The sequence below is a fragment of the Clostridia bacterium genome, assembly GCA_035561135.1.
Lineage (GTDB): Bacteria > Acidobacteriota > Terriglobia > Terriglobales > Acidobacteriaceae > DATMYA01.
This window is the reverse complement of sequence record DATMYA010000057.1, coordinates 1-57,671: the sequence shown is the minus strand read 5'-3', so window position 1 is coordinate 57,671 and position 57,671 is coordinate 1. Positions and strand designations below refer to the sequence as shown.

Below are 57,671 nucleotides of genomic sequence, written 5' to 3'. Positions count from 1 at the left end.
TCATCCGCAGACGGCGATCATCATCCGAACCGCCAAGGATCAGAGTCTTATGGCAGCATCCACCGGGTGGGACGGTGGCACGCCGGAATTGGAACGTCCCTTTGAGTCTGGATTTCCCGGTCTCGTTCTCGGCATCAAGCTTCGCGGCACCACCATTGCCGACATGAGTCATCGCTTTCTGCGCACGAACTTCATCATCCTCGGCGCGCTCTCGCTTCTGCTCGGTGGAGGCATCCTCCTCACCTATCGCAACGTGACTCGCGAAGTTGCGCTCGCGAAGCTCAAGTCGGACTTCGTCTCCAACGTTTCCCACGAACTCCGCACTCCACTCTCTCTCATTCGTTTGTATGCAGAGACGCTGGAACTTGGCCGTCTGCCAAATGCCGAAAAGCAGCACGAGTACTACCAGATCATTCGCAAGGAGAGCGAGCGCCTGACTGCGCTCATCAACAACATCCTCGACTTCTCACGCATTGAGGCTGGCAGGAAGGAATACGAGTTCCGGGAGACAGACCTCGCTGATCTCGTGCGCAGCACGCTCGAGTCTTACCGCTTCCAAATCGAGCAGAATGGATTTCAGCTTGAGCAGAAGATCGATGACAACCTGCCGCAACTGCAAGTAGACCGCGAAGCGATTGCCCGCTCGCTAGTCAACCTCGTCAACAACGCGGTTAAATACTCCTCCGAGGACAAGTTCCTGAGCGTGAGCCTCTATCGCTCGAATGGCTCCGTCAAGCTTGAGGTCTCCGATCACGGCATCGGCATCCCTCCGTGTGAGCAGCACAAGATTTTCGACAAGTTCTACCGCGTCGGCGACCCGCTCGTCCACAACACGAAGGGGAGCGGCCTCGGCCTTTCGCTCGTGCGCCATATCGTGCACGCTCACGGCGGATACATTTTCGTGGACAGCGTACCGGGACGCGGCAGCAAGTTCATCATCAGTTTGCCTGTGCAACCCTCCATGCAGCGAGAAGCGAAGGGAGCAACCGCATGAGAGCAGCAGAGAAGCAAGTGCAGCCAGTTGAGGTACAGAAGCCTGCCACAATCCTCGTCGTGGAAGACGAACCTAACATGGTCACCGGCCTTCGAGACAATTTCGAGTTCGAGGGCTACCACGTACTTACGGCCATGGACGGCGTGGAAGGTCTCCGCTGCGCACTCGACGAGTCGCCTGACCTGGTAGTGCTCGACGTGATGATGCCGAAGATGAGCGGGCTTGAGGTTTGCAAGCAGCTACGCGCCAAGCGCCCGTCTATCCCCATCATCATGCTCACTGCCCGCGGCCAGGAAGTGGACAAAGTCGTTGGCCTCGAGCTTGGCGCCGATGACTACGTCACCAAGCCGTTCTCCATTCGCGAACTGCTTGCCCGTGTCAAAGCCGTGCTCCGGCGGACGCAAACACTTCCTAAAGATCAGGAGCAGTACACGTTCGGCGACGCTGAGGTGGATCTCCGGCATTGCCGCGTCTCTCGATCAGGGAGGCCGCTCGACGTCTCGTCAAAGGAATTCGAGCTGCTTAAATACTTCATCTGCCACTCCGGCGAGACGCTGAGCCGCGATCGCCTACTCGAAGAAGTCTGGGGATACGACAACTATCCCACTACCCGCACCGTGGACACGCATCTCGTGCGTCTGCGGCAGAAATTGGAACCTGATCCGGAGCAACCGCGATACTTCCTCACCGTCCATGGTGTTGGATACCGGTTCGTCGGTTAGAACATTCATAACGCAGTGCCACACGGCCATGTAGCAGGAGCAGTCATGCGGAGAAATCATCGCCTTCATCGTTCCGCAAGCTCGCAGTTTCAGAGCATCTTGGGTCAGCAACTTCCAGTCCCCTTGCCGGACATCCCGATCGACAGTGACGCAGCCTCTCTGCGTCGCGAAAAGCTCGAATTCCACGCGCAGCTATTCGAGGCTGCGCAAGTTCAGAGAAAACTCAGCGGCCCTCGTTCGCTGCGCCGTCGCGATTTGCAGATCGCAACAGAGGTATTTGCGGCCCGGTATCTTTCGGGCGACTTCGTCAGCTTGTCCGAGCATGAGGGAAGAGTGTTCGCCGCCATCGGCGACATCGCCGGCAAGGGATTAGCGGCCGGGATGTGGTTCACAAACCTGGTCGGCCTGCTTCAGCGCTATTCGAGCGATAATCGTGGGCCTTCCGCAGTCGCCGCCGAAATCAACCGGCACCTCTGCTGTCTCCGTCCTGGCGCGCCGTTCGTCACGATGTTCCTTGCCCAGGTAGATTGCGAACGCAGTGAACTGACGTACTGCACGGCGGGCCATTTTCCTCCGGTGCTTCTCCGCGCCAGCGGCAGCACCGAACTGCTGGACACTGGCGGCCCATTACTTGGCGCACTCGTCGATGCCGAGTTCCAGTCTGGCTGGAAGACGCTCGAACCTGGCGACAGCTTGCTGGCTTACTCCGACGGTGTGCTCGAATGCAACAACTGCACCGATGAAGAGTTCGGGCTGGAACGTCTGCTGGCCGAGGCGCGGCGCGCATCACGCCACTCGGCGCATGCCACGCTGCTCACGCTGCTGGCTGCCGTGCAGGACTTCGCGAATGGCCAACCACTCTGCGACGATGTCAGCTTGATGGTCATCCAGCGCGACCCAAACTTTGCCAGCGGGGCCGCATAGGTTCTGAGCCGGAGTTCTCACTTCAGACCACGCACAAACGCGTCGAACGGAAACCGATCGCCCGGACACTGTGTATTGGAAACATCGCTGTGCCGGATCACATGATCCAATGTCATAAGGCGGCGACAGACGACTGCGAGTGCTCGCATCTGCTGCGGCGTTGGCGCCTGCGCCCCTCGTTCTCCGTGAGGATTATCCTTGCTGCTGAAATCGCCTATCAGTGAGATTCCAAGATATGAGTTGTATCTGCGCGCGTGGGCACCGGCGCACCTATCCGGTCTGCCGGTTTCGACCTTTCCATCAGGAAGGATGAGGTAGTGGTAAGCCACGTGGTAGACATGTCCGAAGCAGACGATCGAGAAGCCTCTTTCCGTGTGAAATTTATTCACCTCCTGTTCATCTTCGGGAAGTTTTTCTGTCGGCCGGTATCACTCCGGAGTGGTGGATGATAATGCCGGTCGGCGCAATGGTATTGAAGAACGACGTGACGGAATTCAGGAAACCTTGTGTATCTGAGGCCGAGCCTTCGCTGACGCGAACCTCCGGCCCTTGTTTCTGCTCTGTCACAATCTCCGATCCTCCTTCATCGCGGGTAATCGTGCCGGTTGCCTTGGCGCCGGCCAGCGCGTCTTTTCTGCGCAGGTAAACGAATGCATCCTCCTTCGATGCAGGCGCACAATACGTGCTGACAGTTCATTATCGTGACGGCGACGGCGTGCCGCAGGATAGCGATGAAACTTTGAAGTGGCTGAGACAAGCGGCCGAGCACGGGGAGACGAATGCCCAACACGAGCTCGGAGTAACGCTCGTTGCTCGAAACGATACCGTCGGTGCGTATCCGTGGCTAGTGCTGGCTGATGCCGCAGGCAATCGACAAAGTCAGGAGACGCTGACGGCTATCACTCCTACGCTGAATCGGTCGGACGTTGCTGAAATTCGTTTCGAACTGGGTGCCATATGTATTCGTCCGGAGTTGGCGTCCCGCGAGACGATGTCTCGGCTTACACATGGTTCGCATTGGCGAAGGAAGCAGGCGACCGGCGGGCGGGAGAGCAGATGGCTATCTTGGAACAGAGCATGGCGAGCAACGAGATATCAGAAGCCAGGAAGCAGGCTTCCTCCTGGCTGGAAAGCCATCGACGCTGAGCGGCTACAGTTCTCACCCTAACGGCAAGTCGCGGCCTACTCCTCCTCAGTCGCAACGCCGCCCTGCTCAAGAGCAAGCAATCGCTTCTTGCGGTCTCTGCCCCAACGATAGCCGCCCGCTTTTCCATCCTTTGGCACCACGCGATGACATGGGATGACGACCGCTATGGGATTGGACGCGCAGGCGTTTGCAACCGCTCGCGCACCGTTTGGCTGGTCGATCGCTGCCGCGATTTCCGCGTAGCTTCGAGTTTCCCCGCGTGGGATCTTCTGTAGCTGACGCCATACACGCTGCTGGAATGCGGTTCCCCGGATGTCGAGCGGCAACGACTTGCTTGGCTTTTCGCCGTCGATCAAGCGATTGAGCATGTCCGCCCAGTGCGCAAGCGCCTTGTCATCCCGAACGAACTGCGCATTCGGGTATTCGCGCCTCGCGGCTGCTTCCGGCATTTCGCCGTCAACGAACTGAACGCTACATACGCCGGCGGAGCTGGCGATCACGAGTACTTCCCCCACCGCGCTGTTGAAGGTTTTGAAGCGCAGCGGCTCACCGGGTGCGCCCGCGCCATATCTTCGCGGCGGCATGCCCAGGCGCATGCGAGCGGTTTCGTACACCCTGCTGGACGAACTGAATCCGGCATCGATGAACGCGTTCGTCACGGAGCCTCCTTTAAGCCCGCTTTTGAATTTTGTAAAGCGGTACGCTTCCTGGTACTCGCGCGGGGACACACCGACCTGTTGCGAGAATAACCGTTGCAGATGGAAGGGACTCAACTCCGCGAACCTCCCCAGTGCCGCAAGCGTGACCTTCTCGTCAACATGCGCTTCCAGATAGCGGCAAACACTTTCGACAACTGCCACGGTTCGTTCCGCGTCCTTCGGACGGCATCGCAGACACGCCCGCAGGCCAGCGCGTTCGGCCTCAGCGGGACTCGAGAAGAAGCGCGTGTTTGCGCGATTAGGCCGGCGAGCTGGACACGAAGGCCGACAATAAATGCCTGTCGTCGTTACGCCGAAAACGAACGCGCCATCGAATTCCCGGGCTCTGTTCAACACGGCCGTCCAGCGACGCTCGTCCGATTGCGGCGGCGACGTTCTTGCCCTGCTGGTGTTCATGCAAAGCCTCCCTTTCCGGCAGTCAGCGCGGCGCTGACACGATCGCCGATGCTTCGAACCGCCGAGATGAGTTCATCGAAGTCGGACTGTTCGCTGCGGTGGTTCACGATGGCACATCGCAGTGCCAGCTTGCCGTCCAGCATCGTGCTCGAAACAACCGCAACACCCGTCTCCTGAAGTTGCAGCATGATCTCGCGATTGATGCTGTCCAGAATGCCGGCATCCAGCGCAGCAGCCGCGTACCGGAAGCAAACGATGTTCAGCGAAATCGGCGTGAGCAGTTGCAGATTTTCTGATTCTCTGACGAGGTGGCCAACATAGTTTGCCTGCTCCACGTTGCGCTCGATGTAGGCCGCAAACGTCTCCACGCCGTAGGCCTTGAGACACATCCACACTTTCAGGGCCTTGAAGCCGCGAGTCAGTTCGATTCCGCGATCCGCAAATGGCAGTCCGCCGGCGATAATTCCCCGCTCATCTCCACCGAGGTAAGCCGGTGAAACTGCGAAAGTCCTCGCGTGAGCGACGGCGTCCTTCACCAGCACGCACCCGGACTCAAATGGCAGATACATCCACTTATGGAGATCGAAAGCGACGGAATCCGCGAGTTCCAATCCGGTAACTCGCTCACGCAGTTTGGGTGAAATGCTCGCCAGGGCACCGAACGCGCCGTCAACATGGAACCAGATGCCTCGCTGCTTCGCGATGCGCGCGAGAGCCGTCAGATTATCGATTGCGCCAGTGTTCACCGTTCCTGCATTGCCGATGATGCAGAACGGCTCAAAGCCATTCGCGACGTCGCGGTCCAGTTCCGCTTCAAGCTTGTCGAGGTCGATGCGGTACTCAGCGTCTGTCGGAATCCGACGTAGCGCGTTGCTGCCGATGCCGAGTAGCTCCATCGCTTTCTGTATGCAGGAGTGCGTCTCCTCTGAGCAATATGCCGTGAGTTGCCACGAGCCTGCACGGACTCCTTCGCGACGCACGTCCCAGTCGGCCTTTGCAGATCGCGCGACGGTGAGCGCAACGGTGTTCGCCATGCTCGCTCCGCTTGTCATCAGGCCGGAAGCCGTATCAGGGAAACCCATCATCGAACTGAGCCACCTGAGCACCTGCTCTTCAACCAGGCGCGGCGCCTGATCGAATCCCGCCATGTGCGGATTGATCCCTGCGGCAAGCATGTCCGCAATCATTGCCAGCGGAAGGCCGCTTCCCTGCACCCATCCCCAGAAGCGCGGGTGTGCATTTCCATTGCAATACGGACGCACCAGTTCATTGAATTGTTCGTAAGCTGCTTCGGGTGATTGCCCGTGCGCGGGCAGAGGCTCGTCGAGCCGACGGCGAACGTCCTGCGGCATCGGCCGCCATACGGGATGCGAGCGGGAAGTCTTTAGCCATTCCAGCATGTCCTCCAGGGCTCGGACTGCGAGATCGTGGAACTCACCCCAGTCCTGCGGCTCCAAGGAGTGAATGGCTTCCTCTAGGTTGTGTTTGTTTTGTCCGTTCGTCATGTGCCTAACTTACTGCGCCGGCACAAGAGATGCTATCCGAACCTTGCGGTCAAATTCATTTTGGACCAGAAAAACAGCTGCTACTTCCAGCGGCAGGGCAGAATGAGATTCGGCCGGTGCTCTCAATGAGATGGTGGAGTCAACCTTACCCACGTTTCGGTGCGCCCAAGTAACGGGATTCCAACGTATCCGCGCAGTTGCAGTTTGTCCGCGCCGATAGCTTTGATTTTGCCGCGGTACGTTTTACCGTTTTCCGGATCGACGACCGTGCCACCGCTCCACCCATCGTTGTCTGGCGAGAAACCGGAAAGGAATACTAATCCGAGAATCGGCTTGTCCTTCAGTTCCCCCGTGCACTTATCGCACTTTGCATCCTGAGTACGACTGGGCCGCAGCGCCGTTATCTTCCCATACAGCTTTCCCTTATCGAGATACGTTTCCACCTGCCCGTTCGGTTTACCGGTCTTATCGTCGATCACCTGCCAGAGTCCAATCGCAGCTTGCAGCTGAGCCTGCTTATCCTGAGCCAGGATTGGCAATGTCAATGCAGCGACTATCGATAACAGAAATCCCAATCTCAGCACCGAGACAATTCTCTTCATCCGTGCTTCTCCACCCATTTGAGATGCGCGAACGCGCAAACGAACCGGGTCACTCAGCGCATTGGCCTGTGACCCGTATCAACACAAATTCGTTTTTACTTGCGTGAAACATTCACGAGCGTAGCCGCCAGCGCGGAGTGTTAATCGGCAGCCGTGCGGCGTAGGGCGCGGATCTCTTCCAGGTAAATGATTTCCGGGGTTCCGGTCACTCCCGCTAGTTTCATACCGTTCTTTAGTAGGTCAGACGCCATGTATCTTTTCGCTTTATCAAGCGTCTCCCACTCCATCAAGAGAGTAAGGTCGGTATCGTTTTCATGGTTGTGGAAGATGCGGCAGTTCAACTCGCCCGCTGCCTTGCGCTCTGCAAGATGGTCATCGAAGACCGCCTTCCACTTGGGAAAATCCACCACCGTATGACGGACCAGAACGTTTACCATCTTCCACTCCCGCATTCGGCTAGCCGAAAATATGCTGATATAGAATTCTAGCCCCAGTTCCATGCTGCTCAAGTGAAATTCAATTCGCCCGTTCTAGGCCCACACATTTTCTCTATATGCGTAAGAATATCCCGCCCAGCACCGATTTGAAGTTAGCGCAATCCTGCTCAGGAAATCATCGTAAGTCGCTGAAATGGTGCGGGGCGATACGGCGGACCAGCCCCGGTCGCTGCGACGGCATCTTACTTGCAGATGTCGAAGATGGACGCTCGCAGTTGGGCACTTGTGCTCCCCCAGCCGACTCCCCCTCAGTGGGCGTCCAGGCATTTACAAGCTCTGGAGCATGTCTTTGATGACTCGCTGGATCGCCTTCGACCGCCAAACGGCCGAGAAGCTTCGCGACGGCCTCGGCAGAGAAGTCCCACTCACGCTGGAAATCGGCACTCCCGTCCAGCGCGCGTTGGCGGCAAAGATGCCCTGCGTACTTGTGCTCCCTGGCCGCGGCCTGGAGAACACACTTCTCGTTACTTTGCAGCCGGTGTCCCAGGTCTCCGTGCAACTCGCCCACACACAAGCTGACACGACCACGAATCCAAAACCTCTCGAACAACAACAGCGATTCGTCGAACCTGCGCAGCCAGCGGCGGAGCCCATCCCCGAAGCTGAATACGCCGAACCTTCCGCTGCACCCGTACAGTCCGCAGTTGACGAGGTACCGCCTGCTGCCGAGACGGCTCTACGCGATGCTGCTCGCTCTTTTGCCGCCGAGCCGATACGCTACGAAGCCGGAGGGTTTCTCGGACTCAGCGACGAGCCAGTTTTCGAAGATGAGCCAAGGCCAGCCTCAGCCAAGCCATCCTGGTGGCACAAACTGACTAAGTAGGAATCGCACAATTTAGGGCGCGCCCACAGCGCGCCCTCGCAGCTACTAAATATGTTTGTATTGCCGCCGCACTTCAAATCACCATGACTTCCTTGTACTCCCCGAACACCTTCCGCATGGCGTCGGAGATCTCGCCGACGGTCGCGTTGTTCTCCACAGCATGAATGATCGAGGGCATCAGGTTGTCTCCATGCCTCGCAGAGTCCGTCACCGCTTCCAGCGCCGAGTACCATGCCGCCCTATCGCGACGCTCACGGAACGAACGTAGCCGTTCCACCTGCTTCCGTTCCAGATCCTGGTCGATACTTTGCAGCGGCACACCTCTTTCATGCTCCACCTGGAACGCATTCACGCCCACGACAATCTGCTCCAGCCGATCGATCGCCAGTTGCGCCTCATACGCCGCGTTCTGTATTTCCTGCTGCACGTAACCGCGCTCGATGGCTTTCAACATACCGCCCATTGCGTCGATCTTCTCGACGTACGCCGTCGCGCGCTTCTCGATCTCGTTCGTCAGCGACTCCAGATAATACGAGCCCGCCAGCGGATCGATTGTTTGCGCCACGCCTGACTCGTACGCGATCACCTGTTGCGTCCTTAATGCAGTTCGCGCCGCGTGCTCCGTCGGCAACGCCAGCGCTTCGTCAAACGAGTTCGTGTGCAAAGACTGCGTTCCGCCAAGGACGGCGGCCATTGCCTGTAATGCTGTGCGTACGACGTTGTTCTCCGGTTGCTGCGCTGTCAGTGTCGAACCAGCCGTCTGCGTATGGAAGCGCAGCATCATTGAACGCGCGTTCTTCGCTGAAAAACGCTCACGCATAATCCGCGCCCACATCCGCCGTGCCGCACGGAACTTCGCCACTTCCTCCAGGAAGTTGTTATGGCATGCAAAAAAGAACGACAGCCGCGGCGCGAACTCGTCCACCGGAAGCCCTGCCCGTATCGCCGCATCTACATAGGTGATGCCGTTTGCGAGTGTGAACGCCACCTCCTGCACCGCCGTGCTTCCCGCTTCACGCATGTGATAGCCGGAGATCGAAATCGTGTTCCACTCTGGCACGTTCTTCTTCGCGAACGCGAAGATATCCGTCACGATGCGCATCGCGTGTACAGGCGGATAGATATACGTTCCGCGTGCGATGTACTCCTTCAGAATATCGTTCTGCACCGTCCCGGAAAGCTTCGACACGTCCATCTTGTGCCGCTTCGCCACCACGACGTAAAGCGCCAGCAGGATCGAGGCCGTCGCGTTGATCGTCATCGACGTCGAGATCTTTTCCAGGTCGATTCCGCTAAAGAGCCGCTCCATGTCTTCGACGGAGTCGATCGCCACGCCGACCTTGCCCACTTCGCCCATTGCCATAGGCGAATCGGAATCCATGCCTATCTGCGTCGGCAGATCGAAAGCCACCGACAGTCCCGTCGTTCCGTGCGAAAGCAGATAACGGTATCTCTTGTTCGACTCGCCGGCGTCGCCCATCCCGGCGTATTGCCGCATCGTCCACAGCCGGCCGCGATACATCGTCGCCTGCACGCCGCGCGTGTATGGATACTGCCCCGGATAACCAACTTGCTGGTCGTATTCCCAGCCCTCCAGGTCTGCCGGCGTATACAGAGGATTGATTGAGATGTGAGAGGGAGTTTCTTGCACGTCCGCCAGTTGGGTGCTGACTTCTTGTTTTACCTTATCGACCACGATGAGTCCCCTTGGATGGATTCGCCGGATGGAACCCAATGGGCAGGAAGCAAGGCTCCCTGGATTAACGGCGGTGACTAATGGCGACGGCGTGCGCGCCAGAAAGAACTCACCCCGAAGTAGGCGAACATTGCCGAAAAGCAGAGCGCGGTCAAAGTCCTTCCGTACCCGACTTTCCCTGCCGTGTAAGCCTGGTATTCACGTACTAGCGCGAAGCTGCCAATCACGGAGAAGCAGAGGAAAATGAATCCTGTCACCTCCAGCAAAAGCAGGTGCATAGTCTTGGCTACTGATTGCGCAAACGCCGTCGCGCCCGCCGCCAAGCCCTTCGTCAGTCTTCCCCGGTTCGTACCCGACAGCGCCTTTACTGCCATGCCGAGGCTGGAACCGGCTCTTTCAACGCCCGTAACCTGTCTTCTTGCTGGACTGATCTCTTCCACAATCCCATTTTATCAGCCTGCATCATCGATGCCTCCTCTTAGCTGCCGGGCAAAATTTGTGCGTGCCAGCGCAATACGGTAATTCCACCGCGCGGAAAAACTTTCCCGCGCCTCACTGGCATCCAATGTGGAGGTTCGTCTTTGTGAATGCAGGCCGGGGCGAATCATTCGGATACGTTGTGCTGCATCTCGCACGCTTGACGATGCGGGTTAAGCTGCGCAGGTACAGACAGGGGACTCATAGCGTGGACCAGCAACTGCAAAGACTCATGAAGGAACTCGGAGAGGCAATCAACGAGTCTCTCTCCGACTCGGAGCAGATCGCGGAAGTGATCGCCAGGATCAAGGCCGGCGGGTACGACGTTTTTCTAGTGCTGGAGGCCACCATCGGCTTCAATAAGCACGACGAGGAAGACGAGACCATTGATCGCCCCGCCCTCGTTAACTCACGCCGCAGCGACCCTGACTTGAAGATGAGCGCGCAGGATGTCAAGTTCCTGAAATCATTGCGCATCAGCATTGACTCCTCGGACAAAGCCGCTTAGACCGCAAGGGGAGCCCCGCCGCCAGCGGCACCAGGCTTACCTTGTGCTAACATTTTTACTCCATTGCGCTCGGCTTCGACGGATGGCCCAGGCGCAGGGTGTGAAGTCCGCTTTCCCGACGCTTTGTTGTTCATCGTTTCAGCGCGGCCCAGGTTCTAAGCGAAGACAAACAAATTCAGATTTAGCCAGGCAGAGAGATGAAAGATACCCTCGGAGTCTTGCTGGCCGGAGGCGCAGGCGAGCGTCTCTATCCGCTCACTCGCGACCGCGCAAAACCGGCAGTCACGTTCGGCGGAATTTATCGCATCATCGATATCACGCTCTCTAACTGCATCAACTCAGGCTTGCGCCGCGTATACATTCTCACGCAATACAAAGCGCTTTCGCTGAATCGTCACATCCGCGAAGGATGGACCAGCATCATGGGGCGCGAACTCGGCGACTTCGTAGAGATCCTTCCACCCATGAAGCGTGTCAGTGAAAACTGGTACATGGGCACCGCCGACGCCGTTTACCAGAACATCTACTCCATTGGGAGCGAAGAACCGAAGTACGTCCTTATCCTCTCTGGCGACCATATTTACAAGATGAATTATGACCGCATGATGCGTCAGCATCGCGATTCAGGAGCAGACGTAACCCTTGCGACCATCCTGATTGACCCCGGCGAAACCGCGCAGTTCGGCGTCGTGGAAGTCGATAGCGGCGGTCGCGTGGTTGGGTTTGAAGAGAAACCGCGGACGACGCAGACGCGTTCACCCTACAACCAGAAGATGGTCTCTGCCTCCATGGGCATATACATCTTTAATACGGACGTGCTCATTCCGGTGCTGCTCAAAGATGCCGAAGACCCCGAGTCGCGTCACGATTTCGGCCACAACATTCTTCCCAAGATGGTGGACAACTACAAGGTTTACTCCTTCAATTTCGTCGACGAGAACAAGAAGGAAGCGCTTTACTGGCGCGACGTTGGCACGCTCGAGGCTTACTACGAAGCCAACATGGACATCGCCTCGGTATCGCCGGTCTTCAACCTGTACGACCACGAGTGGCCTATCCGCACTCATCAGCGCCAGTACCCGCCCGCCAAGTTTGTGTTCGCAGAGGCGGGCCGTACCGGCACGGCCATCGATTCGATCATCTCCATGGGTTCCATCATCTCCGGCGCTGTCGTGCGCAACAGCGTCGTTTCGCCCGACGTGCGCGTGAACTCGTACGCCGAAGTGGACTCGTCGATCGTCTTCTCGCACGTCAATATTGGACGTCACAGCCGTATCCGCCGCGCCATCATCGATCGCAATGTCCACATACCTGAAGGAAGCGTGATTGGCTACGACACCGATGCGGACCGCCAGAAGTATTTCGTCACGGAAAGCGGCATCACGGTAGTTACACGCGACTACTCGCTCTTCGAAAACCCCGTCACCGTGGATTACTTCACGTCCGAGTAGCACGAGATTTCAGTTGCCAGTTGCCGATGGACCAGAGCCAGCGAACATCAGCGCTCGCCGGCAACTGAACGGGAACTGACAACCTAAAACTGATCTCAATAATTGAACTCACCGCCGCACCCACAACTCTCAATGGTGCTACTGTTGTCGCTCTTGCAGTTGACTGCACGTAAGCACGCGCAGCCACCGCCTCCATCCACAACCTTTCACTCGCGCCAGGAGGTTTCCATGGCAACCGTTCGCGCGATTCCATCGCAAGTTTCCGATATAGAAAACCGCATCCAGTCCATGACACAGCTCTTTGTGCGCTGCTACAACGAGGGCGATTTCGAGACCCTCGCCTCGCAGTTCACGAATGAGTCGGTCGTGCTGCCGCCAAACCAGCGTTCCGCGCCCGGCATCTCGGCCATCCGTGAGCTCTTCAAATGGTTCCACGATGCCGGCGCAAACAACCTCAAGCTCGACGTCACCAACATTGTCCAGGGCACTGAAATGGTGCTCGTCAGCGGGACCTATTCAATTACCATGCCGCTGCCCAGCGGCACACACTTCCACGATCGCGGCAAATACCTCACCAACTATCAGCGCCAGAACAACGGAGACTACAAAATTATCTTCGATTGCTGGAACAGCGACCTTCCGCCCGCGCCGCTTGTTCCGTAGATGTAGCGCCACGGTGCTCACCGTGCGACACCAACGTGGGATTTTTCAAACCCATTGGCGTGAAATCGAATCAAAACGCAGGCCGCTTAATCAGGCGGCCTGCGTTTGCCCATTCTCAAATTGCTTTCGACTTCTTCAACGCGACGATTCAACGCGATTGCGCCGGCGGTTTCGAATAATGCGCCATGTCAGCTTCGCGCAGTGCGCCTTCTGTCGTGATGATCGGGTACAACTCCCTCAGCGTTTTGTCGATTTTCTCCACGCTCTCATCGATGATCGCGATCTGCTTTTCTTCAAGCGGCAGTCGCGCCGCGTACTGTATAGCCTGCAACGCATTTCGGACGTGATGATTTAACGAACTGACGGTCTGCACGTCCCGCAGAATCTTGTGCCGGCGAGCCTGCACCGACTTCACTTCCACATAGGTGATTACACCAGCGAAGAGCCCGATGATCGTGGCATCGATCACATTCGCAGTTTGGTGATCGACCATGAGCCACTCCAGCCCATAATGGACGAAGTACTCCAAAGCCGCCGTGAGCGTAGCAGCGAACAACACGAAAACGAATCGCGTGTTTGGCGCATCGCTGATTTCCGCCAGGTAGTTTCCGACTCGATTGAGCATGCGCCACCCCGGAACATAATAAGGGGAAATTTCTCCTTAGCTACTTTGTTTTCAAGATTTTCTGGTCCAACCGTCCTTTCATGGTTTTAGGTCCCAATATTCTGAAATCTTAAAAATGAGAGTTAAAAAATCAGAAAAGGTTGGAGGGAGTGGCGCTCCGGTGCTGCTATCCTGAAGCGCACATTACAATCAGCGTGCAGTTGAGCTTTCATGGGACGCATCCACGTACTTTCCGAACACGTCATCAACAAGATCGCCGCCGGCGAAGTCGTCGAACGCCCCGCTTCCGTGGTCAAGGAGCTGCTGGAGAACTCGCTCGATGCGGGATGCACGCGCATCCGCGTGAACATCGAAGCTGGAGGCAAGAAGCTCATCCAGATCATCGATGATGGCTGCGGCATGGTGCAGGACGATGCACTGCTCGCCTTCGAGCGTCACGCCACTTCGAAGATACGCAACGATAGCGACCTGGTGACAATCGGCACGCTCGGCTTTCGCGGAGAAGCGTTGTCTTCCATAGCCGCGATCAGCCGACTTCGCCTGGAAACACGCGCCCCCGAGCAGCCCAGCGGAACCATCGTCGAAATCGCCGGAGGAAAAATCCTCACGGTCGATGAGGCAGGTTTGCCAGCGGGAACTTCGATCACGGTTCGTGACCTGTTCTTCAATACTCCTGCGCGCCGGAAATTCCTGAAAGCCGACTCCACCGAGCTTGCGCATATCGCCTCGCTCGTCACGCACTACGCGCTGGCGCATCCCGACAAGCACTGGGAACTGCACTCGACGACCAACGCCATGCTCGTTGCCGCGCCCGTTGCGACGCACGCTGAGCGCATTTACCAGGTTTTCGGCAAGGAGACGCTCGACCAGCTTCTGCCGGTTGCCGCCGTGATACCGCTCCAGCGCATGGGCCTGCTGCCCCGCCCATTATGGTCAAACCGGCAGGAGTGCGAGCCGCAGGAAGCTCCCAGTCCAGGCGAGTTGCGGGTGCGCGGGTTCGTCAGCAAGCCAGAGGTCCAGAAGCTGAACCGCAACTCCATCTTCATCTTCGTCAACGGACGGCTCATTCGCGACCGCCTCATCCAGCATGCACTCACCGAGGCCTATCGCAACATTCTGCCTCCGACGGTCTTTCCCGTCGTTCTCCTCTTCCTGGAGATGCCCCACGTCGAGGTAGACGTGAACGTCCATCCGTCGAAGACCGAGGTGCGCTTCCGCCAGCAGTCGTTCATTCACGACTTCGTGCGAGACACCGTCCGCTCAGCGCTGATGGATGCTCGCCCGGCGCCGCAGTTCGCCCGTGAAATACACGCTGAGCCGACCTCCGCGCCAGCGCTCTCGCCACAAATCGGCGCGCCAGCACCGGCAGCAGCCATCGCCGCCGCTGCGGATACAGACTTCTCCGTCTTCTCGCTGGTCCCCCAGACGCTTTCGGCCGTGACGCACCCAATGAAGTTCAACGGCGACGCGATCACCGTAGAGGCCAATGCCGCCGTCCCCGTGGCCCGCTTCGCCCCTCCACTTGAGGGCGTGGCCGAGATCGTTCCCGAGGCCAACGATTCCTGCGGCCCGCGCGTGGACGATCACGAACCACCGATGGATTTAACCGCACTGGAATCGCTGCGTCCCCTAGGGCAAATCAAGGAGTCGTTTATCCTGGCGGTGAATGGGCAAGGCTTGTGGATCATCGACCAGCACGCATGCCATGAGCGCGTGTTGTTCGAAAGGATATTGCTTGAACGGCAGGCCTTGAAGGTTGAGTGCCAGCGCCTGCTGATGCCGATTATCGTGGAGTTGACGCCGGCGCAATTGGCGGTGTTTGCCGAGATTTCGGGAGAGTTGGAGCGCAACGGTTTCGAAGCGGAGCCGTTCGGTGCGCGCACCATTGCGGTCAAGACATCGCCCGCAGGTGTGCAGACAACGCAGGTGGAGCATCTGCTCAGCGAACTGATCGAGCAGTTCGAGCGCGAAGATCAGGCGCTGGATATGGAAAAGATCAGGGCACGGATCGCAGCATCGATCGCGTGTCACGCGGCAATCAAAGTCAACATGCCGCTGGAACAGAATAAAATGGAGTGGTTGCTGAGCGAGTTGGCTCAGACACAGTATCCGATGACGTGCCCGCATGGGCGGCCCGTCGTTCTGCGGTATTCTGTAAAAGACATTCAGAAAGCATTCAAGCGCATTTAGCGGAGTACTCCGGTTCGGCCGTGCAAGGCGGACGTGTGGTTCCGGTGTTCAACCAAGGCGCATCTGAAGCGCGGAGCCAATGACAGAACGCGAATTACAAGAACTACGTAGCGAGAAGTGGCGCGTGAACGGCCGCCCTGTGCGGACCCTCGAAGATGCGCAGGAATTCATAGAGTCCGTAGGATTCTGCCTGATGTATCCGACGCGGCCTCCAGTGCTGACGCCGACGTTCGTGGGAGCATACGTGGGCAGCAGCGAGAATCTGCCGACGTGGCAGCATGCATTCGCAGACCCGCGTGCCCAGGAAGCGACAGACCTGATGGTGCGTTTGTTGCGCCAGAAGAATGCGTACGAGGCAAACCTATTTAGCGAGACGCCGTTCCTGGTGGCGTCGAGCGTTTTTCCATTTTTCTATGGCTTGATCGGCGACCGCAATCCTCGACAGGTTCCGAAGATCGGTCCGCGCTCGGAGTATTCGCCGCTCGCGGTACACACGTTCCAGGTGATCCAGAAGGACGGCCCGATTTCAAAGCCCAGGCTGAAAGAGGTGCTCGGAGGTGAGTTGTCTTCCTCCGCGCTGGACCGAACGCTGAACGAGCTATGGTCCAAGTTGCGCATCACCCGCGTTGACTACAACCCAGAGGAAGGTGCTTCGTGGGACGTGCTGTTCCGCTGGTCTCCGGACCCGGTCAAAGAGGGCATGGGCCTGTCCATACCCGAGGCGCTGACGGCACTGGTGTCGAAGTACATGGATTGCGTTGTCGCGGCCGAACAAACAGAAGTGGAAGAGTTTTTCGGTAACTTTGTTGGACGCTCGAGAGCGCGTGAAGCAATCAATGCGCTGCTGTCTGCCAGAGAGTTGCAGTTCATTACCGTCAGTGGGCGTTCGCTGTTGCAGATCACTCCACCAAGGGTGGCGCATGTGCCGCGTCCAAAGCCTGAAGCAACAGCTACGGTTGAAGACGAAAGCGGACAGCGCCAGCGTCCTATCGCGCAACGGACGCGCACGGGCACTCCGGCACACCAGGGTAAATCGGGTGAACCTCCGCACAACAACGCCCGCGCGCCTCGCAGTCGAGGTCCACGCAATCGCCACCCGTTGTCGGACAAAGGACCCCGGCCGCGACGTGAACCGTAACCTGATCTCGCGTGACGTGTTGGCAATGGAACACGTAATAGAAAGACCGATTTAGAACGATGAATGATAAGAAACAAAAGAAATTGGTGATCGCGATTGACGGCCCTGCCGGTGCAGGAAAGAGCACGATAGCAGCGGGTTTGGCGAAGAAGCTTGGGTACGTAAACCTCGAGAGCGGCGCGATGTACCGCGCACTGGCTCTGAAGGCAATAGAGTCGCAGACATTCCTGGGAGATGAAGCAGCTCTGCTGAAACTTGCGGAGGCATCGCGCATCGAACTGGTTCCAACCTCGGATGGAAATCGCGTGCTCCTGGACGGGCACGACGTTTCGGAACGCATTCGCGAGTCGGACGTCACGCAGGCTGCCTCCCGTGTATCGACACATCCGAATGTCCGCACGTGGATGGTTGACCGCCAGCGTGAGATGGGGGTTGACGGCGGCGTCATTATGGAAGGCCGTGACATTGGGACAGTGGTTTTCCCTAACGCCGAAGTGAAGATCTTCCTGGATGCCGACCAGAGCGTACGTGCCGGACGTCGAATTGTGCAGCAGAACGCGACCGATGATCCGTCGAAGGCGGAGAAACTGGTCGAAGATCTGAAGGAGCGAGACCGTCGCGATACGACCCGTGCAGCTTCGCCTCTCGTGCCGGCGCGGGATGCGGTTCGCATTGACTCGACAGGGCTTTCCGTAGAGCAGGTGATCGGCAAAGCGGAGAAAATAGTCCAGGAAAGACTCAGGCATTGATGCTTGGCGGTTCTTCTGCTAGTACAAGAAAAAGGGAGCGCCGCGGCGCTCCCTTTTTCTTGTACTCGTTTAGCTGCTAGGTTACCCGGCAGTCTTGCGGATTTCGATGTCACCGCTGTCGCTGGTGACCTGCACTTTTGAACCTGTCTTCCCTACGTTGCCGGTGACTGTGGATTTGCCGTGTTGGCTGTCGATCTTCAGCTCGGAGAAGTCCGACTGAACCTCGCCGTGCCGCGTCTGTGCCTGCATCTGGAAACCAGCTTTCGCCGGCATCATGAGGCGGACGTCGCCGCGGTTCGCGTTGATCTCGATATTGCCAAGCGGCTGCTTGTCATTAGGGTGCAACTCGACGCTGCCATTGCTGTTTTCGATCCGCACGTCCCCGGTTACATCCTCAAGGTGAATGTCCTTGGAACGGGTAAGCAGGCGCACGGGGCCTAGTATCTGGGTTGCGCGAAGGTCGCCCTGATCGAGATCAAGATTGCCGTCGAGACGAGCGAACTCAAGGTCGGTGCGCGACGAGTGGAAGGTCACACCCTTGGCGATTTTCGAGAGCTTCAGATCTCCGAAAAATTCGCCGTTCAGAACGGCGGCACCACCGATATCCACAAGCAATGTGTCGTCAAAACGGCCGTCCGCGGTGACGTTGCCCTTGACGCGCGAGGCGCGCAGCGAACCCTTGCGCAGATTGAGGTTGACGCTGCCGCCGATGTCTTCGACCATCACGTCGCCTCTGCTGGTTGCAATCTTCAGGTCGCCGTCCCGCCCGCTGACATTGACGTCGCCCCTGCGCCCAGCGATATCGAGGGCGAGTTTTCGCGGAACGTAAATCTCCATATCCGTTGAAACGCCTTTATTGCCAGCACCCTGGGTGTTTGCGTTCACCACGACCATGGTTCCATTCACTTCCACTTGCGGTACGGTGCCGGTGTTCACGTTCTGCGCTTCCTGCGGATTGGAGCCAAACACGCGCTTGTGAACGACGATCTTTATCTTGCTCTGATCCCAGGCGTTGATGGTCAGATTGCCGCGATCACTGACGATGCGCAACATGTCTGCGACGGGGATATCCTTTTCGATCTGGTCGTCGTATGTGTACGTGCTGCCAAACATGTTGATGAAGTCTTCATCGACGTTCATCTCATCGCGCACTTCGCCCCAGTTGATCTGATCCTTGGCACGGTCGAGGCCGGTAACCGCGAGGCCCCCCGCGATGATAAAGAAGACCAGCAGCGCGCCGCCGAAGCCGATGCGCGCAGGAACGGTCCCTTCACGCTTTGCCTGATAGTGCTCGACGAGTTTCACGACGCCCCAAATTATGAGGAGCAGCGGCCACCAGTGCGCAAACAACCGGAACAAAGGAATATGAACGCCGACATTGCGCAGCAGAAACAGGACGCCAATAACGATGAGTACGATCGGACCTGCCAGCGAACGTCGCGGACGCGGAGCCAATACCGGACTAGACATTCTGGACCCCCTCGCCACCCTGTCTTGACTCGCCCTGATTGGGAGGCAGTTCTCCGGCGGGTGGAACCGGCGGCACAACAGCCGCATTCAGGCCCCGAGGCCGGTGGTTTTCAGTTGGTGCCGTGTACTGCAGCACTTTGATGATGCCGATGACGATAAGCAGAACCGGCCAGGTACTGTGGAATCCGATGGCGCCCAGGTTATCCAGCAGAAACAGAGCGCCAAGGGTTATGAGCACAGCCGGCGCCAGCATCCCCGTCATTCTGCAGCGTGCGCACTCGCATTTCGGATTGGACCTGTAATTTTCCATGGTTCCCCCTAGCGCCGCGCCATTGCGCGCCGGCGCAGGAACATCTGCACGCCGATGACAATCAGAATGAGCGGCCACAGGCGCGCAATCCGGCCGAAATGCATGAGATTGAGGTTATCGAGCAGGAACAGTACGCCCAGCCCGATGAGAACCACGGCACCTATCGGCACTGCGGAACTGGTTTGCGGTTCAACGTACTTATCATCCACGGCTTCGGCGTGAGTTGCGGTCGGCTCAGTGGCAACGGCCACACGGTTTGCCGCTCCAGCATCGACACCGAAAATGTTGTTGAGCCCTAGCGGGTCGGGCAGCGGCATGCCGTGCTTGCGCGCCTTTGCCGTCATGTAGGCGTCGAAAACCATGTAGAAGATCCAGGCCATGATGCCGAGACCGCCCAGAACTTCGAAATCGTGGTTGCTAAGCCAGATGAGGCTCGCGAACACGAGCACATGCACGAAGCCTTTGGCGAACTGGCCGTTGTACATCGCACCCACGCCGGGGATGAACCCGAGCAAGGCAGCAAGACCAGGGCTTGCCGAACCTTCAGCGTGTGGAGTGGCCGGCGGTGTGGTGCCGGCGGCGGCAACCGCGGGATCACTCACACGGGCAGCTAGACACTCCTCGCAATAGATGACTCCGCGGACGTCGCGCGCACAGTTGGCGCACATCGCCTTGCCACAGGTACGGCAATACGCAGTTGCCGGTAGATCCATGTGATTGGCGCAATTCATACGTCCCTCCTGTCGATTACAACCCAGCTTGCCCTGACCGCTTGGGCCATTACGACCGCGTCATCTGCTTCGCGGCTATAGTTCTGGTACTGGCGCATATCAGGGTCCCGATCGGTGTTGTCCTTGTTCTGCTCCTTGGGCCCGTTCTTCTTGGGCTCGCTCTCGGTCCCGGCCGCACGCTTGAGTTCGCGAACGCGGGATTCGATTTCGTACACGAGGCGGATGTTCTCGTAGTACTTCACGACCCGAGCTTCGCTCTCGTAATAAGTCCTGCGAATCCTGTGTGGCGAAAGATCGGCCAGCTTGATGTTCGAAACGTTCAGCACCATCGAAATCGAAAAAAACGCCATCCCGAAAGACATTGCGAAGCGCGGCGTGAGCACAGGCGCCAGTTGCGGCACCATGCGTTGACGAAGGCGCTGCCACCAAGGCAGTCGCGCTGCCACTTCCGCCATCCCTGTAGCTTCGGCCGTACCGGTGGTCGCGATGAGGATGTTGCGAACCAGGTTGCGAGGCGGTTCGACTTCCTCAAGTGCGTTCAGCCAGTTCAGTCCGGCTCCGGCTTCGGCGAACATTTCGGCGCAAGTCCTGCAAGCCGCCTTATGCTCCTCGAAGCTCGCCAGCTTCGGGCCAGTCAGCACGCCATCAAGGGCGTCTGCCAGGAGTGCGTCAAAATCTACGCACTGCATCGTGTTGTCCTTTTCGCCGTACATCAGATCACCTGCCTATAAGTACGCTGTAACAACCGCGCAAGTTCCGTACGTCCGCGATTAATTCTGGATTTGACCGTTCCTTCGGGCACTTTGAGCACCTGTGCAATCTCGCGATAGTCCATATCCTGCAGATCGCGCAATATAACGGCCTCTCGCAACTCAGGGGAAAGCTTTTGCAGGGCCTTGTGGACCAGTTCGCGGGTTTCGCGCTTTTCAAGGCGATGCTCTGGCCCGGGAGCCTTATCCTCCAGCTTGTCGCCGAGGGAGAGGCCTTCCTCACCTTCGCCCGGAGTGGCATCAATGGAATCGGTGACACGGTCATGCTTTGTCTTGCGGAAGTGATCGACCAGCAGGTTGCGCGTAACCGTAGTGATCCAGGTCGCAAACGATGCGCGCTCGGAATCGAAACTATCGAGCGTGCGGTACATCTTGATGAAGACTTCCTGGGTCAGGTCTTCGGCGTCGGTAGCCGAGCCCGCAAACCTGTAACAGATGTTATAAATCCGACGATTGAATTTCTGGACGATCTCTTCCCAGGCAACGGCGTCGCCGGCAACGCAGCGACGGACGAGCAATGCGATTACCTGGGCATCTTCCAACCGGCACTCCCCTTGAGGCGTTGCGGGGATGGCTGCGGAAGACGCGACAGGAATACCAAGTGCCACGCCACAACCCATACCCCTTGTTACGAGTATCTAACCTCAAAAGTTCAGAGGACTTGCGAGAATCCCGGCATTGTACCAGCAGCGGTGACGCGCACGGCAATCAGGCAAGATCAGAACACCTGCCCAGCACACGAAAAGCCCTCGCGCTGCTGCGAGGGCTTTTCGTTCATGCGATCCAAACTATTGCTGCTTTTCGGCGATTCCCAGCATCTGCTTTGCGTTGTCGGCTGAGATGGCGTACCAAGTGGATGCGTCTGCCACGTAGATTCTAATCGGCAACCCACCCAGTGTTCCTGTTGCGCGTCCGTTGGCGGCCACGTTGTAGTCGCCGGGCAGAGCTGCCCCAGTGCCGAGCGTGCCTCCGTTGTTGTAATCCTGGGTTCCAGTGAACGAGCCCGTGCCGTTGGCACGAACCTGCGCGATGACGTCCGCCGTCACTCCTGCGTATCCGCTGAACAACACAGAGTAGCCGCCGTTCAACGTGGCGTTGGACTGGGTTCCCTGCTGCAACGTGATCGGGCCGGATTCCACACTGGAACCGTCGGCGCTCATCAGAATGCCGGTGCGTGGTGAAGTCATCCACAACACATATTTAAGAGTGGTAGTGCCGTACGTAAGCTGCACCGGTGCGCGGCCATTTGCGGCCATGCTGTAGGTTCCGGTAAAGGTTGAGTTTTCGTAGAATTGGCCGTTCTCGTTGAGATCTTCCACGCCCGAGTTGACCGCTCCACTGCCGTTGAGAGTAAATCGTCCGGCTTCACGAATGATGCCTGCGCTTGTGTATCCCGACAATTGGAAGATGAAGTTGCCGTTCGTGCCCGCGTTGGAGAAAGGTCCTCCGGACTGTTGCACGGCATATCCGTTCAGGTTTGGGATGAAATCGGTGCCCATGATCTCAAGGCGCGAAGCATCCACGATATAGAACAGGAAGTGTACGTTGCCGGGGCCGAAGTTTATGGTTGCCGTGCCGCGTCCGCCAGCTCCGACCGTGTACGTGCCCGTGACGGCGACAGAGGAAGCGAAGGCTCCACCGTCATTTTGGTCGAGCGTGCCGGTGAGTGTGCCGGAAGCCGCCGGGCCGGAGGCGGTCACAGCACCCAGGGCAGAGTACTGGTAGCCCGCGTTATCACCGTCGAAACGGAATACGTAGGTGCCAGCCAGGTTCGCCGTCGCTGCCGCATCCTGTTTCTGGATCATGCCGGTCGCGTTCTCGGTTTGCGACATCTCAATCAGGCGAGCCTTGTCAGTGGAGATCAGGGCGAAGCGCATACGAATGGTTCCGCCGCCGCTGAAATTGGCCACCATCTCGCCGCGTCCGTCCGAACCGACCGAGTAGGTGCCCGTAAATGGTGTCGTCGGGTATGCGCCGAAGGAAGAGTCGTGAGCATCTTCGCTTCCAGAGATGATGCGACCGGCTCCGTCAGCGGTGAACTCGCCAAGGATGGCGAACGTCGTGCCTGTCGCAGATCCGTGGGCGGAGTAGACGTAATGGCCGTTCAGGCTGGCGTTGGAATAGCCAGTCGGGCCGGGCGGCGGCGGGGGATTCGAGCCACCGCCACCACCACTCGAACTGCCGCCGCCACCACCGCAGCTGATTGCCAACAGTGCCGTGAGTACCAGCAAACACGTCCAAATCCGTCTCATGCTGTGTTCTCCTGAATTGCGCCCCGGGGTGTAGAGGTTTGTACCACTTTTAGGGCAGCAGAGGAAGTGACGGAAGTTTGTGACCGTTACCCCTGAGTGACCAAAGTCACCCAGGCTCTGTGGTTGGCTTTGGAGTGAATGACAACACTGTGAGTTTCGTTATCCGCTGGAGAATGCAATCAGGCCAGACGCTACCCAGAGGCTACAATGAGTGCCTATGTCTTCTGACTTCGTTCCCTTTCCTCCGCAGACTCCGCAAGAAGGGCTGGCGATGGTTGGCTTCCGCGTGGACGCCAATGCTGAAGGCCCACAGATTTACACACTGATCGCGTACGGTGGAGAGAACGACCGGCCTTTGCTGAAGAATGGGCGCGTCCTTTTCTTCAGGAGCGCGAAGCAGGCGCAGAGGGCGCTGGAGTTGGCCGACAACAACATGAAGGCCCTTGGGCCTGCGCCGGCCGAGATCGAGATGCTCTGTGACATCGCCGAGGCGTTGCACGTGGTGAACGCAATGGACCTCGACGAGGACGGCGTAATCCTCGATGTTATCGGTTGCTTCGACGATCTTGTGCGAGCGGCGCAGGTGAATGTCCCCGCCGAGTACATGGCTGTGTTGAGCGCGCTCAGCGAACAGTTATTACAAGGGAAAGAGTTTGGGAGCTTCCTGCAAGAGCGCGGCATCGATCGCGAGAAGGCCGAAGACGCCATTATGTGGTGCGTAGGCGCAATCGTCGTCAAGGGAACGGTGCTGTAGGTGAGAGCCGCCTGGGCCCACAGCTAAACTACTTCGCCTGCGCGGATGTGCAACATCCTGGAGATATGCCCCCGCCTATGCGGCTTGTCGCTCGACAAGAGCGGGTCTGCTGCGGGCGACGTTGACGAAGAGTGGGATGGAAGTCAGTGCGCCGACTGCGAGCAGCGCTATTCCAGCGCCCTTCCGCGCATCGCGATTGATCTTGCCGGACATCAGCAACCCAATTCCCATGCCAAGCGCCACACGCGTACCTGCGATCAACATGATGTCGGGAACCGTGAGACTTCTCTCTGCCATCGCCCACCTCCGCTTGCTTTGATGCTGTGAACGTTGCCCACGCAATCCCTCGGGTGCTCAATCGAAGCCGACTTCTCACTTCGCGGGAAGCGGAAGAAGACTCCTGAGAAGTATTCGTTGTTGACGCTGTAGGAGTAGCGCACTTCGGCGCGCATTTTGCCGTCAACGGTGACGAACTCGGCGAACTCGACGGTGCCGTAGACGACGGGCCAGGACTGTCCGGCACGCTCCTTCAACTCGCGGGCGATCCACGTCGCGACGAGGATGAGAAAGATAACAAAGTAGTGGATCGTTGATAGATCTCTGAACGGGTTGAACTCGAAGGTGAAGGCGTACATGGGCGTTTGTTTGTCGCCGAGAGTGTACGCCGGAGAGGGTGGTTAGGGTAGAAGAAACGCTGGGGGAAGCCGAAGACCCACATCTGCCAACGTCAGGCAGATGTGGGGCACCGTCGAGAATGGATTCGGAGAGGTGGGCCACCAGCCCACCCGACCCAGCGTCCTTATCACTGTGTTGAATCGATATCAGACTTGAGGCTTCTTACAAGTCGCTCAAGGATTCTCTTTCTAGCGGGCTCGTCTAAGGAGTTTAAGATCGAGTTGACTTCTTTCCTAACGCGATCAACTTCGTGCTTTTCGGCAATCTTGTCTAACACTTCTTCGCGTTCAAGATCCTCGATTTTCCGAAACATCTCATCTTCAAACGTCTTGTAATCATCTCTTGTTGGCATCGCCTTCTCCCCCATAGTCCCCAATCCAAACTCGTTTCATTTGCTTGGAGTCCGCCTACACGCTTTGTGCGACCGCTTTGCTCGTCCAGCGATAGATAAGGGAATACGACTTGCTACCGGTATCGTGGAGCGGAGAGATAGTGTCCGTCATCTTGATCTGCTCCCAATCGCGGGCATTAGTTTTGTAATCTCCGTAATACATCACGTCAGATACGCGGCGGAAGTGTCTGAACCAAACCCCAATGCGCGGCTCTGTCTCCCGGATGTAGTTGTACTCGCCAGTGATTTGCGCCACCGCAAATGGAAAATGATGGGCGATGATGAGAACCCAATCGCCTTGTTGCATGTCATGGGCGAAAGCCCAATGATCTTTTTCCTTCGTTGGAATCAAATCCTTCCTAATCGTGCGCAGATCGCCGGTATCGGACGCGAAATCAAGTCCAATAAAACCGGCGGCGAGGCTTTCTACGCAGTGCTGCACTGACTTGCCCGACTGATCAGGATGTAACTGCATCCGCCAATAAGCCATCACATCGCTCCCTTTACACTCACACCAACGGAAAAATGGCCTTAGTTTATCGCGGAGAGTGTACGCCGGAGAGGGTGGTTAGGGTAGAGGAAAGGCTGGGGGAAGCCGAAGACCCACATCTGCCAACGTCAGGCAGATGTGGGGCACCGTCGAGAATGGATTCGGAGATGTGGGCCACCAGCCAGACAACAGCGACGACTCGTCTATTTACGACGGTCTACCCTATCCTGCTGTATCCAGTTGAGAAAGGTTGGATCTTTCTTCGTGGACGAGATCAGCACCACTCTTTTCTTTGCCCTAGTAAGGGCAACGAGAAACTTGCACACATCTTGATCCGATATCTTCTTCTTGTCCTTATCCTTCACAAAAAATTGATCATCGAAATGAGTGATGAATACTAGGTCCGCTGCGAGACCTTTGGAGCTCTGCACTGTAGTAGTTTTAACGGCTATTTTCCTAATACCGGAATTGCTAACGTGCTCATCACTACCTATGTCACGACGCAACTCCCGCCGCGTCAATTCGTAAGGACCCAGATCAAGGACTTCCAGCAAGCGCGCTAAATCCTCGTCCTTAACAGTTTTCCCCGCTTTTATGGCTTTTACTACGCCTACTAGCCTTCTGACGTCCGCCCTGATAATACGACCCACGAGATCGTAGATAGGTTTGGTCGCATCTTTGTCCGTCGCCCCGACTATCTCAATGACCTTCTCGGGCTCTAGAAGGAACTTGATCAAAATTCTCCAACCTAGATTGTCTTTGGCGTTTTCAAGGAGTAACCGAAGGGCGTCCAACGTTTCTGCCTGCCGGTCTCCTCGTTTTTCGCTGAGCTCGAGGTTCGAAAACCCTTTGGTTTGAAGGGACGCTGCTAAGGTTCGAGACTGTGTTCGGGTAGGGGAAATCACGAGAACAGAGAACTTGGCCTTCGTGTCCAAGGCCATTGCCGTGATTTCCTTTTCGATGATCCAAGGTATTTGAGATGCGAATACTTGACGATGGATGAGTTGTGGACTTTGGTCGCTTTCTTCGTCCTTCCCCTTAGCGTCGAAGTATCGGTAAGCCTTTTCGATGCGACCCTTCAGTAAGCCTTGCGTTTTTGCGGCGGTAATGATGTCGTTAGTAGCTCCCACAATCACGCGAGTACACCGAGAACAAAAAGGCAAGCTGAAGGCTGCGTAATCGGGCTTTGTGTTTGCGTGCCGCTCACGGATATGTCGTGCGCTGGCGCTTTTGAAATCGTAGAGTGCTTGGTCATCATCACCAGCAATCAACACAGGGCTTCTTTCTGCCAGCAGATCAATCAAGGACACTTCTAATTGATTGAAGTCCTGAAACTCATCAACAACGATCTGTTCGAATGCGGGGATCGCCCCTCTGTTTTTCTCGAGATACCTCACTGCAGCAAAAATCACATCAGAATACCCGTACTGCCCGTAGTACTGCTTCCGCTTTGCAAAGAATCTTATGAGTTCGTTCTCATCATCTCTGTTATTGAATATCGCGTCGAAGTCAATCTCCTTTCCAAGAAGTATCTGTGCGTCATTTTTGACAATCTCGGAAAGCCTCGGCGATATCTTGACCTCTTTTTTCGTTATCTTGGCTAGAAGACCTCGGGCGAAACTGTGCAAGGTCCGAACTTCGGACAGCCCGAATAGATCGAGCGACAAGTCTTCGACCAGGGCATTAACAAACGTGAGTGTTAGGGCGTTTGTTTTTCCTTCGAGAACTTTTTTAAAGAGGAAGGTTTTGCCAGTGCCTGGCCCGGCGACTACTACCTTCTTGTCAGAAGCAGAAGTCAGGACCGCGTCGACATGTCGCTCTCTTTCTTTGGCGGTCTCGAGATACTTATCCGTAAAAGCCGTAGACGATACCGCTTGAACAGTGCTCATAGGCGAAGTTCTCCATTGGAGGGCGAAAACAGTAGCACGGTTCTGAGCGGATGGACAGTAACTAGAAAGCCACCGAAGCTAACGAATTCGAATACGAAATGCGCGAATCGGAATCCGGATCGGTTGCCTCAAATTCAGTAAGAGCAAACGCCTAAGCAGAATCAACAGCTTTCGAGACAAGAAAAGGAGCAGACCGATGTCTGCTCCAGGCAAGGTAAAAGCACCGGAAAAGATGCTAACTACACCCACTCGTACTTCCGCACGACATGCACCGATAGCAGCTGCCATTCCTCGTCATGATGCTTCCGCAAACGTGGCAGCTTGGGGCGTCGCCCATGTCGATGAGTCCGCGCATGGCGTCGGCGGCGTGGTAGGAAGATCCGGCCGGGGGTGCGGCTTTGAGCGCCGGAGCTTCTTTCGTGCTGCTGTGGTCTAGCGCGGGGTGGCCTGGGAATTCGCCGTTCTGGCGCGGGCGCAGGTCATCGAAGAGCGTCTGCTGCTGTCCGGTGAGGAAGCGGAGTTCGAGCCAGCGGAAGATGTAATCCATGATCGACTTGGCGTAGCCGATGTCCGGATTGTTGCTCCAGCCGCTGGGTTCGAAGCGGGTGTGCGCGAACTTCTCCGCGACCAGCTTGAGCGGGACGCCGTGCTGGAAGGCGATGGAGATGGCGCAGGCGAAACTGTCCATGAGGCCGCTGACCGTGGACCCTTCTTTCGCCATGGTGATGAAGATCTCGCCGGGCATTCCGTTCTTGTAGAGGCCGACGGTGATGTAGCCCTCGTGTCCGCCGATGTTGAACTTGTGGGTGATGGAGATGCGCTCGTCGGGCAGCTTGTGGCGGCGGGCGCGCGGCGGAGCGTTCATGTCCTCTTCTTCCTCAACCACAGTGGCGGCCTGGGCGGCCATCTGCGCGAGGGTCTTTGGTTCGGAGCCCTTGGCGGACATGGGCTGCGACTTCTTGGAGCCGTCGCGGTAGATGGCTACGGCCTTCACGCCGAGACGCCATGCCTCTATGTAGGCCTCCATGATGTCTTCAACGCTGGCGCTCTCCGGCATGTTGATGGTCTTGGAGATAGCGCCGGAGATGAAGGGCTGGACGGCCGCCATCATCGTGAGGTGGCCGAGCCAGGCGATGCTGCGCGTGCCCTTCGACGGCTTGAAGGAGCAATCGAACACCGGCAAGTGCTCTTCCCTGATGAATGGCGCGCCTTCGATGGTTCCGGTGGCGTCGATGTAGCTGACGATGGCGTTCGTCTGATCGCTGGTGTAGCCGAGCTTGAAGAGCGCGGCCGGGACCGTGTTGTTCACGATCTTGATCATGCCGCCGCCGACAAGCTTCTTGTACTTGATGAGCGCGAGGTCCGGCTCCACGCCCGTCGTGTCGCAATCCATCATGAAGCCGATGGTGCCGGTCGGCGCAAGGACCGTGACCTGCGCATTGCGGTATCCATGGCGCTCGCCATGGGAGAGTGCTTCGTCCCAGCACTGGCGAGAAGCCTCCAGCAACGCGGCCGGCACGTGCGTCTTCTCGATGTTGTTGACCGAAGCGCGGTGCATGCGGATGACATCGAGGAAAGGCTCGCGGTTCAGATAGTAGCCGGGGCAGGCCGCGCCGGTAATTTCGGCGGACTTGGTGTGCTCGGCGGCAGGCGCGAGCGGCTGGCAGACTTCGGCGATGCGCGACGACTGAAGATAGCTTTCGCCGCACATGATGGCCGTGACGCAGGCAGCGTAGTCGCGTCCGGCATCGGAATCGTACGGCAGGCCTGCGGCCATGAGCAGCGCGCCCAGGTTGGCGTAACCGAGACCGAGCGGACGATAGTCGTGCGAGTTGCGCGCGATGTTGTCCGTCGGATAGCCGGAGTTGTCCACGAGGATTTCCTGAGCGGTGATCATGACGTCAACCGCGTAGCGGTAGGCAGCGATGTCGAAGCTGCCGTTGGGCGCGAACTTCATCAGGTTCAGCGACGCCAGGTTGCAGGCGGAGTCGTCCAGGAACATGTACTCCGAGCAAGGATTGGAGGCATTGATGCGCGCCGTGTTCTTGCTGGTATGCCAGCGGTTGATCGTGGTGTCGTACTGCATGCCGGGATCGCCGCACTGCCAGGTCGCTTCGGAAATCTTGCGCAGCAGATCGCGAGCTTTGTAGGTCTTCACCGGACTGCCGTCGCGAATGGCCTTGGTGGTGAATTCGCGGTCATGCACCACGGCGTCCATGAACTCTTCATTTACGCGAACGCTGTTGTTGGCGTTCTGGAAGAAGATGGAGGAATAGGCTTCGCTGTCCGGCGTGGAGCCATCGTAGCCGGCCTGCATGAGCGTCCACGCCTTGGCTTCTTCCTTTGCCTTGCACTCGATGAACTCGTTGATGTCGGGATGCTCGATATTGAGAATCACCATCTTCGCGGCGCGGCGCGTCTTGCCGCCGGATTTGATCACGCCCGCGAAGGCGTCAAAGCCCTTCATGAAGCTGAGCGGGCCGCTGGCGGTGCCGCCGCCGGAAAGCGTTTCCATCGACGAGCGCAGCGGAGAAAGATTGGTGCCCGTGCCGGAACCCCACTTGAAGAGCATGCCCTCGGTCTTGGCCAGCGTGAGGATGCTATCGAGCGAATCGTGCACGCTGTTGATGAAGCACGCCGAGCACTGCGGATTGGAATAGCCGGTCTTGCCGAACTCGACCTGATGCGTCTCGGGATTCCAATGCCAGTTTGTGGCGTCTGAGTTTGGCTCAATGCGATCGCAACCTACGTTGAACCACACCGGCGAATTGAACGCGGCCTTCTGCTGGACAAGGATGTGAACAAGCTCATCGTGGAAGACTGCTGCGTCTTCGGACGAGCGGAAGTATCCGCCGGCCATGCCCCAGTCGCGAATGGTTTCGGCTACGCGCGTTACAAGCTGGCGGACGCCGGTCTCGCGGTCGGGGGTGCCGACCTGTCCGTGCAGGTATTTCGAGGCCACGATGTTGGTGGCCGTCATCGACCAATCTTTGGGAATCTCAACGTCGTTCTGCTCGAAGATCACGTTGCCCTTGGCGTCCGTGATCTGCGCGGTGCGGAGTTCCCACTCCACTTCATCGTAGGGGGAAGTTCCCGCCTTGGTGAAATAGCGCTTGAAGGAGAGGCCCGGAGCCACCTTTTTCCTGTTCATGTTGCTCGCTGTTTGCTGCGCAGTGGGGGCTACGCCGGTCGTGGTCTTGTTGGATACATCGGCCATCTCTATTCTGCTCCTCTTCATGCGATACGACGAAAACTCTTGGCGCGTTGCGCGCCGGAGAACAACTGGGCAAAAACTACAGCACACGTTCAGGCGTGCGACAACGCCGGGGACGGTATCGATGCCCCGTGTAATTTTCCTTTCAGAGGACAGGAAGCCCATCGCCGCAAGCCGCATAGCAAGCAACGGGAAGGCCGAGGCCCTCAAGAACGGAACGGCTTTGTCCAGTGCCACCGCAGCACTGATCCGAACAAAGCCCAAGCTGTAAAGGATCACCGCACTGAGCCCGTTGCTTGCGTTCAACAAGTAGCGGGGAGTCCGCAAAACATCTCGCCAAGGCGAAATTTCGTGTTGCTATCCAGACCAGGCCGACGCCGTCACCTCTGCCGCCGCCGAACCGGGCCACCCCGGATGTACGTCTTGGGATGCGAACAGTACCTCTCCATGTTGTACGTGTCAAGGGGGTACCGCTATATGTTGTATTTTAAGCCTTTTCGAGCGAAATTCCCATCCGAATGGCCAAAAAGCGAAATCGAGCGGGGCAGACATATTTCCGAAAGCGGACTGCAACCGTATTTTCCCGATTTGTTCCTTGGTCCGAGATGCGAGCGGACTTTTTCGACGAGCCGAATGGCTGGAACAACTGTACTCGCGAGAGTAGACCGCGGTGCCGACAGGGTCAATTACCCATGATTGGTGCAGTATGTGGAAAACCGGGTTGCGAGTCCAGCGTCAATCGGGGCCTAATCGTTTGGACGTTCACAGGCCGGTGATACACTCGCGGGCGCAATTCTGTGGTCACCGCGAGGACATAAGGAACTGAGATGAGAAAGCTCGTGTGTGTTGCAGTCGCGCTGTTTGGCATTTGTGGTGGGGTGCTGGCGCAGGCTCCGCGCAACGATCAGCAGGCGCAAGTGCCGAAGAAGACGACGTACCTTCGGTGCGGCGCGATGGTGGATACAAGGGCCGGCGCGCTGAAGAAGGGTCCGCTGACGATCGTCGTAGAGGGCGACCGGATCAAGGCGGTGCAGAATGGAAGCGCGGCGCCGGCGGCGGGCGTCGATGTGGTCGATCTTTCGCGTTCAACGTGCCTGCCGGGGATGATCGAGACGCACACGCACGTGCTGCTGCAAGGCGACATCACGGCGGCAGACTACGACGAACAGATTCTGAAGCAGTCGATACCCTTCCGCACGCTGCTGGCGTCGCGTGCGGCGCGCCTGGCGTTGCAGTATGGATTCACGGCGTTGCGTGATCTGGAAACGGAAGGCGCCGGATACGCCGACGTCGATTTGAAGAAGGCGATCAACCAGGGCATCGTGCCGGGACCGCGCATGCAGGTCGCCGGACGCGCTATGGACGTGACAGGCGCGTATCCCGTGCTGGGATATGCATGGGAGTTGCAACCGCACTTGCCGAAGGGCGTCCAGGAAGTGGATGGCGTAGAAGGCGGTCGCAGAGCCGTGCGCGAGCAACTGAGCTACGGCGTGGACTGGATCAAGGTTTATTCCGACCGCTCGTACGTGCTTCGCCCGGATGGCGTGCTGGACGACATACCGACGTTCACGGTGGATGAGTTGAAGGCGATCGTGGACGAATCGCATCGGCAGCGGCACAAGGTTGCGAGCCACGCGACAGCCTTGCAGGGTGTGCACAACTCGGTCACCGCGGGCGTCGATTCGATCGAACACGGCGATTACATCGCCGATGAAGATTTCGCAACGATGAAGCAAAAAGGCATCTGGTACGTGCCGACGCTTTTTGTGGGCGAATACGTTGCCGAAGGTCGCGGCGGGGTGTGGCCGAAGATGGTAAGCGTGCATCAGGAGACGTTTCGCAGGCACTGAAGGCAGGCGTGAAGATCGCGTTCGGCACTGACGTGGGCGGCTTCTCCTGGGACGTGAATCCGGCAGTACAGTTCAAAACCATGGTGAAGCTGGGCATGACCCCGGCGCAAGCTCTACGCTCGGCGACGGCGGACGCGGCGGAACTGCTGGGCTGGCAGGACCAGATCGGTACGCTGGACGCGGGCAAATACGCGGACATCATCGCTGTACCGGGCAATCCGCTGGACGACATCACGCTTCTGGAAAAAGTGCAGTGGGTGATGAAGGGCGGCGAGGTTTACAGGAAATAGCTGGGGAGCGGTAGTTAGTCAGTGGCCTGCGCTTTTGGCGCGGGCCTTTTGCTTGGTTTCGCTCGAGAGCGCGTGCTGAGTTCCCTTTGCAAACCTGTACAGGACGGCGCGGACCAGCAGAGCTAGACAAGCGCAGAGGCACACCATCGGCACGAGTTCGTAGCTCACGATTTCTTTCGCCTTCTCCGGCAGATTGGAGATCAGCCGGGTAACCAGGTAAAACACTGCCGATATCGAGACGATAAAAAGAATCGATAGTAATGGATGCTTGATGGTGAAAGACGTTCGCTTGGCTTCCATCGTCTGCATAGTCATCAATAGTGACACGTCATGCGCTGTTTCCAAAACGGAAAGCAAATCCTTGGTTTCGTAAACGCTGACTGACAAGCAACACGATGGGCGCAGCGAGGATTGCGACTTATGCGGCGGGGAGCTTTTTCTTGCTGTGGACGCGGGAGGCCGCCCGGTGCTCGTACTCTTCGCGAATGCGCTCGTAGTGTTTAGTCATATTTTCGAGCTCTTCGTCGCTGAGCTTTTCGATATCGATCATGTCGTTGTGAGCATGGCGAATGGAACGGATGATTTCGTCGAGCTTGAGATGAAGGGCGCGGGCGTCGCGGTTCTGCGTGTTCTGGATCAGAAAAACCATGAGAAAGGTGACGATGGTCGTGGCGGTGTTGATGATGAGCTGCCATGTGTCCGAGAAATGAAAGATGGGGCCAGTGAAGGCCCAGATGAAGATACTGGCACATGCAAGGATGAATATCCACGAAGAGCCGACAAGCGTTGCCGTGCGCGCTGCAAATCGCGAGAAGCTCCGCGAGTTGCTGCCGTTGGCTGGACTTGGAGCCTTTTCGCCGCTACCAAGGGACATGTATATGAGAATCTTCAGAGGTGTTTCGAGGTTGTACGTAACCGATGCCAGTCTGAAGCGCAAGGCACACCAATGCGCCACAACAAAACGCGGCAGGCGATAACGCCTGCCGCTTCACTCGTTCTTGACTTTGGCGGCTAGGACACCCGCCTTGTCCTACTTGCCTGCCTTTTGCAGGCGCTGGTTGATCTCGCTCCAGTTCACGACGTTCCACCACGCCTTCAGGTACTCGGCGCGACGGTTTTGGTACTTGAGGTAATACGCGTGTTCCCAGACGTCATTGCCCATGACTGGGTAGAGCCCCTGAGAGAGCGGGCTGTCCTGGTTTGGCGTGGACATGATCTGCAGTCCGCCATTGCCTTGCACGAGCCACACCCAGCCGCTGCCGAATTGCTTGGCTCCGGCATCGTTGAACTTTTCCTGGAACTGGGCGAAGTCGCCGAAGGTTTTCTTAATCGCGTCGGCGATAGCGCCAGTGGGTTGTCCGCCTGCGTTGGGAGCCATGATGGCCCAGAACATGGAGTGGTTGACGTGTCCGCCGCCGTGGTTGCGCACCGCGGTGCGTACGGCTTCCGGAACGCTGGTGAGATGTCGCAGAATGTCTTCTGGACTCTTGCCCTTGAGCTCCGGCGTTTTATCTACTGCGGCGTTGAAGTTGTCCACGTAAGCCTGGTGGTGCTTGTCGTGGTGCAGGTGCATGGTCTGCGCATCGATATAGGGTTCGAGCGCTTCGTAGGCATAAGGCAGCGGCGGAACTTCGAAAGCCATGATCGTTCTTTCCTCCAAGGCTAGGATGCGCGGGCGATGTATTCGGTTCCAAAATATCGTGGGGCGAGGTAACGCGCGCTGGCCGACGGTTACACGTAATTTGGCTTTACGGTCGCGGACCAGCCTGCGCACGCTCAGTGGACGACATCTGCTGCCACAGCGTATTGCGATTGTGAGCGATCCACTCGCTGCCCGGATCGGCCTGCAGTGCGAGGCTCATCCAGTGGTAGGCAGCGACACGGTCTTGCGCGACGCAGGAGCCAGTGGCGTAAAGCGAGCCAAGTTTGCTTCGAGCTCGCGCGTTCTTCTTGCTGGCGGCGGAGCGCAGCAGGATAAGCCCCTGATCGCAGTTCTGCGTGATGCCGCCGCGACCGGTGACGTACATATCGGCGAGACGCACGGCGGCTTCGGAGTTTCCCTTGCCAACGGCCTTCCAGAGCCATGCCGCTGCGACGGACGGATTGCCAGCGGCTGTTGCCTGGGCAAGCTCGGCGGCTCCGCCCTCGGCAGGTTCGGTGTCGCGCAAGGAGGGCGAAAACTTGCCACGCCCGGACATGGCGGACTTGCCGGGTGCTGCGGATTCCTCGCTGTCGGCCTCGCGTGCGGTGCCGCGCCCGGCGACACCATCCCTAGCGGGCTCTCTGTTACCGGGCTCTCCTTGTTGCACGTCTTCGTTTCGGTTGCTGGCTTTCTGCGCCGTCTCCGGCGTCGTGGCAGGCGTCGAACTGTTGCTGCCGCTGGTCGCGGGCGTTGTTGAGTTTGCAGGCGGAGAATGCGGTGACGCTGACGATTGTTGCGAGTTCGAGGGCGGCTGCGCGTTGTTTGTCGCGGTATTACCTGCAGCACCATTGCCCGCGGCCGCGAGGTTGCCGGATTGCGTGGTGGCCGCGTTCGGATTGCGCGCTGGCTCGACAACGATCTCCGGATTGGAGTTCGCGGTTGTTGACCCCAAATTGGCGGTGGAGTTGGCCGCGGGTCCGGCGGGCGCGGGTTGTCCTCTCTTTAGCGCGAGAGGCAGGCTCATGGTTCCGTTCTGCGCGTAGCGCACTCCGAAGTCGCGAATGGAGCGCCACTGCACTGCCGCCAATATAAGGAGCAGAGCGAGAATGACGAGCGCGACGTTGCGACGCGAGTGCGACTGGCGACTTTCGTCTCCGTATTCAGAGACTTCATCTCCACCAAGGCCGAGAAACGAAGGACCATGAATGGCGGCAACTTCGCGCCGGGGCTCGCTGAAGTCCAGGAACCCGGTACGTGGCGCATCCTGGATGGCTGCAGAGCGTTCGTGGACGGGACCATACTCGCCCGCGAGGGGCGAAACATCCCCGCGCCCGATGCGGACCTCTGCTTCGTATCCAGACTTGTCGCTGATCGAACTGGATGCGGGACTGTCGAGACCAAGGACCGAGCTGTACCGAGGCGGTGCCCCCGTCGCGGACTCGCGCGGGGAGGGAACGTCACCACGACGACTGTCCTGGGACGGCGAGGATTCACGTGGACGAACGGAGCCGCTGTGCTGCTGCGCCCTACTGGCTTCACCAGTTCCGGCGCGTTCTTCCTCGCGTCCTCTTGCGTTCTGCTGGGCCCGGAGTCGGGGATCGAGTTGAGCACGGCGGCGATCGATGCCCGGCTCAGCAATGATGGGAACTTGACGGTCGTACGCTATGACTTCCGGCGCAAGCACGGAGGAATCACGCAAGGGGAGAACCGGCGTGGCCGAATCGGTCTTTAATTCAGGCGACGGAGCATCGGCGAGCTTGCCGTGATGCTCCGTATCGCGAGTCGCTCCCTTGCTGGCCGAGGTTCGCCCAGAGATCGGATTGGGCGCGCAGCTTCCAACGTCAGGCGGATTCTTCTCAGAACTTGAGAGCTGTTGCGAGGTATCCTGCGATGCGCGTGTCGAGTCGATGCCGTGGGATTCAAAGCCAGGCTCGCGCACGTTAGGAGTGGCATCGCGCAACTCCGATACGGCGAGTGCTCGTTCCTGCTCGCGCAACTTCGCCTCCTCTTCAGCGAATGCGCCAGAGGGTGGCACCTGGGAGTTGTAGTCGGCCAAGGACGATAAGTTCTCTTCGGACGGCTTCTGCCGAATGAGACGGTAGAAGTAGTCTAGCGTGCTCTGTGCTTCCGCCGCGTCTATTGATCGGAGCGGCACACCGCAACTGCCGCAAAAACGTTGTTCATCGGAGTTCGGATGATGACAGGCCGGGCAAAGCAAAGTGTCCTCCTCGGACGAAGGGGCTGAATAGTGGCTGCTTTGAGTTGGATGTATCCGGCAGATTAGAGGTGGGTAGAAGCTGTTTTTTCAGGTGCTTCGGCCATACCCCCGCGCCGGGGCCTCGGCGCTATACGTATGCATAGAAAGTACGTAGCGAAAGGTCGCCTTCTAATCGGCGGTGATCGCCGGACGGGCGGCCGGGATGATCATACGGCGGCGGCCGAGTAGCCACGCCGCGACCCTCCAGCCCAGCAGTATCGCAAGCACGCTGGCGAAGATTAGCGGTTCGCGAAGATCCTTCTTGACCAGCCAGATGAAGTGAACGACTCCGGCAAATGCGCTTACATAGATCAGCCGGTGCAGCAATAGCCAGCGCCGTTTTAGCCGGCGAATCCATCCCTGCGTGGAGGTAATTGCAAGAGGGATCAGGAGGACGAAGGCTGTGAATCCGGCGGTGATGAAAGGTCTCTTGTAAACGTCCTTCGCAATCGAGGAGAAGTCGAAGAACTGGTCGAGCCAGATGTAAGTGAGGAAATGCAGCACGCCGTAGAAGAAGGCAAAGAGGCCGAGCATACGGCGGTACTGGATCAACCAATGCAGTCCCGTCATCTTGCGGACCGGCGTAATGGCCAGGGTCACCATAAGGAAGATGAGCGTCCAGTAACCGGTCCGGCGCGTGATGACCTCAATCGGATTCGCGCCAAGGCCTACTGTAAAACCGGCGATCACCAGCCGGGCAAGTGGCACCAGCGCCAAGAGAAATACAATCGGCTTGAGTAGCTTATTTCGACGCACTGTCGTCGAAGGCATTGTTTTCCAAAACAATGTTTTCCGAGATATTGTTTTCCAAGACATTGTTTCGCTTACCGTTCCTTTTCTTCATTGCCTGCATCGTTGCGGGTGACGACCCGTTGGACACAGGGCTTGCACAACTGATCAGACTGCTGGAAGACATCCGGCGTTACACGGAGTTACAAAACAATCCGATCATGTTTGCTAGAAGTTCTTACGCAGGTCCATGCCGGAATAAAGCTGCGCTACCTGATCGGCGTAGCCGTTGAATGGCAACGTCTTGCGCTTGAAGAATTCGCCGAGACGGCGTTCTCTCGCCTGACTCCACCGTGGATGATCGACCTCTGGATTGACGTTGGAGTAGAAGCCGTACTCGTTGGGCGCGGATTTCTCCCATGTGCTCACGGGCTGGTTTTCGACGAAGCGTACGCGCACGATCGACTTGATGCTTTTGAAGCCGTACTTCCAGGGAACGATGAGGCGAATGGGCGCGCCGTTCTGGTTCGGCAGAGTCTCTCCATAGAGCCCGACGGCGAGGATGGCCAGCGGATGCATAGCCTCATCGAGGCGGAGGCCTTCGACATAGGGCCATTCAAGCACGCTGCGCTTCTGTCCCGGCATTTGTTCGGGGCGCTGGACGGTCGTGAACTCGACAAATTTCGCCTTCGACGTGGGCTCGACCTGCTTGAGCAACGCGCTGACCGGGAAGCCAAGCCACGGAATGACCATGGACCATCCCTCTACGCAACGCAGGCGGTAGATACGCTCCTCAATGGGGGAGAGCTTCATGAGAGCATCGAGGTCGAGGGTCTTCGACTTCTTCACCAGGCCATCGACGGTGATGCTCCACGGGCGCGGCTGGAAGGCTGTAGCAAGATTGGCCGGCTCGTACTTGTCTGTGGAGAACTCGTAGAAGTTGTTGTAATGGGTCACGTCCTGCAACGGCGTGACCTTCTCGTCGGTGCTGAACGGGCTCTTCGAGTACTGCAGTTTTGAGCCGGCGTAAGCAATCTCCGTTTGCGAGGACATTCGCAGCAGTGCCGTGCCCGCAATGGCCGTCGCCCCAAATGCAGACGCGCCGATGAGGAACTTCCGGCGATTCATGTAAAGCGATTTCGGTGTTATCTCAGACGAAGGAACATCGGACGGCTTTTTAATGACCATACTGCGCACCAACACTCTTAGACAAAATGCCAAAGACAATAAGTTGGATACGCAGGCGAGCAATTTGATTCACAAAAGGAGAAGCCTGGGGTCAGGAGAACACTTGTGTAGAGGACGACTGATGCGGTTGAGGGTACCCGCGCCAGAAGCAACAATCCCGCGGTGGCCCATGCAAGCCGGATTTGCTTGCATGGGGGAACAGAACAATCCCTAATTCAGAGCAGGACGCTACTTCCCTTCCCAGGGATAGAACGCAGACATGATGCGGTAGAAGTTCCAGACGTCAACTTTGGATGACATCTCGTAGGGAGAGTGCATCGAGAGCAGCGGGACCCCGAGGTCGATAACTTCCATGTCTTGTCGCGACAAGAAGCCGCCGATGGTGCCGCCACCGCCGATGTCCACCTTGGGCGTCTGCGTCTGCCACGGGATCTGGTTGCCGTCCAAGAGGCCGCGTATGGCGGCTATGTACTCGGAGTTGGCATTGAAACCGGTGCCGTAAGCCTTGATGGCAACACCGTAGCCGAGGCGGGCGGCGTTGGAGGACTCGCTGGTGGCCTCGCCAAAAATGGGGTTGTATCCATCGTTGGCGTCGGCGGAGATGACGCGCGAGTTACGCAGTGCTGTGCGCAGGTCGAACTCTGTGTAGTGCTGGCCGCGCTGTGCGGCAGTGAGTTGCGCGAAAGTATTGTTGAGAAAGGCGGAAGACGCGCCGGTATTGTTGACAGATCCTTCTTCTTCAAAGTTTGTCAGATATGCCATGGCAGTAAAGCGCGGAATCGCTTTCATTTCCATGATGGCGCGTGCCGCGCAATACGACGAGAGCCGGTCATCCTGACCATAGGCGCCTATGAGTCCCCGGTCGAAACCGACGTCTGAGGGCGACGCGGCGGGTACAAGTTGCAACTCGGCACTGACCAGGTCCTCTTCTTTGATCTTGTAAGCCTCGGAGAGTTGGCGGAGAACTTCGGTTGCGGCCGAGGACCGCTCGCCCGGCACGCTGCCGAAGACGGGGTTGAGTTCCTCGCCCAGCAACGCATCGTTATACGTACGGGTGCGAAGAGGCTTGTCGGAGTGCACAGCATTATCGGGGATGACGAAGACAGGCTCGCCGGGTTTGGTGCCGAGCGAGACGTTCACGCTGCGACCGTCTGTGGTGTCGATGCGTCCGATCAGCGCGAGCGGGATGTTGGCCCACTGATATTTCTTGATGCCGCCGTAATAGATCGTCTTTAGCAGGACAAAGGAGCCACGCGAAATGATAGGACGCGCTTTGAGATCCAGATGCGGCGAGTCGTGATGCGCTGCGACAACACGCGATCCAGCCGAGAGAGGCTCAGAGCCGATTACGGCAAGAATTACGGCGCGGTCGCGGTTGTTGAAAATGAGTTTTGCGCCGGACTTGACCTGGGCGGCACTGGTGAATTCGGCGAATCCGGCGTCGCGGGCCTGGCGAATCATCTCGCGTGTGGAAGCCTGAGCGGTGCGCGCCGTGTCCAGGTAGGACTTGTACGACTCGGCAAACTGCGAAACCTGCGTGCGCTGCGCAGGCGTTAGCTGCTGCCAGGCGGACTTCTTCGTATTCCAGACGCTGCCGGAATCCTCCTGCGCAGGTGCGGAGAGAGCGAACGCCAGCAGCGCGACGGAAATCACAATGTTACGAAGGGACATCGATAACCTCTAAAAGCCGGTGCGAGTATATATGTCGCTGGATTGGAAATTCCTGTTGTTGGACGCGACAGATAAGAAATCGTAACGTACGGCATCGTCGTGGCATCTCTTGGCGTAGCGCGAAGGTGTTGGCGTAATGAGCGAGACTATCGATTTCGTGGTGCGGCACGGATACGCGGTGCTATTCGTCTGGGTGCTGGCCGAACAATTGGGCGTGCCCGTGCCGGCGGTGCCGATCTTAATTGCAGCAGGAGCGCTGGCGGGCGATGGAAAAATGAGCCTGGCCATGGCGCTGCTCTTAGCTGTATGTGCGGCACTAGCCAGCGATCTGGTCTGGTACCAGTTCGGACGACAAAAGGGCGCGTCTGTGCTGAGCGTGCTGTGCCGCATTGCGCTTGAACCCGACTCCTGCGTGCGACGGGCCGAGGGGTTGTTCGAAAGGCATGGTGCGCGTTCCCTGCTGTTCGCAAAATTCATCCCGGGACTGAGCACGGCAGCGCCGCCTGTGGCGGGAATGTTCGGTATGAGCCTACGGCGATTTCTGCAGCTCGATGCGGCGGGGTCCCTGCTGTGGGCAGCTACGTTCGTGGGTGCGGGATACATCTTCAGCCATCAACTGGAAGCCATCGCCGCGTACGCCACGCAGTTCGGCACAGGCATGGTCGTGCTGGTCGCACTGGCGCTGGCAGCCTACGTTGCACTGAAGTTCCGTGAGCGCCGCCGATTCGTGCGAAGCCTGGGAGCAGACCGCATTACTCCGCAAGAGTTGCTGTCAAAGATGGACGCCCACGAGGAATTGGCAATCGTTGATCTGCGGCATCCGCTGGACTACTTGCCCGATCCGCGCATATTGCCGGGAGCGATTCGCATGACTCCGGAACAACTCGAAAGCCGGCACAACGAGATTCCGCGCGATCGCGACATCGTGCTGTACTGCACCTGACCGAACGAAGCGACCAGCGCCCGTGCGGCGCTGCAACTGCGAAGATACGGAATCACTCGTGTGCGGCCACTGGAAGGCGGCTTCCATGCGTGGAGGCGATTGAACCTGCCGATGCAGGAGATCGCTGAGGCGGCCAGGGCCGCAGGCGAGGGCATCCGCTCCACATAAACAAAGTTCGCGAGAAGCGGCACCAGAGCAACCGAGGTCGGTTTGAAACAAGAAGGTTGTTATCAAAGATGTTCTCACCAGTGTTGTATCCGCTGTATGGGCTGTCACCATTGGAACCGGCGAAGAAGGACTGGCGCTCTACGCCGTAGCGGCTAAAAATCTGTGTACGGTCGCTGAGGTTCCAATCGAGGCGGCCGACCAAGCTGTACGTGTTCTGCGGAGCGCCGCCGTCGGCATTCGATGGAACGGCGTAGCTGATCTATTGAACACAAGCTGGTTGTCGGGAAAACCTAGCAGGAGACTCGGGTCCCCAGGATCGTCATAGACTCCCCTGAGATCACCAACCGTCCATTCCTGGCTACGTGCAGGAGGAGTACCGAAAGCCTTGAAGAACGCCTGCGCGTTTGGGGCTAGTCAAGGCAAGGAAGCTTGCGTCAGGAACCAGTGCGATGCTGGTACCCACTGGTACGTCTAGTCGGCTGGGAGCTCGGCTGTCGTGGAGTCCGTGGCTGCCCCAAACTGTGGGATCGCTTCGGACACCTCCGACCTGCGAGCCGGTTCCAGTTCATCAGCAACCGAAACACCTTGGACGAGCACGGTGGGCGCGGCTCCGGTGGCTGCCATTGTGTAGATTACAGGAGCGGGTTGCGGCTCATAAGACCGGATGCCCCATATGTCGTTGGCGTACTCGCGGATTGTGCGGTCGCTGGAGAACTTGGCGGAACGCGCAGTATTCAGTATGGCTTTGCGAAGCCAGGTGGGGCGATCCTGGAAGTCGCGATCGATCTCGGCATTGATGGCGATGTAAGCAGGTAGATCGGCGACATGGAAATAGCGATCGCCGCGATTGACCAGTTCGTCGAATATCCAGCGGAACATGCCTGGTTCCTGCGGCGAGAACCGGTCGGAGATAAAGGCGTCCAGGATGCGATGCACCTGGGGATTGGTGTCGTAGATCTGGCGCGGATTATAAAGACCATTCTGCTGCATGATGCTGATCTCACTCGCGCGAAGCCCAAAAATAAAGATGTTCTCGGCGCCGACCTCTTCCATGATTTCGATATTGGCGCCGTCATAGGTAGCAACGGTGAGCGCGCCGTTCGTAGTCAGTTTCATGTTGCCGGTGCCGCTGGCTTCCATACCGGCGGTAGATATCTGCTCGCTCAGGTCGGCCGCCGGGATGATGGCTTCCGCTAATGACACGCGGTAATCGGGCATGAACGCGACCTTCAGGCGCCCCTCTAGACGCCGGTCATTATTTACCACGTCGGCGACGTTGTGGATGAGCTTGATGATCTGCTTGGCGGCCCAGTATCCGGGAGCAGCTTTGCCAGCGAATATGATAGTGCGCGGAACCGCAAGCTGCTCGCCGTCCTCCACCACGCGCAGGTAGTCGTGCACGATGTGCAGCAGGTTCAGCAACTGGCGTTTGTACTCGTGGATGCGCTTAATCTGCACATCGAACATGGAGTCGGGATCGGCAATGACGCCAGTCTGCTCCTTGATGATGCGCGCCAGCTTGAGCTTGTTCTGCCGTTTGACGGCGCTGAACTCAGCCTGGAATTCAGGCGATTCGGCGTGTTGCTCCAGCTCGCGTATGTGGCCCAGGTCGGTAATCCAGTTTTCGCCGATGGTGCGACAGAGCAACTTCGACAAGGACGGATTCGCCTTGAGCAGCCAGCGCCGCGGCGCCACGCCGTTCGTTTTGTTGCTGAACTTGTCCGGCCAGAGCTTCGCGAATTCGGGCACGAGCGAACTCTTGATGAGATCGCTATGGAGCTGCGAAACGCCGTTCACGGCGTGCGAACCGATGATAGCCAGGTGCGCCATGCGCACGTGCTTCTCATGCCCTTCCTCGACGATGGACATGCGGCGCAGCTTCTCGGCGTCTACCCAGGAGAAGGCGGCGAGCGAACGCAGGAACTGGTGGTTGATGCCGAAAATGATCTGCGTGTGCCGCGGCAACACGCGCTCCAGCAGCGACACGCTCCACTTCTCGAGCGCTTCCGGAAGCAGCGTGTGATTGGTGTAGGCAAGCGTCTTTTGCGTGATCTCCCAGGCGTGCGTCCAGTCGAGCTGGTGGTCGTCGATGAGCACGCGCATCAATTCGGCGACGGCAAGCGCCGGATGCGTGTCGTTCATCTGGATTGCAACCTGTGACGGAAACTGCTCGAAATCAGTATGCGATTTCAGGTAATGCCGCACGATGTCGCCAATTGCGCAGGCGACGAGGAAATACTCCTGTAGCAGGCGGAGCTCCTTGCCGGCAACGGCGGAGTCGGAAGGATAGAGAATGCGCGAAATGTTTTCGCTCGCAATCTTCTGTTCGACCGCGCGGATGTAGTCGCCGCGGTTGAAAATCTCTATGTCAAAGTCCTCCGACGAGCGTGCGCTGAACAGGCGTAGCAGATTGACAGTGGCACCGTTGTAACCGGCAACGGGCATATCTGTGGGCACGCCGACAACGACCTTGTAATCGCTCCAGCGCTGACGGTAGTTACCTTCGCCATCGCGCGTGTTCTCAACACGTCCGTAAATCGGAATGACGATCGCTTCTTCCGCGCGCAAAATCTGGAACGGAGTGCCCTTCGCCTTCCACTGATCCGGCTTTTCACGTTGAAACCCGTTGGCGATCTCCTGGCGGAAGAGGCCGTATTCATAATCAATGCCGTAACCATAGCCGGGCATGCCGAGCGTGGCGAGCGACTCGAGAAAGCAGGCCGCGAGGCGTCCAAGACCGCCGTTACCTAAGCCCGCATCGGGCTCACTGTCCAGCACGTCGTCAAGAGCGACGCCCATATCGGCAAGCACGTCGCGCATAAGTTCGGTGAGCCGGAGATTGCACAAGGTGTCGCCCAGAAGGCGGCCCATCAGGAATTCCATCGAGAGGTAATAGAGACGCTTGGCGCCGTTGCGCTGGTAACGCTGCCCGGTCTGCAACATGCGGTCGACCAACTGGTCGCGAACGGCGAGCGAGACAGGCACGAACAGCTCGGAAGAGGACAGACTCTCATTACCACGCACAAGTGTGTAGCGTATGTGCCGGAGGATGGCTTCCCGGAGAACCTCTGTGGGTTCCACCTGACTCAAAAAATTAGACGACAACATAGGTATTGGGCCTCAATGCCCGCTCTGCTCGATGAGCACCGGACATGGCAACTCCAAGACCGGCCCATAGATTTTGGAATATCCGCGGGATGATGCTGTGCGAAACGGCTTTCGTCCGGGAGGTGTCCGTTTGCTGTGCACGTGTTTCGGACCAAGATACAAGGATGCACCAAATTGACGAGTCGTGCCGTTCCCAGAGAAAACGTTTCCGAGCATTCTTCTCCGCTGATTGTAAATGAGGCCGTGGCCCAGCATACGGTTCGCCCGCTCGAAACAACCTCAATTCGTGGCACGGAAAGGCCCTGTTTTTGGACTAAAAAACCTTAATCAGGGGTAACCAGCGAAATCGGCTGAGTTCCTGCGTAATTGCCACGAATGTGGTGCAAACCCTTGATTCATCAACATTTGATTTTCAGAGTACCGGAACCGTGATTTAATTCAGAGTGCGATTCCATAGAGATACTTACCGTTTCCCAGGAAGTTCGCACAAGTGTGTGTCCGGTCCTCGAAGATTGTCGAATGATCGAGAGGGCGAGGAAACAGAACCTTACCGGCTGCAAAACGAGAGCCAGACAGAATATGAACGGTAGTCTCCGCCGGCGTGCAGGGCGCAGGCGGGGTGGGGGAAATTCAGGAGAGCGACAGATGAGCAGAGTTAGCAAGAACTGGCTGTCGCGAGTTGTAGTTGTGATGCTGATGTGTATCACGATGCAGCTTGCGGCGTTGGCACAGTCAACGACTGACGGCGCGATTGGTGGCACGGTGACGGATGCGTCCCATGCTGTTGTTCCGAGCGCGAAGATCACGATCGTTAACAACGGAACGAACGAGCAGAAGTCGCTGGTGACGGACAACGAGGGCAAATTCCGCGTCGTGCGTCTGCAACCCGGCACTTATACAGTCACGGTAGAAGCATCCAGCTTTGCGGGCTTGAAGCGGCAGGGCGTCATTGTCGAAGTCGGCCGCGTTACCGAACTCGAAATCGCGTTGACCGCAGGCGCGAAGAGCGAGACGGTCGAAGTCGTCAGCGAAGCTCCGCAGATTAACACCGTGCAGCAGGATTTTGCTCACAACATCAACGAAACATCGATCAATGAACTGCCCATCAACGGCCGTCGCTGGTCCAACTTCGCGCTGCTGACCCCGGGCGCGACGCCGGACGGCAACTACGGATTGATCAGTTTCCGCGGCATCTCCGGCTTGTTGAACAACAGCACCATCGATGGCGGCGACAACAACCAGGCTTTCTTCTCGGAAGAGCGCGGCCGCACACGCGCGAGCTACGTTATCAGCCAGGCTTCCATCCGCGAGTTCCAGGTGAACACCTCGAACTTCTCGGCCGAATACGGCCGCGCGGCAGGTGGCGTGGTGAACTCGGTCACGAAGAGCGGTACGAACCAACTGCATGGCAGCGCGTTCTACTACATTCGCGACAACGAGCTTGGCGCGACCAACCCGTTCACAAAGATCACCACGCTGGTCAACGGCGCGGCGGTCACAACGCCTCTGAAGCCCGAAGATCGCCGTCACCAGTTCGGCGGCACGCTGGGCGGTCCGATCGTGAAGGACAAGCTGTTCTTCTTCTTTAGCTACGACCAGCAGAAGCGTAACTATCCTGGCGTTGCAGCGACGGCCGACCCGGCCTTCCTGAACCCGATCACGGTTGCCACCGCAGTGTCAGCCGGCAAGGTTTGCCCTGGCGCAGCCGGCACGGCAACCACGGTAGCTGGTGAAATCCTGTTCTGCCGTGGCATTACGCAGACTCAGACGAATGCCGGCTTGGCGTACGTACGCGGCTTGACGGGCGTTGTTCCCCGCAAGGGCGACCAGAACATCTACTTCCCCAAGCTCGACTGGCGCATCAACGAGAGCAATACATTGGCAGTCAGCTACAACCGTATGCGTTGGAACTCTCCGGCAGGCGTTCAGAGCCAGCCAGTTTTGAACCGCGGTATTGCCAGTTGGGGCGACGATGGCGTGAAGGTTGATTCCTTTACCGCTCGCCTGTCTTCGGCGGTAACGAACACTGTTTCGAACGAATTCCGGTTCCAGTGGGGCCGCGACTTCGAATTCCAGAGCAGCCAGCCTGTTGGCCCCGGCGAACCTACAACCGGTGTCGGCGGCAGCTCTCCCTCGGTTAACATCAGCACCAGCTCGGGCATCTACCTGGGCAAGCCCAACTTCCTGGAGCGCAGGGCGTATCCGGATGAGCGTCGCCTGCAGTGGGCGAACAGCACAACCTGGGCGATCGGCAAGCACCTTGTGAAGTTTGGCGCAGACGTCAACCGCGTCAACGATGTGCTCGATAACCTTTATCAGGAAAGCGGCGTGTACGCTTACAACTCCCTGGTCGACTTCCTGACCGACTACTCCGCCCCTTCGCAGAAGCGATACAACACCTTTTCGCAAGGTTTTGGACCCACCAGGTTCGAGTTCCGCACCTGGGACTACAACTTCTTCGTGCAGGATGATTGGCGTGTTGCGCCGCGCTTGACCTTGAATCTCGGCGTCCGCTACGAGTATCAGCAACTGCCTGACCCGCAGATCCCGAACCCGGCTCTGCCGCAGAGCGCGAAGTTCCCGTCCGACAAAAACAACGTTGGCCCGCGCGTCGGTTTCGCATGGGACATCTTTGGCGACGGCAAGACCGCACTTCGTGGCGGTTACGGCGTCTACTTCGGACGCATCATCAACTCGACCATCTCAAACGCCATCACCAACACTGGCATGCCGACTGGCCAGATGCAGGTTCAGTGGAAGGGCACGGATGCAGGTTCACCGGTCTATCCGAACGTGCAAACGAGCGGCAGCAGCAGTGGCAGGAGCGATGTCGTCGTCTTCGGCGACTCGATGCAGAACCCGCGTATCCAGCAGGCTGACATGATCTTCGAGCGCGACCTTGGCTCCAACACGGTCATGACGCTCTCGTGGATGTACAGCAAGGGCGACTTCCTGCCGATGTACGTGGACCGCAACCTGAGCGCGCCAACGGCGACACAGGCCTACACGGTCAACGGCGGGCCTCTGGCCGGTCAGACGGTCACGGTCCCGGTCTTCAAGGGCGTGCGTCCGAACGCTGCCTTCGGTCGCATCACCAACATCGAAGGACTGGTCGACTCCGACTACAACGCACTGTCTGTGCAGTTGAACCGCCGCTTCTCGAAGGGCTTGCAGTTCCAGAACAACTTCACCTGGGCGCACGCCATCGACGCGGGTCAGAGCTCGCAGACGTTCACCACCGGGAACTCGGTACTGAACCCATACGATCTGAAAGGCGAACGCGGCAGCTCGAACTTCGATATTCGCCGCCGTTTCGTGAGCAGCATCGTTTGGTCGCCTCAGTACTTCGAGAACAAGGGCGCATTCGTCAAGGCCGTTCTGAATGGCTGGACGATCGCTCCCGTCGTCTCGATCTCGACCGGCAAGCCGTTTACGCCTTTCGTCAGCGGTAACGCCCCGGGCAGCACTAGCACGGGCCTCCTTGGCGCCGGCGGTGCAGCACGCATCCCTGTGCTGGGTCGCAACAACTTCCACTATCCGCGCACGGAGAATGTTGATCTTCGCTTGTCGCGGCGCTTCCAGATCAAGGAAGGTCACCGTATAGAACTGCTGGCTGAAGCGTTCAACCTCTTCAACCGTCAGAACATCACGGAACTCGACGACAAGGCGTATAGCTTGAACGGCACGACACTGAACTACAACTCGGGGTTCATGAAGTACACGGCAGCAGGTAACACCGTGTATCGTGAGCGCCAGGTTCAGTTCGCGGCTCGTTACGAGTTCTAAACACAAACCCGGGTAACCGGGACAAAGAACTCACTCGGCGGCAGCGTGAAAGCGCTGCCGCTTCTTTGTTGGTTGCACTTGTCCTGAGGTTGGCTGAGTCGTTTACGAACGCGCGGCGGCGTTGGAACGGATGTGCTGCATCACGACGGCGACTTCGTTCATGATGTCGTCATTGCCGGTCACGACGAGGTCTGCGAAGAGGCGAGTGGGGTGCACGTATTGCTTCGCCATCGGAAGCACCGTCGTGTGGTATTGCTCAAGAACGGATTCGCGGGTGCGTCCGCGCTCGCGGATATCGCGTTCTATGCGGCGCTCCAGGCAGACTTCCTCCCCAAGATCGACGTAAACCTTGGTGCCCTGGAGCTTGCGAATGTCTTCCCAATGCAGAGCGAACAGGCCTTCGATAATGATGAACTCTGTGGGTTCGACGCGTTCGGTTTCAAGTGTGCGCGAGTGCGTGGTGAAATCGTAAACCGGCTTTTCGATGGCGATGCCACGGCTTAGCTGGCGAGCGTGCTCGATGAGCAGTGGAGCGTCAAGCGACTCGGGACAGTCGAAATTGGCGTGCGCGCGCTGCACCAGGCTCATGTGCGAAAGGCTGGAGTAATAGGAGTCCAGATGGACCATGCCGGCCTTGAGTTGCTCGGCAATGTGTTTGGAGAGGTAACTCTTGCCCGCGCACGATGGACCGGCGATTCCGATAAAGTAAGGTTTCATTGCCTCTTGAGCCTGTTGTGCTGGCGGTTCTCGACGTTCGTCGTGTCTGCTGCTGTTCCGTTACCTACTTCGCGTTGGACGCGACCGCCCGTGCGATGCGCGGAATCGTTCGCGTGAGGAGCGCAAGAAAGACGCCACGCACGCGCTTGCCTGTCTCTAAAACTTCTTCGTGATTGATGATGTGGTCCGAAAGCCCTGCGGCCATATTGGTGACGCAGGAGATGGCCATGACCTTTAGGCCCATGTGCCGCGCAACGATCACTTCTGGCACGGTTGACATCCCGACGAGGTCGGCGCCGATGGCGCGCAGGTAGCGAATCTCCGCCGGAGTCTCGTAGCTCGGCCCGGCAAGCGCGGCGTACACGCCTTGCTGCAAGTCGATGCCGAGCGACTTGGCTTCTTCGAGGGCGATCTCGCGAAACGCCTTTGTATAGGCCTCGCTCATATCGGGAAAGCGCGGACCGAAGCGCTCTTCATTTGGACCGCTGAGCGGGTTTGCGCCCTGCAGATTGATGTGATCCGTCAGCAGAACGAGTGCGCCCTGCCCGTACTTGGGATTGATGCCGCCGGCAGCGTTGGTGAGTATGACCGCCTTTAAGCCCATAAGTCCGAAAACGCGCACGGGAAAAGCAGCCTGTTTCGCGGTGTATCCCTCGTACTGGTGTACGCGTCCCTGCATGGCGGCAACGACAACGTCGCCGAGTTTGCCCACGACCAACCGTCCAGCGTGTCCGATGGCAGTGGAGTGCGGAAAACCGGGAATCTGCTCGTAGAGAATGGCTACGGAATCCTCAAGATCGTTGGCGAAGTCGCCGAGTCCCGAACCGAGCACAATTGCCAGGCTGGGGACTGCCAGTCCCTTTTCCGCTATGCACGCCAGCACGTACTTCGCCGCCTGTTCGGCTTGCGCGTACTCGTCCAACAAGGCCACCTGCTTCTTGTCTGCGGCTGAACTCATAAGAAGATTCCCACGATGGAAGCTGACATAAGGTTGGCCATGGTTCCCGCAATCATAGCGCGGAAGCCGAGGCGGGCGAGATCGCCACGACGGTTTGGAGCCAGTGCGCCTAGTCCGCCGATCTGTATGCCAATCGAGCTGATATTGGCAAATCCGCAGAGCGCAAAGGTCGCAATCGTTACCGAGCGTGGATCGAGCATCGCTTTCTGCGTACCCAGCATGGTGAACGCTACCAACTCGTTCAGCACCATGCGCGTGCCTAGCAGGTTGCCAATGGAGAGGCAGTCCTTCCAGGGGATGCCAATGACGAATGCGATGGGCGCGAAGATCACGCCGAAGATCGTCTCCAGGCTACGCGGGAACCATCCGAAGCCGTGATTGGCGAGGAAGTTGTGCGTGCCGCCGAGGCATCCGTTGATAAGCGCGATTAGCGCGAGGAAGCTGATGAGCATGGCGGCGACGTTGATCGCCAGACCGAGTCCGTCGGTTGTGCCCTTGGCAGCGGCAGCGAGCACATTCTCCTGTTTCTCCTCGCCATCGAGCAATTCGACTTTGCCTTCGGTTTCGGGATGTTCGGTTTCAGGGACCAGCATCTTGGCGAGCAGAATCGTGCCGGGTGCAGTCATGATGACGGCGGTAAGTAAGTGCTTGGCTTCGATGCCGCTGAGGATGTATGCGCCCATTATTCCGCCGGAAACGTGAGCCATGCCGCTGGTCATGATGACCATAAGTTCCGACTGGGTGACGCGTGGCAGGAATGGGCGGATGGTGAGCGGCGCTTCCGTCTGCCCCATGAAGATGCTGGCCGCGACGTTGAGGGATTCGACTCCGCTGGCGCCCATGAGCTTCGTCATGACGCGCGCGAAAATCTTGATGATGAACTGCATCACGCCGTAGTGGTACAGGATGGCGAAGAACGCAGCGATGAAGATGATGGTCGGCAGCACCTGGAAGGCGAAGTAGAAACCCATGGAAGAGCCCTTGCGCCCAAGCTCGCCGAAGATGAAAGTCGAACCGGCGAACGAGAACTCCAGCAGCCGATTGACAGCCGCTCCGGCCCCCGTCAGCAAGTTGCGTCCGAACTCAAACTTCAGGACAAAGAAGGCGAACGCAAGTTGCAGGGCGAGGCCCGTGAGAACCGTGCGAAGGCGAATGGCCTTACGGTTGGTGGAGAACGCGTAAGCGATCCCCAGCATGACCAGCAGACCCAGAACTCCCGTAAAACGTCCCATCGAGACCTCTTATTGCGTAGTAAGCGCTTCGAGCGATTTGCCCAGAATGACCTGTTGAACGAGCGGGCGCGCGATCTGGGGAAGGTGCGGCCCGATGGTGTACGCGTCCTGCAGCATCTGCTTTGCCTGCGCCAGACAGGCGCTGGAATTGTAGTGAATGGTGCAAAGCAAATCATCGCGCCGCACCGCGTCGCCAACCTTCTTGTGCAGAACGATGCCGACAGCGGGATCGACCGCGTCTTCCTTCTTCTGGCGGCCGCCACCGAGGATGACACTGGCAATGCCGACCTGCTCGCACTCGATCCGTGTGACGAAACCTGCGGAGTTGGCGAGGATGGCGGCGCGATGTTGCGACTGCGGCAGCCGAACAGGGTCTTCGATGAAGTCCGGATCGCCGCCCTGAATCACTACCATCTCTCGGAACTTATCGAGCGCTTTGCCGTTCTCAATCAACTCCGCAGCCAGCGATTTTCCATCTTCCACGGAAGCAGTGCGTCCGCCCAGGAAGAACATCCATCCGCAGAGTTCGAGCGAGAGACCGCGCAGGTCTTCCGGACCGCCGCCCCTCAGCACATCAACGCATTCTTCAACTTCGAGTGAATTGCCGATCTTGTTACCGAGCGGCTGATCCATGTCGGTGATAAGCGCGACCATCTTCTTGCCCATGCGCTCGCCGGTCTCGACCATCAGTTGGGCCAGGAATTGAGCGTCTTCGGGTTTCTTCATGAATGCGCCGGAGCCGGTCTTGACGTCGAGCACGAGAGCGTCGATGCCCTCCGCCAGTTTTTTGCTCATAATGGAAGCGCAGATGAGATACGGGCTTTCGACTGTTCCGGTAACGTCGCGAAGAGCGTAGAGCTTCTTGTCGGCGGGTGCGACTTCGGCTGTCTGGCCGATCATGGCACAACCGATTTCGGCCAGAACGCGGCGGAACTCGGCGAGTGACAGATTGACGTTGAAGCCCGGAATGGATTCGAGTTTGTCGAGCGTGCCGCCAGTGTGTCCAAGTCCGCGGCCGCTAATCATGGGCACGAGCAGGCCGCCTGCGGCGACCACGGGAGACAGGATTAGCGAAGTCTTGTCGCCGACGCCGCCGGTCGAGTGCTTATCAACCTTGCAGCCGGGGAGATCGGAGAAATCCAGCACGTCGCCGGAATGTAGCATGGCGTCGGTGAGTGCGGCGGTTTCTGCGGGCGAAAGTTTGCGAAGGAGCGCGGCCATCAGGAAGGCCGAAATCTGGTAATCGGGAAAATCGCCTCGCGTGTAGCCGGAGACGATGAACTCGATTTCTTCGCGCGTCAGCTCTCGATCGTCGCGCTTCTTACGTATGAGTTCGACTAATTGCATGCACACACAATTCGAGCCAGACCTCCGCTTGGAGGCGACGGCTCTTCTTTTTCTATGAAAGGACGTTCAAGACTAAACCAGCAGAGTTCCTGATGGAAGTAGATTCTGGACAACTCAGGTGAAAGCCCGAGCGTTTTATTCCGTAGTACCTGAGAAATGGCGCGAATGCCGCAGATGCGCAAACGGCGCATGTTGGCCGCAATCCGAGGGTCACACGAAGTGCTTGCGGCAAATAAGAAGGGACGGCCGCAGCCGTCCCGGCGAGGAGATATGAACCGCTATTCCCGCGCGCCGAGTTCGCGAACGATGGCAACGCTGGCGCTGGCACCGACGCGGGTTGCGCCAGCCTCCATCATTGCCAGAACGTCTTTTGCGCTGCGGATACCGCCCGCTGCTTTCACGCCAACCCGGGCACCCACGACGCCGCGCATCAACTGGACGTCGGCAACTGTCGCGCCCGCGCTCGAAAAGCCCGTGGAGGTTTTGACAAAATCCGCGCCAACTTCGGCTGCGAGGGTACAAGCGAGAATCTTTTCGTCCGTAGTGAGCAGCGCAGTTTCGATGATGACCTTGAGAATAGCGCCGTGACGATGGGCGACGTCGGCCAGAGACTTAATCTCCGACTGAACAAGAATACGCTCGCCCGACTTGAGAGCCCCGACGTTGATTACCATATCGAGTTCGCAAGCGCCCAGGCGAAGTGCGTCCACGGACTCGGCCAGCTTAGCCGTGCTGGTAGTGGCGCCCAGGGGGAATCCTATGACGGTGCCCACCTTGACCCTTGAACCCTGGACCAGCGCGGCGGCATGAGCCACTTGGGACGGGTTCACCATCACGGAGAAGAAGTTGTACTTAACGGCTTCCGCACAAAGCTTGGAGACCTGTTCGCGCGTAGCTTCCGGCTTGAGCAGCGTGTGGTCGATCAGCTGGGCGACAGTACGCCAATCCACGGCAACGGAAGACACAGAATCTTTGCTGGTCACAACAGTACCTTGAGGCATGCAGAAGTGATTCTACACCCGAGGGTTGCGCGGCTGTGCCGGCCTTTGCCAGCCGTCGCGAGACGGCGCTGGGAAAGGCATGGTGCGCATCTAGGCGATCATTGACTTTTCAGCAATCGAAACGGCACGCCTAAAGACGTGCCGTTTCGAAACTTGATTTTTCAGCAGCCTGTTACGGAACGACGCAGATATCTGGCAGGTTGCGGTAGCGTTCGGCGTAGTCCATGCCGTAGCCGACTACGAATTCGTCGGGAATTTCGAAGCCGACATAATCGGCTTGTATCGGCTGCACGCGGCGAGCGGCCTTATCGAGCAGCGCCGCAATCTTGAGGCTCTTCGGCTTGTGGGCTTTGAGAATCTTCGACAAGTATGAAAGGGTCAGGCCGGTGTCGAGGATGTCTTCCACGAGGATGATGTTCCTGCCCTCCATCGACTGATCGACATCCTTCAGCATCTTCACTTCGCCACTGTTCTGCTTCCCGTTCCCATAGCTGGAGACGGAGATAAAGTCAAACGTGGCATCGAGTGATATGCAGCGCGAGAGATCGCTCAGGAAGATGGCCGCGCCTTTAAGAACTCCAAGCAGGACGACCGGTTCGCCCTGGTAGTCGTGACTGATCTGCGCGCCAATAGCGGCAACGCGATCTGCAATCTGCTGACGAGTGAAAAGAACCTTTAGCTCAGACACGCTTCCCTGACTCCAAAAAATAGCGGGACTTCAAAATTTTGTAGAGAAAAACGGATACTAGATGGAATTGAGCGAATGTTCAAGAGCGGAGGGCCCTGAACCAGAGAATGGCGGCTTGCACCGCCATTCTCGTTACCTGCTGCTTCTGTTATTGCAGCGTAACCGGCTGGTCGAGCTTGAACGTGAGCACGGTCTCGGCGGGAACATTGATATGGTCGCCACGCGTCAGCACTTGCGCGCCCGCTCCACCGGCCGCGCCGATTGCAGCGCCAATCGCCGCTCCCTTTCCGCCTCCCGCGATTGCGCCAAGAAGCGTACCGACCAATGCGCCGCCGCCAACATATTTGCCGGTGCGCTTGTTTGCGCCCAGGCCACGATCATTTTCACCCTGCACCGCGTTCGTCTGCAGCATTCGGGTCTGTCCGTTTAAGGTGACGGACTGCACCGCCAGCGCCATATCAGACTTGCCACCTGTGCCCTGGCCTGTATCGACCACGGCGATCTGTGCGGGCGAGTTCCTGGGAATCAGCACCGCTCCGTTTTGGCCAATGACGTCTTCAGAAATCCGTGCCGGATAGGTCATTCCAACCTGCGGCTGTTCGGCCTTAATCTCATTGTCCGTACGGATCGAGATCGTGGTACCTGCGGGAATCACACCGTATTGCCCGGAGGCACTGCTCTGATTTGGGTAGTTGTACACCGGTGTGTTGGTGGTGTTGGGTGCATTCTGAACAGGCGTCTTCTGCTCCGTGCTGTTCGGCGGGTTCTGAACGGGAGTCTGCGGATATGTCTGATCCTGCGCGTGCAGACCGATGCCAAGCGCCGCAATCATGACGAGTCCCGCAAGAATCAGCCCCGGAATTCTTCTAGTTCCCTTCATCGTAGCCTTCCTTCCCCTTGGCGGCCGTGTGGCCGTACAGAATTTAAGCTGCTTCATTTGGACCTAAAGATAGTGATTAGATGGGTACCAAGGGTCGGCTGTTGGCTCGAAAAGCAGACGGCAGACGGCAGACGTCGGACTTCAGACTTCAAACGTGAGACTTTGGAAGGGATGTAACCAGGGATTAGAAGTGCAAGGCAAGTTCGAACTCGACGTCATCGTGAGCGCAGCGCCCCTCTAGCGGCAGCGCGTAGTCGAACCACCTTGCGTTTTCCTCCCAGAGAACGTTCAACTTACTTCCGTCTGCCTCCGCCATCTGCCGACTGCCGTCTGAAGTCTGAAGTCTGACATACTCGATTGCCTGCTGCTGACGTATGATTGCGCTTCTCTGATCCTTAATGAAGCAAGCGGCGAAGTGCTGGCCGGGAGGAATCATTTATGCGCGCGCGTGCACGTTTTGCAGTCATCGTTATTTGTTTATCTCTCCTGACATGCAGCCTGGCGGCGGCTCAGGCTCCGGCTGCGGCTCCGGTCGAGACGCCGGAACAGCACACGGCGAAGCACTTCGATAGCATCAAGGGACAGCCATCATTGCTGATGACCTTCCTGCGCCAAATGCCGAAGGGCGGTGACCTGCACAACCATATGACGGGTGCCGTATACGCTGAGAGCTACATACAGTGGGCGGCGGAGGCGAACCTTTGTGCCGACCGCAGTACGCTGGCGCTCTCGGCCCCGCCGTGCAAAGGCGGGCAGGTAGAAGCAAAGCAGGCGCAGACGGACCCGGTGCTCTACCGCGAGATGATCGACAACTGGTCAATGCGCGGATATCCGTGGTCGAGTAAGTCTGGGCATGACCACTTCTTCGATACGTTCCAAAAGTTCGACCCCGCGGGCGTAGGCCGCTATGGCGACATGCTGGCGGAGCTGGCGTCCCGTGCGGCCGATGGCAACGTGCAATACCTGGAGCTGATGCTGTCGCCGGACGAGTTTCGCTCAATCGGCGTAGGCGCACAGGTCGGCTGGGACGACAACTTCAGCCGCATGAGGGACAAAATGCTGGCCGACGGCGTCCGCGCACTGGTGACGCAGTCGCGCAAGAGCCTGGATACGTGGGAGGCACGTCGCGACCAGTTGTTGCGCTGCAAGGAATCGAACAAATCGCGCGCCGAAGCGGGATGCGCGGTGGAGACGCGCTACATCTTCCAGGTGCTGCGCGGATTCCCGCGCGAAAGCGTCTTCTCACAGATTCTCACAGCCTTTGAACTGGCGCAGGCGGACCCGCGCGTAGTATCGCTGAACCTGGTGATGCCCGAAGATGCGCTGATTCCAATGCGCGATTTTCGCCTGCATATGAAGATGCTGAGCTTTCTGCACGAAATGTATCCCAGCGTGCACATCACCTTGCACGCGGGCGAACTCACGCCGGGACTCGTGCCCCCGGATGGACTTCGCTTCCACATCCGCGAGTCGATCGAGATGGGACATGCAGAACGGATCGGCCATGGTGTGGACATCATGTGGGAAGACGATCCCCACGGACTGCTAGCCGACATGGCCAAGAAGAACATCATGACGGAGATCTGCCTGACCTCGAACGACGCGATTCTGGGCGTGAAGGGCAAGCAGCATCCGCTGGCGATGTATCTGAAATACGGAGTGCCCGTGGCACTGGCAACGGACGACGAGGGCGTTGCGCGTTCGGAGATGACACGCGAGTACATCAAGGCCGTGGAAGAACAGGGATTGGATTACCTGACGCTGAAGAAGATGGCGCGCACCAGCCTGCAATACGCTTTCCTGCCGGGAACCAGCTTGTGGCAGGATGCGAGGAAATTCACGGTCGTGAAAGACTGCGCCGTAGACCGTCCAATGAGCAGGAACATCAGCGCCGGATGCCAAAAGTTTCTTGCTGCGAGCGAGAAGGCACGCCAACAGTGGCGGTTGGAAGCGTCGTACGCAGAGTTTGAAACACAGGCGCGGTAGCTGCTGAGCCACTGAGCTACTAAGCTGCCAAGGGTGCGCTACTCAAAACTTTGTCTTCCTGAGCGAGGGCGTAAGCCCGAGCCGAAGGATCCCTGTTGCCGGCGCGGTGCTGATCAAAAGGAGTCCTTCGACTGCGCGACTTCGTCGCTCCGCTAGGAAGACAATCAAACTCGGCGGCTCAGCAAAACAACAGTTCGGCTCTTTTGCCGCACGCAGTCTGGGCCGCCCTTTTGTGAGCGGCCCAGATTATTGCATCTACCATTTGCTGCTGCCTTACTCTGCGAGGCGGAAGCCTTCGGGCAGAAAATCCGTAATCGGAGTCTGCGTGATCTCCCCTTTACTGCTCTTGTAGATCACGACTGCATTCGGGCCGAACTCGAAGATCACCTGGCGGCAGGCTCCGCAGGGAGCACAGGGAACGCCGTCGCGGTTGACCACGGCGATGGCGGCAATCTCCA

52 protein-coding genes (1 of these 52 running past the window's edge) are annotated in these 57,671 nt (G+C 58.1%); 16 read left to right on the top strand and 36 right to left on the bottom strand.

The window, feature by feature from the left end; genetic code table 11:
* The 3 genes in view from VN622_13035 to VN622_13025 are tightly spaced (at most 45 nt apart) and all read left to right on the top strand, a layout consistent with a single transcriptional unit that may run on beyond the window.
* Positions 1 to 994 carry the 3' portion of a HAMP domain-containing sensor histidine kinase gene (locus VN622_13035; protein HWR36787.1) on the top strand. Its footprint begins 677 nt before the window's first position, so 994 of the gene's 1,671 nt are visible here — the last part of the coding sequence; its start codon lies beyond the left edge, outside the window; the stop codon is at positions 992 to 994.
* Positions 991 to 1,716, top strand: coding sequence for a response regulator transcription factor (locus VN622_13030; GenBank protein HWR36786.1), 726 nt, complete (start codon positions 991 to 993; stop codon positions 1,714 to 1,716). Before VN622_13035 ends, VN622_13030 begins: the two co-directional genes overlap by 4 nt.
* Before the next feature lie 45 nt (positions 1,717 to 1,761).
* Positions 1,762 to 2,640, top strand: coding sequence for a PP2C family protein-serine/threonine phosphatase (locus VN622_13025; protein ID HWR36785.1), 879 nt, complete (start codon positions 1,762 to 1,764; stop codon positions 2,638 to 2,640).
* A 17-nt stretch (positions 2,641 to 2,657) separates the two neighbouring features.
* On the opposite strand, the gene VN622_13020 is transcribed toward VN622_13025, so the two are convergent.
* The 5 genes from VN622_13020 to VN622_13000 form a co-directional block, all read right to left on the bottom strand.
* Positions 2,658 to 3,029: a peptidoglycan recognition family protein gene (locus VN622_13020; GenBank protein ID HWR36784.1), complete on the bottom strand. Its 372-nt coding sequence runs from the start codon at positions 3,027 to 3,029 to the stop codon at positions 2,658 to 2,660.
* A gap of 793 nt (positions 3,030 to 3,822) precedes the next feature.
* Complete coding sequence (locus VN622_13015; GenBank protein HWR36783.1) at positions 3,823 to 4,902, bottom strand: methylated-DNA--[protein]-cysteine S-methyltransferase; 1,080 nt, start codon at positions 4,900 to 4,902, stop codon at positions 3,823 to 3,825.
* The gene (locus tag VN622_13010) at positions 4,899 to 6,407 is read right to left on the bottom strand and encodes a pyridoxal-dependent decarboxylase (GenBank protein ID HWR36782.1); all 1,509 of its coding nucleotides are present in this window, start codon (positions 6,405 to 6,407) and stop codon (positions 4,899 to 4,901) included. The genes VN622_13015 and VN622_13010 overlap by 4 nt, the downstream gene beginning before the upstream one ends.
* Before the next feature lie 122 nt (positions 6,408 to 6,529).
* Positions 6,530 to 7,009: a DUF2147 domain-containing protein gene (locus tag VN622_13005; GenBank protein HWR36781.1), complete on the bottom strand. Its 480-nt coding sequence runs from the start codon at positions 7,007 to 7,009 to the stop codon at positions 6,530 to 6,532.
* A gap of 140 nt (positions 7,010 to 7,149) precedes the next feature.
* On the bottom strand, positions 7,150 to 7,446 hold the full coding sequence (locus tag VN622_13000) for a hypothetical protein (GenBank protein HWR36780.1): 297 nt from the start codon (positions 7,444 to 7,446) through the stop codon (positions 7,150 to 7,152).
* 352 nt (positions 7,447 to 7,798) lie between these two features.
* On the opposite strand from VN622_13000, the gene VN622_12995 reads away from it, so the two are divergent.
* Positions 7,799 to 8,329, top strand: a complete 531-nt coding sequence (locus VN622_12995) for a hypothetical protein (GenBank protein HWR36779.1) — start codon at positions 7,799 to 7,801, stop codon at positions 8,327 to 8,329.
* 73 nt (positions 8,330 to 8,402) lie between these two features.
* On the opposite strand, the gene VN622_12990 is transcribed toward VN622_12995, so the two are convergent.
* Together VN622_12990 and VN622_12985 are read right to left on the bottom strand one after the other, a co-directional pair.
* Entirely contained in the window at positions 8,403 to 10,025 is a 1,623-nt protein-coding gene (locus VN622_12990; GenBank protein HWR36778.1) for a methylmalonyl-CoA mutase family protein, read from the bottom strand.
* A gap of 77 nt (positions 10,026 to 10,102) precedes the next feature.
* A complete protein-coding gene (locus tag VN622_12985) occupies positions 10,103 to 10,399 on the bottom strand; it encodes a hypothetical protein (protein HWR36777.1) in 297 nt (98 codons plus the stop codon).
* A gap of 209 nt (positions 10,400 to 10,608) precedes the next feature.
* On the opposite strand from VN622_12985, the gene VN622_12980 reads away from it, so the two are divergent.
* The 3 genes from VN622_12980 to VN622_12970 all read left to right on the top strand — a co-directional run bounded on the left by VN622_12980 (position 10,609) and on the right by VN622_12970 (position 13,124).
* On the top strand, positions 10,609 to 11,010 hold the full coding sequence (locus tag VN622_12980; protein ID HWR36776.1) for a hypothetical protein: 402 nt from the start codon (positions 10,609 to 10,611) through the stop codon (positions 11,008 to 11,010).
* Positions 11,011 to 11,207: 197 nt separating this feature from the next.
* Complete coding sequence (gene glgC / locus VN622_12975) at positions 11,208 to 12,461, top strand: glucose-1-phosphate adenylyltransferase (GenBank protein HWR36775.1); 1,254 nt, start codon at positions 11,208 to 11,210, stop codon at positions 12,459 to 12,461.
* 228 nt (positions 12,462 to 12,689) lie between these two features.
* Positions 12,690 to 13,124, top strand: a complete 435-nt coding sequence (locus tag VN622_12970) for a nuclear transport factor 2 family protein (GenBank protein ID HWR36774.1) — start codon at positions 12,690 to 12,692, stop codon at positions 13,122 to 13,124.
* Positions 13,125 to 13,272: 148 nt separating this feature from the next.
* Here VN622_12970 and VN622_12965 read toward each other — a convergent pair whose 3' ends face one another.
* On the bottom strand, positions 13,273 to 13,749 hold the full coding sequence (locus VN622_12965) for a hypothetical protein (protein HWR36773.1): 477 nt from the start codon (positions 13,747 to 13,749) through the stop codon (positions 13,273 to 13,275).
* A gap of 210 nt (positions 13,750 to 13,959) precedes the next feature.
* On the opposite strand from VN622_12965, the gene mutL reads away from it, so the two are divergent.
* The 3 genes from mutL (at position 13,960) to cmk (ending at position 17,826) form a co-directional block, all read left to right on the top strand.
* Positions 13,960 to 15,939, top strand: a complete 1,980-nt coding sequence (gene mutL, locus VN622_12960) for a DNA mismatch repair endonuclease MutL (protein ID HWR36772.1) — start codon at positions 13,960 to 13,962, stop codon at positions 15,937 to 15,939.
* 79 nt (positions 15,940 to 16,018) lie between these two features.
* Positions 16,019 to 17,077: a hypothetical protein gene (locus tag VN622_12955; GenBank protein ID HWR36771.1), complete on the top strand. Its 1,059-nt coding sequence runs from the start codon at positions 16,019 to 16,021 to the stop codon at positions 17,075 to 17,077.
* Positions 17,078 to 17,136: 59 nt separating this feature from the next.
* On the top strand, positions 17,137 to 17,826 hold the full coding sequence (gene cmk / locus VN622_12950) for a (d)CMP kinase (protein HWR36770.1): 690 nt from the start codon (positions 17,137 to 17,139) through the stop codon (positions 17,824 to 17,826).
* Positions 17,827 to 17,907: 81 nt separating this feature from the next.
* On the opposite strand, the gene VN622_12945 is transcribed toward cmk, so the two are convergent.
* The 6 genes from VN622_12945 to VN622_12920 all read right to left on the bottom strand — a co-directional run bounded on the left by VN622_12945 (position 17,908) and on the right by VN622_12920 (position 23,359).
* Complete coding sequence (locus tag VN622_12945) at positions 17,908 to 19,296, bottom strand: DUF4097 family beta strand repeat-containing protein (protein HWR36769.1); 1,389 nt, start codon at positions 19,294 to 19,296, stop codon at positions 17,908 to 17,910.
* Positions 19,289 to 19,549, bottom strand: a complete 261-nt coding sequence (locus VN622_12940; protein ID HWR36768.1) for a DUF5668 domain-containing protein — start codon at positions 19,547 to 19,549, stop codon at positions 19,289 to 19,291. The genes VN622_12945 and VN622_12940 overlap by 8 nt, the downstream gene beginning before the upstream one ends.
* Before the next feature lie 65 nt (positions 19,550 to 19,614).
* Positions 19,615 to 19,776 carry a DUF5668 domain-containing protein gene (locus VN622_12935; GenBank protein HWR36767.1) on the bottom strand — a complete coding sequence of 54 codons (162 nt, stop codon included), beginning with the start codon at positions 19,774 to 19,776 and terminating at the stop codon, positions 19,615 to 19,617.
* 557 nt (positions 19,777 to 20,333) lie between these two features.
* On the bottom strand, positions 20,334 to 21,050 hold the full coding sequence (locus tag VN622_12930; GenBank protein HWR36766.1) for a hypothetical protein: 717 nt from the start codon (positions 21,048 to 21,050) through the stop codon (positions 20,334 to 20,336).
* Positions 21,050 to 21,715: a sigma-70 family RNA polymerase sigma factor gene (locus VN622_12925; GenBank protein ID HWR36765.1), complete on the bottom strand. Its 666-nt coding sequence runs from the start codon at positions 21,713 to 21,715 to the stop codon at positions 21,050 to 21,052. The genes VN622_12930 and VN622_12925 overlap by 1 nt, the downstream gene beginning before the upstream one ends.
* Positions 21,716 to 21,895: 180 nt before the next feature.
* Positions 21,896 to 23,359, bottom strand: coding sequence for a hypothetical protein (locus tag VN622_12920; protein ID HWR36764.1), 1,464 nt, complete (start codon positions 23,357 to 23,359; stop codon positions 21,896 to 21,898).
* Between the two features lie 217 nt (positions 23,360 to 23,576).
* Between VN622_12920 and VN622_12915 the strand changes: the two genes are divergently transcribed.
* Positions 23,577 to 24,113, top strand: a complete 537-nt coding sequence (locus tag VN622_12915) for a hypothetical protein (protein ID HWR36763.1) — start codon at positions 23,577 to 23,579, stop codon at positions 24,111 to 24,113.
* A gap of 75 nt (positions 24,114 to 24,188) precedes the next feature.
* Here VN622_12915 and VN622_12910 read toward each other — a convergent pair whose 3' ends face one another.
* The 6 genes from VN622_12910 to VN622_12885 all read right to left on the bottom strand — a co-directional run bounded on the left by VN622_12910 (position 24,189) and on the right by VN622_12885 (position 30,775).
* Entirely contained in the window at positions 24,189 to 24,410 is a 222-nt protein-coding gene (locus VN622_12910) for a hypothetical protein (GenBank protein HWR36762.1), read from the bottom strand.
* Positions 24,371 to 24,748 (bottom strand): hypothetical protein, encoded by a 378-nt coding sequence (locus tag VN622_12905; protein HWR36761.1) that lies wholly within the window; start codon positions 24,746 to 24,748, stop codon positions 24,371 to 24,373. The genes VN622_12910 and VN622_12905 overlap by 40 nt, the downstream gene beginning before the upstream one ends.
* A 167-nt stretch (positions 24,749 to 24,915) precedes the next feature.
* On the bottom strand, positions 24,916 to 25,140 hold the full coding sequence (locus VN622_12900) for a hypothetical protein (protein ID HWR36760.1): 225 nt from the start codon (positions 25,138 to 25,140) through the stop codon (positions 24,916 to 24,918).
* A 55-nt stretch (positions 25,141 to 25,195) separates the two neighbouring features.
* Entirely contained in the window at positions 25,196 to 25,669 is a 474-nt protein-coding gene (locus tag VN622_12895) for a hypothetical protein (GenBank protein ID HWR36759.1), read from the bottom strand.
* A 203-nt stretch (positions 25,670 to 25,872) separates the two neighbouring features.
* On the bottom strand, positions 25,873 to 27,558 hold the full coding sequence (locus tag VN622_12890) for a UvrD-helicase domain-containing protein (protein HWR36758.1): 1,686 nt from the start codon (positions 27,556 to 27,558) through the stop codon (positions 25,873 to 25,875).
* 235 nt (positions 27,559 to 27,793) lie between these two features.
* Complete coding sequence (locus VN622_12885) at positions 27,794 to 30,775, bottom strand: vitamin B12-dependent ribonucleotide reductase (protein HWR36757.1); 2,982 nt, start codon at positions 30,773 to 30,775, stop codon at positions 27,794 to 27,796.
* Between the two features lie 824 nt (positions 30,776 to 31,599).
* Between VN622_12885 and VN622_12880 the strand changes: the two genes are divergently transcribed.
* Together VN622_12880 and VN622_12875 are read left to right on the top strand one after the other, a co-directional pair.
* Positions 31,600 to 32,622: an amidohydrolase family protein gene (locus tag VN622_12880; protein HWR36756.1), complete on the top strand. Its 1,023-nt coding sequence runs from the start codon at positions 31,600 to 31,602 to the stop codon at positions 32,620 to 32,622.
* Positions 32,623 to 32,630: 8 nt separating this feature from the next.
* Positions 32,631 to 32,912 (top strand): amidohydrolase family protein, encoded by a 282-nt coding sequence (locus tag VN622_12875; protein ID HWR36755.1) that lies wholly within the window; start codon positions 32,631 to 32,633, stop codon positions 32,910 to 32,912.
* A gap of 18 nt (positions 32,913 to 32,930) precedes the next feature.
* On the opposite strand, the gene VN622_12870 is transcribed toward VN622_12875, so the two are convergent.
* The 7 genes from VN622_12870 to VN622_12840 all read right to left on the bottom strand — a co-directional run bounded on the left by VN622_12870 (position 32,931) and on the right by VN622_12840 (position 40,399).
* On the bottom strand, positions 32,931 to 33,239 hold the full coding sequence (locus VN622_12870; protein ID HWR36754.1) for a hypothetical protein: 309 nt from the start codon (positions 33,237 to 33,239) through the stop codon (positions 32,931 to 32,933).
* A 91-nt stretch (positions 33,240 to 33,330) separates the two neighbouring features.
* Positions 33,331 to 33,786: a low affinity iron permease family protein gene (locus VN622_12865; protein ID HWR36753.1), complete on the bottom strand. Its 456-nt coding sequence runs from the start codon at positions 33,784 to 33,786 to the stop codon at positions 33,331 to 33,333.
* Between the two features lie 156 nt (positions 33,787 to 33,942).
* Complete coding sequence (locus tag VN622_12860) at positions 33,943 to 34,554, bottom strand: superoxide dismutase (protein ID HWR36752.1); 612 nt, start codon at positions 34,552 to 34,554, stop codon at positions 33,943 to 33,945.
* 106 nt (positions 34,555 to 34,660) lie between these two features.
* The gene (locus VN622_12855; GenBank protein HWR36751.1) at positions 34,661 to 36,772 is read right to left on the bottom strand and encodes a zinc-ribbon domain-containing protein; all 2,112 of its coding nucleotides are present in this window, start codon (positions 36,770 to 36,772) and stop codon (positions 34,661 to 34,663) included.
* A gap of 168 nt (positions 36,773 to 36,940) precedes the next feature.
* A complete protein-coding gene (locus tag VN622_12850) occupies positions 36,941 to 37,582 on the bottom strand; it encodes a protein-methionine-sulfoxide reductase heme-binding subunit MsrQ (protein ID HWR36750.1) in 642 nt (213 codons plus the stop codon).
* Between the two features lie 186 nt (positions 37,583 to 37,768).
* Complete coding sequence (gene msrP / locus VN622_12845; GenBank protein ID HWR36749.1) at positions 37,769 to 38,728, bottom strand: protein-methionine-sulfoxide reductase catalytic subunit MsrP; 960 nt, start codon at positions 38,726 to 38,728, stop codon at positions 37,769 to 37,771.
* 228 nt (positions 38,729 to 38,956) lie between these two features.
* Entirely contained in the window at positions 38,957 to 40,399 is a 1,443-nt protein-coding gene (locus tag VN622_12840; GenBank protein ID HWR36748.1) for a peptidase M18, read from the bottom strand.
* Between the two features lie 136 nt (positions 40,400 to 40,535).
* Between VN622_12840 and VN622_12835 the strand changes: the two genes are divergently transcribed.
* Positions 40,536 to 41,342, top strand: a complete 807-nt coding sequence (locus VN622_12835) for a VTT domain-containing protein (GenBank protein ID HWR36747.1) — start codon at positions 40,536 to 40,538, stop codon at positions 41,340 to 41,342.
* 639 nt (positions 41,343 to 41,981) lie between these two features.
* Here VN622_12835 and VN622_12830 read toward each other — a convergent pair.
* Complete coding sequence (locus VN622_12830) at positions 41,982 to 44,618, bottom strand: glycogen/starch/alpha-glucan phosphorylase (protein ID HWR36746.1); 2,637 nt, start codon at positions 44,616 to 44,618, stop codon at positions 41,982 to 41,984.
* A 645-nt stretch (positions 44,619 to 45,263) separates the two neighbouring features.
* Here VN622_12830 and VN622_12825 point away from each other — a divergent pair.
* A complete protein-coding gene (locus VN622_12825) occupies positions 45,264 to 48,404 on the top strand; it encodes a TonB-dependent receptor (GenBank protein ID HWR36745.1) in 3,141 nt (1,046 codons plus the stop codon).
* A 102-nt stretch (positions 48,405 to 48,506) separates the two neighbouring features.
* Here VN622_12825 and udk read toward each other — a convergent pair whose 3' ends face one another.
* The 7 genes from udk to VN622_12790 form a co-directional block, all read right to left on the bottom strand.
* Complete coding sequence (gene udk, locus VN622_12820; GenBank protein HWR36744.1) at positions 48,507 to 49,121, bottom strand: uridine kinase; 615 nt, start codon at positions 49,119 to 49,121, stop codon at positions 48,507 to 48,509.
* A gap of 64 nt (positions 49,122 to 49,185) precedes the next feature.
* Positions 49,186 to 50,079 carry a purine-nucleoside phosphorylase gene (locus tag VN622_12815; GenBank protein ID HWR36743.1) on the bottom strand — a complete coding sequence of 298 codons (894 nt, stop codon included), beginning with the start codon at positions 50,077 to 50,079 and terminating at the stop codon, positions 49,186 to 49,188.
* The gene (locus tag VN622_12810; protein ID HWR36742.1) at positions 50,076 to 51,311 is read right to left on the bottom strand and encodes a nucleoside transporter C-terminal domain-containing protein; all 1,236 of its coding nucleotides are present in this window, start codon (positions 51,309 to 51,311) and stop codon (positions 50,076 to 50,078) included. The genes VN622_12815 and VN622_12810 overlap by 4 nt, the downstream gene beginning before the upstream one ends.
* Positions 51,312 to 51,320: 9 nt before the next feature.
* The gene (locus tag VN622_12805; protein ID HWR36741.1) at positions 51,321 to 52,658 is read right to left on the bottom strand and encodes a thymidine phosphorylase; all 1,338 of its coding nucleotides are present in this window, start codon (positions 52,656 to 52,658) and stop codon (positions 51,321 to 51,323) included.
* Between the two features lie 278 nt (positions 52,659 to 52,936).
* On the bottom strand, positions 52,937 to 53,659 hold the full coding sequence (deoC, locus tag VN622_12800; GenBank protein ID HWR36740.1) for a deoxyribose-phosphate aldolase: 723 nt from the start codon (positions 53,657 to 53,659) through the stop codon (positions 52,937 to 52,939).
* A gap of 172 nt (positions 53,660 to 53,831) precedes the next feature.
* Entirely contained in the window at positions 53,832 to 54,347 is a 516-nt protein-coding gene (gene hpt, locus VN622_12795) for a hypoxanthine phosphoribosyltransferase (protein ID HWR36739.1), read from the bottom strand.
* A gap of 148 nt (positions 54,348 to 54,495) precedes the next feature.
* A complete protein-coding gene (locus VN622_12790; protein ID HWR36738.1) occupies positions 54,496 to 55,227 on the bottom strand; it encodes a hypothetical protein in 732 nt (243 codons plus the stop codon).
* Between the two features lie 438 nt (positions 55,228 to 55,665).
* Here VN622_12790 and VN622_12785 point away from each other — a divergent pair, with 438 nt between their 5' ends.
* The gene (locus tag VN622_12785) at positions 55,666 to 57,213 is read left to right on the top strand and encodes an adenosine deaminase (GenBank protein ID HWR36737.1); all 1,548 of its coding nucleotides are present in this window, start codon (positions 55,666 to 55,668) and stop codon (positions 57,211 to 57,213) included.
* A 273-nt stretch (positions 57,214 to 57,486) separates the two neighbouring features.
* Here the strand turns inward: VN622_12785 and VN622_12780 are convergent.
* Positions 57,487 to 57,671: cytidine deaminase (locus tag VN622_12780; GenBank protein ID HWR36736.1), on the bottom strand; the 185-nt coding region annotated here is incomplete at its 5' end.

Bases quoted from the DNA above. Each gene is read 5' to 3' on its own strand.
- VN622_12805 (HWR36741.1), bottom strand. From the start codon at position 52,658: ATGCAATTAGTCGAACTCATACGTAAGAAGCGCGACGATCGAGAGCTG.
- VN622_12915 (HWR36763.1), top strand. From the start codon at position 23,577: ATGTCTTCTGACTTCGTTCCCTTTCCTCCGCAGACTCCGCAAGAAGGG.
- VN622_12930 (HWR36766.1), bottom strand. From the start codon at position 21,050: ATGTACGGCGAAAAGGACAACACGATGCAGTGCGTAGATTTTGACGCA.
- cmk (HWR36770.1), top strand. From the start codon at position 17,137: ATGAATGATAAGAAACAAAAGAAATTGGTGATCGCGATTGACGGCCCT.
- VN622_13025 (HWR36785.1), top strand. From the start codon at position 1,762: ATGCGGAGAAATCATCGCCTTCATCGTTCCGCAAGCTCGCAGTTTCAG.
- msrP (HWR36749.1), bottom strand. From the start codon at position 38,728: ATGGTCATTAAAAAGCCGTCCGATGTTCCTTCGTCTGAGATAACACCG.
- VN622_12830 (HWR36746.1), bottom strand. From the start codon at position 44,618: ATGTTGTCGTCTAATTTTTTGAGTCAGGTGGAACCCACAGAGGTTCTC.
- VN622_12910 (HWR36762.1), bottom strand. From the start codon at position 24,410: ATGGCAGAGAGAAGTCTCACGGTTCCCGACATCATGTTGATCGCAGGT.
- VN622_12970 (HWR36774.1), top strand. From the start codon at position 12,690: ATGGCAACCGTTCGCGCGATTCCATCGCAAGTTTCCGATATAGAAAAC.
- VN622_12785 (HWR36737.1), top strand. From the start codon at position 55,666: ATGCGCGCGCGTGCACGTTTTGCAGTCATCGTTATTTGTTTATCTCTC.
- VN622_12810 (HWR36742.1), bottom strand. From the start codon at position 51,311: ATGGGACGTTTTACGGGAGTTCTGGGTCTGCTGGTCATGCTGGGGATC.
- udk (HWR36744.1), bottom strand. From the start codon at position 49,121: ATGAAACCTTACTTTATCGGAATCGCCGGTCCATCGTGCGCGGGCAAG.
- VN622_12790 (HWR36738.1), bottom strand. From the start codon at position 55,227: ATGAAGGGAACTAGAAGAATTCCGGGGCTGATTCTTGCGGGACTCGTC.
- VN622_12850 (HWR36750.1), bottom strand. From the start codon at position 37,582: ATGCCTTCGACGACAGTGCGTCGAAATAAGCTACTCAAGCCGATTGTA.
- deoC (HWR36740.1), bottom strand. From the start codon at position 53,659: ATGCCTCAAGGTACTGTTGTGACCAGCAAAGATTCTGTGTCTTCCGTT.
- VN622_13015 (HWR36783.1), bottom strand. From the start codon at position 4,902: ATGAACACCAGCAGGGCAAGAACGTCGCCGCCGCAATCGGACGAGCGT.
- VN622_12895 (HWR36759.1), bottom strand. From the start codon at position 25,669: ATGGCTTATTGGCGGATGCAGTTACATCCTGATCAGTCGGGCAAGTCA.
- mutL (HWR36772.1), top strand. From the start codon at position 13,960: ATGGGACGCATCCACGTACTTTCCGAACACGTCATCAACAAGATCGCC.
- VN622_13005 (HWR36781.1), bottom strand. From the start codon at position 7,009: ATGAAGAGAATTGTCTCGGTGCTGAGATTGGGATTTCTGTTATCGATA.
- VN622_12840 (HWR36748.1), bottom strand. From the start codon at position 40,399: ATGTCCCTTCGTAACATTGTGATTTCCGTCGCGCTGCTGGCGTTCGCT.
- VN622_12865 (HWR36753.1), bottom strand. From the start codon at position 33,786: ATGTCCCTTGGTAGCGGCGAAAAGGCTCCAAGTCCAGCCAACGGCAGC.
- VN622_12885 (HWR36757.1), bottom strand. From the start codon at position 30,775: ATGGCCGATGTATCCAACAAGACCACGACCGGCGTAGCCCCCACTGCG.
- VN622_12880 (HWR36756.1), top strand. From the start codon at position 31,600: ATGAGAAAGCTCGTGTGTGTTGCAGTCGCGCTGTTTGGCATTTGTGGT.
- VN622_13010 (HWR36782.1), bottom strand. From the start codon at position 6,407: ATGACGAACGGACAAAACAAACACAACCTAGAGGAAGCCATTCACTCC.
- VN622_13030 (HWR36786.1), top strand. From the start codon at position 991: ATGAGAGCAGCAGAGAAGCAAGTGCAGCCAGTTGAGGTACAGAAGCCT.
- VN622_12995 (HWR36779.1), top strand. From the start codon at position 7,799: ATGACTCGCTGGATCGCCTTCGACCGCCAAACGGCCGAGAAGCTTCGC.
- VN622_13000 (HWR36780.1), bottom strand. From the start codon at position 7,446: ATGGTAAACGTTCTGGTCCGTCATACGGTGGTGGATTTTCCCAAGTGG.
- VN622_12940 (HWR36768.1), bottom strand. From the start codon at position 19,549: ATGCTGGCGCCGGCTGTGCTCATAACCCTTGGCGCTCTGTTTCTGCTG.
- VN622_12900 (HWR36760.1), bottom strand. From the start codon at position 25,140: ATGCCAACAAGAGATGATTACAAGACGTTTGAAGATGAGATGTTTCGG.
- VN622_12835 (HWR36747.1), top strand. From the start codon at position 40,536: ATGAGCGAGACTATCGATTTCGTGGTGCGGCACGGATACGCGGTGCTA.
- VN622_12905 (HWR36761.1), bottom strand. From the start codon at position 24,748: ATGTACGCCTTCACCTTCGAGTTCAACCCGTTCAGAGATCTATCAACG.
- VN622_12985 (HWR36777.1), bottom strand. From the start codon at position 10,399: ATGGCAGTAAAGGCGCTGTCGGGTACGAACCGGGGAAGACTGACGAAG.
- VN622_12815 (HWR36743.1), bottom strand. From the start codon at position 50,079: ATGAGTTCAGCCGCAGACAAGAAGCAGGTGGCCTTGTTGGACGAGTAC.
- VN622_12860 (HWR36752.1), bottom strand. From the start codon at position 34,554: ATGGCTTTCGAAGTTCCGCCGCTGCCTTATGCCTACGAAGCGCTCGAA.
- VN622_12920 (HWR36764.1), bottom strand. From the start codon at position 23,359: ATGAGACGGATTTGGACGTGTTTGCTGGTACTCACGGCACTGTTGGCA.
- VN622_12965 (HWR36773.1), bottom strand. From the start codon at position 13,749: ATGCTCAATCGAGTCGGAAACTACCTGGCGGAAATCAGCGATGCGCCA.
- VN622_12945 (HWR36769.1), bottom strand. From the start codon at position 19,296: ATGTCTAGTCCGGTATTGGCTCCGCGTCCGCGACGTTCGCTGGCAGGT.
- glgC (HWR36775.1), top strand. From the start codon at position 11,208: ATGAAAGATACCCTCGGAGTCTTGCTGGCCGGAGGCGCAGGCGAGCGT.
- VN622_12825 (HWR36745.1), top strand. From the start codon at position 45,264: ATGAGCAGAGTTAGCAAGAACTGGCTGTCGCGAGTTGTAGTTGTGATG.
- VN622_12955 (HWR36771.1), top strand. From the start codon at position 16,019: ATGACAGAACGCGAATTACAAGAACTACGTAGCGAGAAGTGGCGCGTG.
- VN622_12890 (HWR36758.1), bottom strand. From the start codon at position 27,558: ATGAGCACTGTTCAAGCGGTATCGTCTACGGCTTTTACGGATAAGTAT.